The 55,508-nt window shown below is 63.6% G+C and carries 60 protein-coding genes and 1 tRNA gene (2 of these 61 cut by a window edge); 28 read left to right on the top strand and 33 right to left on the bottom strand.

Annotated elements, in window-relative coordinates:
* From rplN to rimK, 14 genes are all read left to right on the top strand, one after another.
* Window positions 1–129, top strand: the 3' end of a protein-coding gene (gene rplN, locus FSZ31_RS00665) for a 50S ribosomal protein L14 (RefSeq protein WP_147121150.1). Its footprint begins 240 nt before the window's first position; the window shows 129 of its 369 coding nt (coding positions 241–369); the start codon falls outside the window, past its left edge; its stop codon occupies window positions 127–129.
* Window position 130: 1 nt separating this feature from the next.
* Window positions 131–451, top strand: a complete 321-nt coding sequence (gene rplX, locus FSZ31_RS00660) for a 50S ribosomal protein L24 (protein WP_147121149.1) — start codon at window positions 131–133, stop codon at window positions 449–451.
* The gene (gene rplE, locus FSZ31_RS00655; protein WP_268934242.1) at window positions 444–1,043 is read left to right on the top strand and encodes a 50S ribosomal protein L5; all 600 of its coding nucleotides are present in this window, start codon (window positions 444–446) and stop codon (window positions 1,041–1,043) included. Before rplX ends, rplE begins: the two co-directional genes overlap by 8 nt.
* A 49-nt stretch (window positions 1,044–1,092) precedes the next feature.
* Window positions 1,093–1,398, top strand: a complete 306-nt coding sequence (rpsN, locus tag FSZ31_RS00650; RefSeq protein ID WP_147121147.1) for a 30S ribosomal protein S14 — start codon at window positions 1,093–1,095, stop codon at window positions 1,396–1,398.
* Between the two features lie 12 nt (window positions 1,399–1,410).
* Complete coding sequence (gene rpsH, locus FSZ31_RS00645; protein ID WP_147121146.1) at window positions 1,411–1,827, top strand: 30S ribosomal protein S8; 417 nt, start codon at window positions 1,411–1,413, stop codon at window positions 1,825–1,827.
* Window positions 1,827–2,360, top strand: coding sequence for a 50S ribosomal protein L6 (gene rplF, locus FSZ31_RS00640; RefSeq protein ID WP_147121145.1), 534 nt, complete (start codon window positions 1,827–1,829; stop codon window positions 2,358–2,360). The genes rpsH and rplF overlap by 1 nt, the downstream gene beginning before the upstream one ends.
* Window positions 2,361–2,363: 3 nt before the next feature.
* Window positions 2,364–2,714: a 50S ribosomal protein L18 gene (gene rplR, locus FSZ31_RS00635; protein WP_147121144.1), complete on the top strand. Its 351-nt coding sequence runs from the start codon at window positions 2,364–2,366 to the stop codon at window positions 2,712–2,714.
* Window positions 2,715–2,716: 2 nt separating this feature from the next.
* Window positions 2,717–3,574 (top strand): 30S ribosomal protein S5, encoded by an 858-nt coding sequence (rpsE, locus tag FSZ31_RS12930; RefSeq protein ID WP_147121143.1) that lies wholly within the window; start codon window positions 2,717–2,719, stop codon window positions 3,572–3,574.
* A 4-nt stretch (window positions 3,575–3,578) separates the two neighbouring features.
* On the top strand, window positions 3,579–3,776 hold the full coding sequence (gene rpmD, locus FSZ31_RS00625) for a 50S ribosomal protein L30 (protein ID WP_147121142.1): 198 nt from the start codon (window positions 3,579–3,581) through the stop codon (window positions 3,774–3,776).
* Between the two features lie 190 nt (window positions 3,777–3,966).
* On the top strand, window positions 3,967–4,518 hold the full coding sequence (gene rplO, locus FSZ31_RS00620) for a 50S ribosomal protein L15 (RefSeq protein ID WP_147121141.1): 552 nt from the start codon (window positions 3,967–3,969) through the stop codon (window positions 4,516–4,518).
* A 217-nt stretch (window positions 4,519–4,735) separates the two neighbouring features.
* Window positions 4,736–6,106, top strand: a complete 1,371-nt coding sequence (gene secY, locus FSZ31_RS00615; RefSeq protein WP_147121140.1) for a preprotein translocase subunit SecY — start codon at window positions 4,736–4,738, stop codon at window positions 6,104–6,106.
* Between the two features lie 61 nt (window positions 6,107–6,167).
* Window positions 6,168–6,818: an adenylate kinase gene (locus tag FSZ31_RS00610; protein WP_147122450.1), complete on the top strand. Its 651-nt coding sequence runs from the start codon at window positions 6,168–6,170 to the stop codon at window positions 6,816–6,818.
* Window positions 6,819–6,936: 118 nt separating this feature from the next.
* Complete coding sequence (locus FSZ31_RS00605; RefSeq protein ID WP_147121139.1) at window positions 6,937–7,425, top strand: ATP-dependent zinc protease family protein; 489 nt, start codon at window positions 6,937–6,939, stop codon at window positions 7,423–7,425.
* A 24-nt stretch (window positions 7,426–7,449) separates the two neighbouring features.
* Window positions 7,450–8,355: a 30S ribosomal protein S6--L-glutamate ligase gene (gene rimK, locus FSZ31_RS00600; protein ID WP_147121138.1), complete on the top strand. Its 906-nt coding sequence runs from the start codon at window positions 7,450–7,452 to the stop codon at window positions 8,353–8,355.
* A gap of 40 nt (window positions 8,356–8,395) precedes the next feature.
* Here rimK and FSZ31_RS00595 read toward each other — a convergent pair whose 3' ends face one another.
* The 4 genes from FSZ31_RS00595 to FSZ31_RS00580 are packed head-to-tail and all read right to left on the bottom strand — an operon-like array spanning window position 8,396 to window position 11,922.
* Window positions 8,396–9,466, bottom strand: coding sequence for a succinylglutamate desuccinylase/aspartoacylase family protein (locus FSZ31_RS00595; RefSeq protein ID WP_236643603.1), 1,071 nt, complete (start codon window positions 9,464–9,466; stop codon window positions 8,396–8,398).
* A gap of 42 nt (window positions 9,467–9,508) precedes the next feature.
* Window positions 9,509–10,087, bottom strand: coding sequence for a hypothetical protein (locus FSZ31_RS00590; RefSeq protein ID WP_147121137.1), 579 nt, complete (start codon window positions 10,085–10,087; stop codon window positions 9,509–9,511).
* On the bottom strand, window positions 10,087–10,632 hold the full coding sequence (locus tag FSZ31_RS00585; protein WP_147121136.1) for a hypothetical protein: 546 nt from the start codon (window positions 10,630–10,632) through the stop codon (window positions 10,087–10,089). Before FSZ31_RS00585 ends, FSZ31_RS00590 begins: the two co-directional genes overlap by 1 nt.
* Window positions 10,633–10,683: 51 nt before the next feature.
* Window positions 10,684–11,922 carry a hypothetical protein gene (locus tag FSZ31_RS00580; protein WP_147121135.1) on the bottom strand — a complete coding sequence of 413 codons (1,239 nt, stop codon included), beginning with the start codon at window positions 11,920–11,922 and terminating at the stop codon, window positions 10,684–10,686.
* Window positions 11,923–12,296: 374 nt separating this feature from the next.
* Here FSZ31_RS00580 and FSZ31_RS00575 point away from each other — a divergent pair, with 374 nt between their 5' ends.
* Window positions 12,297–13,070 carry a tryptophan 2,3-dioxygenase family protein gene (locus tag FSZ31_RS00575; RefSeq protein ID WP_147121134.1) on the top strand — a complete coding sequence of 258 codons (774 nt, stop codon included), beginning with the start codon at window positions 12,297–12,299 and terminating at the stop codon, window positions 13,068–13,070.
* Window positions 13,071–13,091: 21 nt separating this feature from the next.
* Here FSZ31_RS00575 and FSZ31_RS00570 read toward each other — a convergent pair whose 3' ends face one another.
* From FSZ31_RS00570 to FSZ31_RS00550, 5 genes are read right to left on the bottom strand one after another with little or no spacing between them, the layout of a single operon-like run.
* Complete coding sequence (locus FSZ31_RS00570; RefSeq protein WP_147121133.1) at window positions 13,092–14,369, bottom strand: serine hydrolase domain-containing protein; 1,278 nt, start codon at window positions 14,367–14,369, stop codon at window positions 13,092–13,094.
* 34 nt (window positions 14,370–14,403) lie between these two features.
* The gene (locus FSZ31_RS00565; RefSeq protein ID WP_147122446.1) at window positions 14,404–15,042 is read right to left on the bottom strand and encodes a 3-oxoacid CoA-transferase subunit B; all 639 of its coding nucleotides are present in this window, start codon (window positions 15,040–15,042) and stop codon (window positions 14,404–14,406) included.
* Between the two features lie 25 nt (window positions 15,043–15,067).
* A complete protein-coding gene (locus FSZ31_RS00560) occupies window positions 15,068–15,973 on the bottom strand; it encodes a 5'-nucleotidase, lipoprotein e(P4) family (protein WP_147121132.1) in 906 nt (301 codons plus the stop codon).
* Between the two features lie 20 nt (window positions 15,974–15,993).
* A complete protein-coding gene (locus FSZ31_RS00555; protein WP_147121131.1) occupies window positions 15,994–16,860 on the bottom strand; it encodes a hypothetical protein in 867 nt (288 codons plus the stop codon).
* Window positions 16,860–17,579, bottom strand: a complete 720-nt coding sequence (locus FSZ31_RS00550; protein WP_147121130.1) for a CoA transferase subunit A — start codon at window positions 17,577–17,579, stop codon at window positions 16,860–16,862. Before FSZ31_RS00550 ends, FSZ31_RS00555 begins: the two co-directional genes overlap by 1 nt.
* 163 nt (window positions 17,580–17,742) lie before the next feature.
* On the opposite strand from FSZ31_RS00550, the gene FSZ31_RS00545 reads away from it, so the two are divergent.
* Both FSZ31_RS00545 and FSZ31_RS00540 read left to right on the top strand, forming a co-directional pair.
* A complete protein-coding gene (locus tag FSZ31_RS00545; protein WP_147121129.1) occupies window positions 17,743–19,179 on the top strand; it encodes an NAD-dependent succinate-semialdehyde dehydrogenase in 1,437 nt (478 codons plus the stop codon).
* A 99-nt stretch (window positions 19,180–19,278) separates the two neighbouring features.
* On the top strand, window positions 19,279–20,931 hold the full coding sequence (locus tag FSZ31_RS00540; RefSeq protein ID WP_147121128.1) for a thiamine pyrophosphate-binding protein: 1,653 nt from the start codon (window positions 19,279–19,281) through the stop codon (window positions 20,929–20,931).
* A 182-nt stretch (window positions 20,932–21,113) separates the two neighbouring features.
* Here FSZ31_RS00540 and FSZ31_RS00535 read toward each other — a convergent pair whose 3' ends face one another.
* A complete protein-coding gene (locus FSZ31_RS00535) occupies window positions 21,114–21,626 on the bottom strand; it encodes a sterol desaturase family protein (RefSeq protein WP_147121127.1) in 513 nt (170 codons plus the stop codon).
* Window positions 21,627–21,725: 99 nt separating this feature from the next.
* On the opposite strand from FSZ31_RS00535, the gene FSZ31_RS00530 reads away from it, so the two are divergent.
* Together FSZ31_RS00530 and FSZ31_RS00525 are read left to right on the top strand one after the other, a co-directional pair.
* Entirely contained in the window at window positions 21,726–22,601 is an 876-nt protein-coding gene (locus tag FSZ31_RS00530; protein WP_147121126.1) for an N-acyl homoserine lactonase family protein, read from the top strand.
* Window positions 22,598–23,593, top strand: coding sequence for an NADPH:quinone oxidoreductase family protein (locus tag FSZ31_RS00525; RefSeq protein ID WP_147121125.1), 996 nt, complete (start codon window positions 22,598–22,600; stop codon window positions 23,591–23,593). The genes FSZ31_RS00530 and FSZ31_RS00525 overlap by 4 nt, the downstream gene beginning before the upstream one ends.
* Window positions 23,594–23,658: 65 nt before the next feature.
* On the opposite strand, the gene FSZ31_RS00520 is transcribed toward FSZ31_RS00525, so the two are convergent.
* A complete protein-coding gene (locus tag FSZ31_RS00520) occupies window positions 23,659–24,486 on the bottom strand; it encodes a carbon-nitrogen hydrolase family protein (protein WP_147121124.1) in 828 nt (275 codons plus the stop codon).
* 135 nt (window positions 24,487–24,621) lie between these two features.
* Here FSZ31_RS00520 and FSZ31_RS00515 point away from each other — a divergent pair, with 135 nt between their 5' ends.
* The 4 genes from FSZ31_RS00515 to FSZ31_RS00500 are packed head-to-tail and all read left to right on the top strand — an operon-like array spanning window position 24,622 to window position 31,287.
* On the top strand, window positions 24,622–25,707 hold the full coding sequence (locus tag FSZ31_RS00515) for a nucleotidyltransferase domain-containing protein (protein ID WP_161595910.1): 1,086 nt from the start codon (window positions 24,622–24,624) through the stop codon (window positions 25,705–25,707).
* Complete coding sequence (locus FSZ31_RS00510) at window positions 25,704–26,237, top strand: lasso peptide biosynthesis B2 protein (RefSeq protein ID WP_147121122.1); 534 nt, start codon at window positions 25,704–25,706, stop codon at window positions 26,235–26,237. Before FSZ31_RS00515 ends, FSZ31_RS00510 begins: the two co-directional genes overlap by 4 nt.
* Window positions 26,238–26,243: 6 nt before the next feature.
* A complete protein-coding gene (locus tag FSZ31_RS00505; RefSeq protein ID WP_147121121.1) occupies window positions 26,244–28,001 on the top strand; it encodes an ATP-binding cassette domain-containing protein in 1,758 nt (585 codons plus the stop codon).
* Window positions 28,002–28,056: 55 nt separating this feature from the next.
* Window positions 28,057–31,287 (top strand): FG-GAP-like repeat-containing protein, encoded by a 3,231-nt coding sequence (locus FSZ31_RS00500; protein ID WP_161595909.1) that lies wholly within the window; start codon window positions 28,057–28,059, stop codon window positions 31,285–31,287.
* Here the strand turns inward: FSZ31_RS00500 and FSZ31_RS00495 are convergent, their stop codons facing one another.
* The 10 genes from FSZ31_RS00495 to FSZ31_RS00455 all read right to left on the bottom strand — a co-directional run bounded on the left by FSZ31_RS00495 (window position 31,288) and on the right by FSZ31_RS00455 (window position 40,288).
* Window positions 31,288–32,052 carry a sulfotransferase family 2 domain-containing protein gene (locus FSZ31_RS00495; RefSeq protein WP_147121119.1) on the bottom strand — a complete coding sequence of 255 codons (765 nt, stop codon included), beginning with the start codon at window positions 32,050–32,052 and terminating at the stop codon, window positions 31,288–31,290.
* The gene (locus FSZ31_RS00490) at window positions 32,049–32,867 is read right to left on the bottom strand and encodes a sulfotransferase (RefSeq protein WP_161595908.1); all 819 of its coding nucleotides are present in this window, start codon (window positions 32,865–32,867) and stop codon (window positions 32,049–32,051) included. Before FSZ31_RS00490 ends, FSZ31_RS00495 begins: the two co-directional genes overlap by 4 nt.
* Window positions 32,864–33,754, bottom strand: coding sequence for a glycosyltransferase (locus FSZ31_RS00485; RefSeq protein ID WP_161595907.1), 891 nt, complete (start codon window positions 33,752–33,754; stop codon window positions 32,864–32,866). The genes FSZ31_RS00490 and FSZ31_RS00485 overlap by 4 nt, the downstream gene beginning before the upstream one ends.
* Before the next feature lie 4 nt (window positions 33,755–33,758).
* Window positions 33,759–34,388 (bottom strand): sulfotransferase family 2 domain-containing protein, encoded by a 630-nt coding sequence (locus FSZ31_RS00480; protein ID WP_147121116.1) that lies wholly within the window; start codon window positions 34,386–34,388, stop codon window positions 33,759–33,761.
* Window positions 34,385–36,193 (bottom strand): asparagine synthetase B family protein, encoded by a 1,809-nt coding sequence (locus FSZ31_RS00475; protein ID WP_147121115.1) that lies wholly within the window; start codon window positions 36,191–36,193, stop codon window positions 34,385–34,387. The genes FSZ31_RS00480 and FSZ31_RS00475 overlap by 4 nt, the downstream gene beginning before the upstream one ends.
* A gap of 316 nt (window positions 36,194–36,509) precedes the next feature.
* Entirely contained in the window at window positions 36,510–36,794 is a 285-nt protein-coding gene (locus tag FSZ31_RS00470) for a PqqD family peptide modification chaperone (protein ID WP_147121114.1), read from the bottom strand.
* 62 nt (window positions 36,795–36,856) lie between these two features.
* Window positions 36,857–37,741 (bottom strand): sulfotransferase domain-containing protein, encoded by an 885-nt coding sequence (locus tag FSZ31_RS00465; protein WP_161595906.1) that lies wholly within the window; start codon window positions 37,739–37,741, stop codon window positions 36,857–36,859.
* Window positions 37,738–38,703: a hypothetical protein gene (locus FSZ31_RS12755; RefSeq protein WP_161595905.1), complete on the bottom strand. Its 966-nt coding sequence runs from the start codon at window positions 38,701–38,703 to the stop codon at window positions 37,738–37,740. Before FSZ31_RS12755 ends, FSZ31_RS00465 begins: the two co-directional genes overlap by 4 nt.
* Window positions 38,700–39,233 carry an aspartyl/asparaginyl beta-hydroxylase domain-containing protein gene (locus FSZ31_RS00460; RefSeq protein ID WP_161595904.1) on the bottom strand — a complete coding sequence of 178 codons (534 nt, stop codon included), beginning with the start codon at window positions 39,231–39,233 and terminating at the stop codon, window positions 38,700–38,702. The genes FSZ31_RS12755 and FSZ31_RS00460 overlap by 4 nt, the downstream gene beginning before the upstream one ends.
* Window positions 39,234–39,577: 344 nt before the next feature.
* Window positions 39,578–40,288, bottom strand: coding sequence for a helix-turn-helix domain-containing protein (locus FSZ31_RS00455; RefSeq protein ID WP_147121111.1), 711 nt, complete (start codon window positions 40,286–40,288; stop codon window positions 39,578–39,580).
* Between the two features lie 363 nt (window positions 40,289–40,651).
* Between FSZ31_RS00455 and FSZ31_RS00450 the strand changes: the two genes are divergently transcribed.
* Window positions 40,652–41,077: a hypothetical protein gene (locus tag FSZ31_RS00450; RefSeq protein ID WP_147121110.1), complete on the top strand. Its 426-nt coding sequence runs from the start codon at window positions 40,652–40,654 to the stop codon at window positions 41,075–41,077.
* Here the strand turns inward: FSZ31_RS00450 and FSZ31_RS00445 are convergent.
* The 10 genes from FSZ31_RS00445 to FSZ31_RS00400 form a co-directional block, all read right to left on the bottom strand.
* Entirely contained in the window at window positions 41,072–42,133 is a 1,062-nt protein-coding gene (locus tag FSZ31_RS00445) for a hypothetical protein (RefSeq protein WP_147121109.1), read from the bottom strand. The two genes, FSZ31_RS00450 and FSZ31_RS00445, sit on opposite strands and share 6 nt — an antisense overlap.
* Window positions 42,134–42,135: 2 nt before the next feature.
* Window positions 42,136–44,640: a fimbria/pilus outer membrane usher protein gene (locus tag FSZ31_RS00440; protein WP_147121108.1), complete on the bottom strand. Its 2,505-nt coding sequence runs from the start codon at window positions 44,638–44,640 to the stop codon at window positions 42,136–42,138.
* 4 nt (window positions 44,641–44,644) lie between these two features.
* Window positions 44,645–45,367: a fimbria/pilus periplasmic chaperone gene (locus tag FSZ31_RS00435; protein ID WP_236643602.1), complete on the bottom strand. Its 723-nt coding sequence runs from the start codon at window positions 45,365–45,367 to the stop codon at window positions 44,645–44,647.
* Between the two features lie 56 nt (window positions 45,368–45,423).
* The gene (locus FSZ31_RS00430; protein ID WP_147121106.1) at window positions 45,424–46,008 is read right to left on the bottom strand and encodes a hypothetical protein; all 585 of its coding nucleotides are present in this window, start codon (window positions 46,006–46,008) and stop codon (window positions 45,424–45,426) included.
* The gene (locus FSZ31_RS00425) at window positions 46,008–46,511 is read right to left on the bottom strand and encodes a hypothetical protein (RefSeq protein ID WP_147121105.1); all 504 of its coding nucleotides are present in this window, start codon (window positions 46,509–46,511) and stop codon (window positions 46,008–46,010) included. The genes FSZ31_RS00430 and FSZ31_RS00425 overlap by 1 nt, the downstream gene beginning before the upstream one ends.
* A 97-nt stretch (window positions 46,512–46,608) precedes the next feature.
* Window positions 46,609–47,172 (bottom strand): hypothetical protein, encoded by a 564-nt coding sequence (locus FSZ31_RS00420; RefSeq protein WP_236643601.1) that lies wholly within the window; start codon window positions 47,170–47,172, stop codon window positions 46,609–46,611.
* The gene (locus tag FSZ31_RS00415; RefSeq protein ID WP_147121104.1) at window positions 47,169–47,747 is read right to left on the bottom strand and encodes a hypothetical protein; all 579 of its coding nucleotides are present in this window, start codon (window positions 47,745–47,747) and stop codon (window positions 47,169–47,171) included. The genes FSZ31_RS00420 and FSZ31_RS00415 overlap by 4 nt, the downstream gene beginning before the upstream one ends.
* A 35-nt stretch (window positions 47,748–47,782) precedes the next feature.
* Complete coding sequence (locus tag FSZ31_RS00410; RefSeq protein ID WP_147121103.1) at window positions 47,783–48,334, bottom strand: hypothetical protein; 552 nt, start codon at window positions 48,332–48,334, stop codon at window positions 47,783–47,785.
* A gap of 36 nt (window positions 48,335–48,370) precedes the next feature.
* On the bottom strand, window positions 48,371–48,955 hold the full coding sequence (locus tag FSZ31_RS00405) for a hypothetical protein (protein WP_147121102.1): 585 nt from the start codon (window positions 48,953–48,955) through the stop codon (window positions 48,371–48,373).
* Between the two features lie 132 nt (window positions 48,956–49,087).
* A complete protein-coding gene (locus tag FSZ31_RS00400; RefSeq protein ID WP_161595903.1) occupies window positions 49,088–49,666 on the bottom strand; it encodes a hypothetical protein in 579 nt (192 codons plus the stop codon).
* 567 nt (window positions 49,667–50,233) lie between these two features.
* Between FSZ31_RS00400 and FSZ31_RS00395 the strand changes: the two genes are divergently transcribed.
* Window positions 50,234–51,151: a lycopene cyclase family protein gene (locus FSZ31_RS00395; RefSeq protein WP_147121100.1), complete on the top strand. Its 918-nt coding sequence runs from the start codon at window positions 50,234–50,236 to the stop codon at window positions 51,149–51,151.
* A 183-nt stretch (window positions 51,152–51,334) separates the two neighbouring features.
* Here FSZ31_RS00395 and FSZ31_RS00390 read toward each other — a convergent pair whose 3' ends face one another.
* Window positions 51,335–51,997 (bottom strand): alpha/beta hydrolase, encoded by a 663-nt coding sequence (locus tag FSZ31_RS00390; protein WP_236643600.1) that lies wholly within the window; start codon window positions 51,995–51,997, stop codon window positions 51,335–51,337.
* Window positions 51,998–52,032: 35 nt separating this feature from the next.
* Here FSZ31_RS00390 and FSZ31_RS00385 point away from each other — a divergent pair, with 35 nt between their 5' ends.
* Window positions 52,033–52,500 carry a hypothetical protein gene (locus tag FSZ31_RS00385; protein WP_236643599.1) on the top strand — a complete coding sequence of 156 codons (468 nt, stop codon included), beginning with the start codon at window positions 52,033–52,035 and terminating at the stop codon, window positions 52,498–52,500.
* Between the two features lie 157 nt (window positions 52,501–52,657).
* On the opposite strand, the gene FSZ31_RS00380 is transcribed toward FSZ31_RS00385, so the two are convergent.
* Window positions 52,658–52,733, bottom strand: a tRNA-Thr gene (locus FSZ31_RS00380).
* Between the two features lie 152 nt (window positions 52,734–52,885).
* On the opposite strand from FSZ31_RS00380, the gene FSZ31_RS00375 reads away from it, so the two are divergent.
* Window positions 52,886–54,166, top strand: coding sequence for a PAS domain-containing protein (locus tag FSZ31_RS00375; RefSeq protein ID WP_147121097.1), 1,281 nt, complete (start codon window positions 52,886–52,888; stop codon window positions 54,164–54,166).
* A gap of 161 nt (window positions 54,167–54,327) precedes the next feature.
* On the top strand, window positions 54,328–55,508 hold the 5' portion of the coding sequence (locus tag FSZ31_RS00370; protein ID WP_147121096.1) for an NAD-glutamate dehydrogenase. The gene runs 3,574 nt beyond the window's last position; only the first 1,181 of its 4,755 coding nucleotides appear in the window; its start codon is at window positions 54,328–54,330; the stop codon falls past the right edge of the window.

The following is a 55,508-nucleotide window of genomic DNA, read 5'->3' as shown; positions in this document are numbered from 1 at the left end:
AGCAACGCCGCGGTGCTCGTCAACAACAACGCAGAGCCCATCGGCACGCGTATCTTCGGCCCCGTGGTGCGCGAACTGCGCGCCCGCAAGCACATGAAGATCATCAGCCTGGCTCCGGAGGTCCTGTAACATGGCTACCGCAAAAATCCGCAAGGGCGACAATGTGATCGTCCTGTCCGGCAAGGACAAGGGTCGCACCGGCGAGGTTACTCGCGTGTTGCCCAAGGACGGCAAGCTGGTCGTCGATGGCCTCAACGTCATCACGCGCCACCGCAAGCCGACCCAGGAAAACCCGCAGGGCGGCATTGAGCGCGTTCCTGCACCGATGGCGATTTCGAAGGTCGCGATTGCCGATCCCAAGACCGGCAAGCCGACCCGCGTTCGCATCGAAACCAAGGATGGCAAGCGTATCCGCGTCGCCGTCAAGTCCGGGGAGACGATCAGTGGCTAAGGCCGACACCAGCAAATACACGCCCCGCGCGAAGAAGCTTTACGACGAGACCGTCGTGAAGGGGATGATCGAGAAATTCGGTTACAAGAACGCGATGGAAGTGCCCCGGATCGAAAAGATCACGCTCAACATGGGCGTCGGCGAAGCGACCCAGGACAAGAAGAAGGTCCAGGTTGCCGCTGAAGAGCTCGGCCTGATCGCGGGTCAGAAGCCCGTCATCACGATCGCCAAGAAGTCGATCGCCCAGTTCAAGCTGCGCGAAGGCATGCCGATCGGTGCAAAGGTCACGCTGCGGCGCGAACGGATGTACGAATTCCTCGATCGTCTGGTGACGATCGCGATGCCGCGCATCCGGGATTTCCGTGGCCTCAACCCCAAGAGCTTCGACGGCCGTGGCAACTATGCCATGGGCATGAAAGAGCAGATCGTATTCCCCGAGATCAACTATGACCGCATCGACACGGTGCGCGGCATGGACGTGATCGTAACGACGAGCGCGAAGACCGACGACGAAGCACGCGAATTGCTCCGCCTGTTCGGTTTCCCGTTCCCGGTGGAAGAAGCAGCAACCGAAGAGAAGGCGGCGGCCTAACAGCCCCCCTTCTCTTCCATTCGAGCAACGAAGGAAGAGAACTTAAGTCATGGCGAAACTGAGTTCCGTAAACAAAAACGAACGTCGCAAGCGGCTGGTGAAGAAGTACGCCGGTCAGTATGCGAAGCTCAAGGCAAAGGCGGCTGACAAGTCGCTCGACGAAGGCGAGCGTTTGATCGCGCGCCTGAAGATGGCCGAAATTCCGCGCAACGGTAATCCGACCCGCATCCGTAACCGGTGCGAACTGACCGGCCGTCCGCGCGCTTACTACCGCAAATTCCGGCTCTGCCGCATCCAGCTGCGCGATCTGGCCAATAAAGGCCTTATCCCCGGCGTCACCAAGTCGAGCTGGTAAGGGACAAGAAACATGGCAATGACCGATCCCCTGGGTGATATGCTCACCCGCATCCGCAATGGCCAGCGCGCCAAGAAGGACAGCGTGATCTCGCCGGCTTCCAAGCTGCGCGTGCGCGTCCTCGACGTGCTCCAGCGCGAAGGCTATATCCGCGGCTATTCCGAAGAGGCGCTCGCCAACACGAGCGGCAAGGGTACGCAGCACAAGGGCCTGCGCATCGAGCTGAAATATTTCGAGGGCCAGCCCGCGATCCAGCACGTTGCACGCGTTTCGAAGCCTGGCCGCCGCGTCTATTCGGGCTCGCAAGAGCTGCCGATCGTGCGCAACGGCCTTGGCATCACCATCGTGTCGACCCCGCGCGGCGTCCTGTCGGACGGCGAGGCTCGCGAGCATAATGTCGGCGGCGAAGTGCTGGCGGAGGTATTCTAATGTCACGCATCGGTAAAAAACCGGTCGCGGTCCCCAACGGGGTCACCGCGACGATCGACAAGGGCGAACTCAGTGTCAAGGGTCCCAAGGGCACCCTGACGATGCCGCTCGCCGACGATGTCGAGTATAAGGTCGAAGGCGATACCATCGCCGTCACGCCCGCCAACAAGTCGCGCCGTGCGCGTGATTTCTGGGGCATGCAGCGGACGCTCGTCCAGAACCTCGTCACCGGGGTCACCGACGGCTTCACCAAGGTGCTCGAGATCAACGGCGTCGGCTATCGTGCCAATTCGCAGGGCAAGAACCTGAAGCTGCAGCTCGGCTACAGCCACGACGTCGACTTCGCGATCCCGGAAGGGATCGAGATCAAGACGCCCGACAACACGACGATCGAGATCAGCGGCAACGACAAGCAGCAGGTCGGTCAGGTCGCGGCGGAAATCCGCCGTTGGCGCAAGCCCGAACCCTATAAGGGCAAAGGCATCAAATATCGCGGCGAGTACATCTTCCGCAAAGAAGGAAAGAAGAAGTAAGCCATGGCGAAACTCAGTCTTTTCGCGCGCCGCCGTCAGCGCGTGCGCACCGCACTCCGGGCGCGCAACGCGACCACGCCGCGTCTTTCGGTGCATCGCACCGGACGTCACATCTATGCTCAGGTCATCGACGACCGTGCCGGCAAGACGCTGGCTTCGGCCTCGTCGATCGACAAGGGTATCGAAGGCATTGGCGCTACCATCAAGGCGGCTGAAGAGGTCGGCAAGCGCGTCGCTGCGGCGGCCAAGAAGGCCGGCGTCAGCAAGGTCGTGTTCGATCGCGGCGGCTTCCTGTTTCACGGACGAGTCAAGGCGCTGGCCGATGCCGCGCGCGACGGCGGATTGGAGTTTTAATCATGGCTGACGACAACAAGACGCCCGACGGCGCAGCGCAGCCCGGCACGACTGGCGAGGGCAACCAGCCCGTCGCCACGCTCGCGCCCGAAACGACCAATGCCGATGTCACCAACAGCGGTTCGCCCTCGGGTGATGCTCCGCGTGGACGCGGTGGCCCCGGTGGCGGTCGCGGTCCTGGTGGCCCCGGCGGCGGTCGTGGACGCGGCGGCCCTGGCGGCGGCGGCGGCGGCGGCGGTCGTGACAATCGCGGCGGTCCCGGTGGCGGTCGCGGCGGTCGTGACAACAACCGCGGCGGACGCGGCGGTCGTGACAATGACGGCGGCGAAGAGCTGATCGAAAAGCTCGTCCACATCAACCGCGTGTCGAAAACCGTCAAGGGCGGCAAGCGCTTCGGTTTCGCAGCATTGGTCATCGTCGGCGACGGCAAGGGCCGCGCCGGTTTCGGCCACGGCAAGGCACGCGAAGTGCCCGAGGCGATCAACAAGGCAACCGCCGCTGCCAAGAAGGCAATGGTTCGCGTTCCTCTCAAGGAAGGCCGCACGCTGCATCATGACGGCAAGGGTCGCTTTGGCGCCGGCAACGTCACGGTTCGCACCGCGCCCGCAGGTACCGGCATCATCGCCGGTGGCCCGATGCGCGCCGTGTTCGAATCGCTCGGTGTCGCTGACGTCGTGACCAAGTCGGTCGGTTCGTCGAACCCCTACAACATGGTCCGTGCGACGTTCGAAGCGCTGACCGATCAGACCAGCCCCAAGTCGGTGGCGCAACGCCGCGGCAAGAAGGTCGCCGATCTGCTCAAGCGTGGCGGAGCGACCGATTCGGTTGCCGAAGCCGACGCCGCAGCGGTGACGGAGTAAGACGATGGTAAAAGCTGACAAGAAGAAGACGATCCGTCTCCGCCAGATCGGTTCGCCGATCCGCCGGCCCGAATCGCAGCGCAAGATCCTGATCGGCCTCGGCCTCGGGAAAATGCGTCGCGAAGTCGAGCTGCAGGACACCGCCGAAATCCGCGGCATGATCAAGAAACTGCCGCACATGGTCGAAGTCATCGACAGCTAAACCCCTCTCCCCTTCAGGGGAGAGGCAGCGAGACTTGGCCCAGCGGGCCTAGTCGCAGCGGAGAGGGGCGCGTATAGACGCGAGCCCTCACCAAGTTCGGTTGGGGCTATGCGGCCCAAACCTTCCTATCCTCTCCTCCAAGCGGGCGAGGCTCTATCCAGCGCGAACAAAGCGAAAGCGAGTGCACACTATGAAACTGAACGAAATCAAGGACAACGATGGCGCCCGCAAGGGCCGGATGCGCGTCGGACGCGGCATCGGCTCGGGCAAGGGCAAGACCGCCGGTCGCGGCCAAAAGGGCGCCAAGGCGCGCTCGGGCGTCGCCATCAACGGCTTCGAGGGTGGCCAGATGCCGCTCCACATGCGTCTGCCTAAGCGCGGCTTCAACAACATCTTCGCCAAGGACTTCGCAATCGTGAACCTCGGCATGATCCAGAAGCTGGTCGATGCCAAGACGCTCGACGCCAAGGCCGTGATCGATCACGCCGCACTCAAGGCTGCGGGCGTAGCGCGCGGCGGCAAGAACGGCGTCCGCCTGCTTGCCAAGGGCGATTTCTCGGCAAAGCTCAATTTCAAGGTCAACGGCGCGTCGAAGGGCGCGCTCGAGGCGGTCGAAAAGGCCGGCGGCAAGGTCGAACTGATCGCGCCGAAGATCCTCAAGGCCGACGTCGACAAGGCTGAAAAGACTGCGGCGAAACGCGCTGCCAAGGCTGAGGCCAAGGCCAAGAAGTCGGGCAAGTAAGGCTGACCTGGCGACAGGCATGAATTGGACGAACCCCGCCCGGCCCCTTGAAGGCGGTGGCGGGGTTTTCCATTTGGCGTTAGTCGCTATGACGGGGACGCAATAACGGGGACGGGCGAGCGGGGCGAAACATCCGACTGACCGTCCCACGCGTGCGAACGACGCCGAGATGATTTTTTCGCGGCCCTTGGGCCGCAGCGAACTGGGATACGCAATTATGGCTTCGAAAGCCGATCCGTCGATGAACCTCAACCTGTCGAAATTCGGCAAGGCGACCGAACTGCGCAAGCGGCTTTGGTTCACGATCGGCGCGCTGATCGTCTTTCGCTTCCTCTCGTTCGTGCCGCTGCCGGGGATCGACCCGGTCGCGCTCGCCAGGCTGTATGACCAGGCGGCGGGCGGCGGTATCGCCGACATCTTCAACACCTTTTCGGGCGGCAGCCTGCAGCGCATGAGCCTCATCGCGCTCGGCGTGATGCCCTACATTACCGCCTCGATCGTCGTCCAACTGGCTTCGGCGCTGTCACCGCAGCTCGGCGCGCTCAAGAAAGAGGGCGAGAGCGGGCGGATGAAGCTCAACCAGTATACCCGGTACGGCACCGTCGCGCTGACCGCGGTGCAGGGCTATGCGATCGCCGCCGGGCTCGAAACGCTTGGCGCAAGCCAGGGCATTGCCGCGGTCGTCGATCCCGGCATGGCGTTCCGCATCGGCGCGGTGATCAGCCTCGTCGGCGGCACGATGTTCCTCATGTGGCTCGGTGAACAGATCACCAGCCGCGGCGTCGGCAACGGCGTATCGCTGATCATCATGGCGGGCATTGTCGCGCAACTGCCGCGCGGTCTTGCCCAGATGTTCGAACAGGGCCGCTCGGGCTCGCTGTCGGGCCTGACGATTGCCGCCGTATTGCTCGGTGCCTTCGGCCTGATCGCCTTCATCTGCTTCATGGAGCGCGCCCAGCGCCGCGTCCTCGTCCAGTATCCAAAGCGCGCGACGCAGCGCGGCGTGATGCAGGCCGATCGCAGCCATCTGCCGCTCAAGGTCAACACCGCCGGCGTCATCCCGCCGATCTTCGCCTCGTCGTTGCTGCTGCTGCCGCTGACGATCTCGCAGTTTGCCGGCAACACCGTCGCGGGCGACAGCACCTGGGGCGATTTCGTCCTGCGCCTCAACCAGCTGCTCCAGCACGGTTCGCCGCTGTATATGTCGCTCTACGGCCTCGGCATCATCTTCTTCTGCTTCTTCTACGTCGCGGTCGTCTTCAATCCGGAGGAAACCGCCGACAATCTGAAGCGCCAGGGTGGCTTCATCCCCGGCATCCGTCCGGGCAAGAACACCGCGACCTATCTCGATTACGTCCTGACGCGGATTACCGTCGTCGGTGCCGGTTATCTCGCGCTGATCTGCCTCGTTCCCGAATATTTCATCGCTCAGGCGGGCATCCCGCTCTATCTCGGCGGCACCAGCCTGTTGATCGTCGTCAACGTGACGATCGACACCGTCGCGCAGATCCAGAGCCACCTGCTCGCGCATCAATATGCCGACCTCATCAAGAAATCGAAGTTGAAGGGCGGCGTCGTCCGGCGCTAAGGACGTCAGGCGCCGTGCACGACGGCTGGCCAACGGCCGAAGGGGAAACGACCGCATGCCTATCAATCTGATTCTGCTTGGTCCTCCGGGGGCGGGCAAGGGCACGCAGTCGGCGCGGCTCGAACGCGAACGCGGCATGGCGCAGCTGTCGACCGGCGACATGCTGCGCGCCGCGGTCAAGGCGGGAACGCCAATCGGCCTCAAGGCGAAAGCGGTCATGGCGGCGGGCGAGCTCGTCTCCGATGACATCGTCTCTGGCCTGATCGGCGAACGCCTCGATGAACTTGGCAACGATACCGGCGTCATCTTCGATGGTTACCCCCGCACCGAGGCACAGGCGCATGCGCTCGACGGCCTGCTGAAGGAACGCGGACGCACGCTCGACCACGTCATCGAACTGATGGTCGACGAAGACGCGTTGGTTGATCGTATTACCGGCCGCTTTACCTGTGCCAATTGCGGCGCGGGCTATCATGACCGCTACAAGCTCCCGGCCAAGGAGGGTGTCTGCGATGTCTGCGGCAGCACCGAATTCAAGCGCCGCCCCGACGACAACGAGGAAACGGTGCGCACGCGGATGGCCGAATACCGCGCCAAGACCGCACCGATCCTGCCGCTCTACGACGCGCGTGGCATCGTCAGCCGGGTCGACGGCATGGCCAGCATCGAAAGCGTCGCGGCCGCGATCGACGCCGTTCTGTCCGACGCCTGATCCCGCCCACGCAATTGCCTGACTGCGCTCGCGCGTATAGACATATGGTTATGACCAAGGCCGTCTCTTTCCCGGGCCGCGAGCTGGCCTTGCCGATCGATGGCGAGACTCCCGCGCTGTGACCGAATCGAAACCGGCCAAGCGTCCCGCCAAGCCCCGGATCGAACTTGGCTGGGCCGAACTCGTTGATCTGCCCGATCTCGGCCTGCTCGACCTGCCCGCCAAGATCGATAGCGGCGCGCGGACATCGTCGCTCCACGCGACGCATATCCGGATCATCGGTGCGGGCGACGATCGCCGCGTATCGTTTCGCGTACGCAAGGGGCGGACGTCTAAATCGCGCGTGTTCGACATGCCGCTGTTCGAAAACCGCATCGTGCGCAGTTCGAACGGCGCGCTCGAGGATCGACCGGTAATCAGGACACCGCTCGTTCTTGGTGATATAACCCAGCTCGTCGAAATCACCCTGACGCATCGCGGCACGATGGCCTTTCCGATGCTCGTCGGGCGTTCAACGCTTAAACGCCACTATCTCATCAACTGTCGCCGCAAATATGCGACTCGCCCGATCGCGCACCCTTACAGCATGGCGGACAAGGGTCTCTGACATGTCCGCTCCAGGAGAATTTCCATGAAAATCGCGATGCTTGCGCGCAACCCCAGGCTCTATTCGCATCAGCGGCTGGTCGAAGCCGCCGAGGCGCGCGGACACACGCTGGATATCATCAACACGTTGCGTTGCACGATGAACATCACCTCACATCGCCCCAGCATTCTCTACAATGGCGAGACGCTGACCGGCTACGACGCGGTGATCCCGCGCATCGGCGCGTCGATCACGCATTACGGCCTCGCCGTGCTGCGCCAGTTCGAGATGATGGGGGTCTGGCCGCTCAACGAAAGCGTCGCGATCGGCCGCAGCCGTGACAAATTGCGCTCGATGCAGATCTTCGCCAAGCACGGCCTCGGCCTGCCCGTCACCGCCTTTGCCCATGATCCCAAGCAGACCGACGAGGTCCTGAAGATCGTCGGCGGTGCGCCCGCGGTGATCAAGCTGCTCGAAGGCACGCAAGGGATCGGCGTCGTCCTCGGCGAGACCGAGAAGTCGGCCAAATCGGTCGTCGAGGCGTTTCGCGGCGCCAACGTCAACATCCTCGTCCAGGAATTCATCAAGGAAGCCGGCTCGACCGACATCCGCATCTTCGTCATCGGCGGCAAGGTCCAGGCGGCGATGATGCGCACCGGCGCGGCGGGCGATTTCCGCTCGAACCTCCATCGCGGCGGGTCGGCCAAACAGGTCAAGATCACGCCCGAAGAGCGCTCGACCGCGGTTCGCGCGGCCAAGGTCATGGGCCTCAACGTCGCCGGCGTCGACATCCTGCGCTCGAACCACGGGCCGGTGATCATGGAGGTCAATTCGTCGCCGGGGCTCGAAGGCATCGAGAACACGACCGGCAAGGACATTGCCGGGCTGATCATCGAATTCATCGAGACGCACGCCAAGGCGGGCAAGACCAAGACGCGCGGCCAGGGCTAATCGATCCGACGCGCGTGCCGTCCGGCACCGCCAGGGCGGGTTAGAGAATCTCGTCCTCGTCGAGCATCACGTCGCCCAGGATCGTGTCCGAAATCGCGTTGACGCGGTGTTCGACGGTGTCGTGCCGCTCGACCATCGCGATATGCAGCAACGCGTCGCCGCGGTTGACGATCGGCAGCGTCGCATGGCCGATGATCACCCCGTCGAACGGGGCGCGGACGATTTCCTCTTCGGTACTCAATGGATCGGTGACGATCGCCAGCGCCTGTCCCTCGGTGACGACATCGCCCGATCTTTTTTCCATCAGGCAGATGCCACCGCGCGGCGCGCGGACCCAGGCGGTACTGCTCGAGCGCGCCGATACGGGCAGCGCGGCGGGCAGGCGCTTGGGCTTGATCATGCCCATCGCGGCCATCACGCGCAGGATCCCGTTGAGCCCGGTGCGGATCGACAGGTCGTCGAAGCGCAGACCCTCGCCCGCCTCGTAGAGCAGCATCTCGACTCCGCTATCGGCCGCCACCTTGCGCAGCGAATTGTCGCGCAGCTGGGCGGTGATGACTGCCGGCGCGCCGAACACCAGCGCCAGCTCCTGCGCGCGCGGACTGTCGTGGCTGACGCGAACCTGCGGCAGGTTCATGCGGTGGATCGCCGCCGAATGGAGGTCGATGCCGAAATCGGCGCGCTCGATCACCTGGGTGCGAAAGATATAGGCCAGTTGCGACGCGAGCGATCCGCGCGGCGATCCGGGAAAGCTGCGGTTGAGATCGCGGCGATCGGGCAGATAGCGGCTGTTGCTGACAAAACCGTAGATGTTGACGATCGGCACGCACAATAACGTGCCGGATAGCGCCTTGGGCGACACGCGCTTGAGCAGGCGGCGGATGATCTCGACGCCGGCGATCTCGTCGCCGTGGATCGCGGCGCTGACGAACAGGGTCGGGCCGGGCCTTGTGCCATGGACGATGCGCACCGGCATGGTCGCCGACTGGCCCGACGACAGGCGGCTGATCGGCAGGTCGAACGATCGTTGCGTGCCCGGCGCGATACGCTGTTCGCCGAACAGGAATCCGCGATCGGGCTGGGGCGAACCGGGATCGTCGGGCATCGTCATGTCATGCCTTTTCTCGGGCCGCGGCGAAGGCTGGGCTTGGGCCTAGCGGCAATCCTCGATGACGCGCGCCACTTCGGGCCAGGCCGGCAGGACGAGCGGTGCAGGCGCGCCATTGACCTCGACGATAAAGCGGCCACGGCTGAACACCATGCGGTCGAGCTCGGGGTCGTTGGTCGCCAGCGTCGCGGCGACATAGCCCGGCTCGCTTGCGCTGTTGGCGACCGGATAGCTCGCCGCACCGGCCGATGCGCGCACCGTCATCGTCGCGCTGTTGCCGGCTTCGAGCATGCCCGGACGGGCGAGTTCGATCCGTCGCGCCGTACGATCGCAGCGGATCGAAAACTGGGTCGCGTCGTGCGATCCGAATCGCGCGATCGAACCACGCTGCGCGCTCGCATAGCGCCAGTCGCCCGGCGTCAGCGGCCAGTCGACCCAGTCGCCCTGATAGGGGGTCGCAACCGGCGCGACGGTCACCGGCGCGGGCGTGGCGGGTCGAACCGCCGGCGCTGGTGCTGGCGGCGGGGTTCCTGCGCATGCCGACAGAAGCGCGGCGAACGCCGCTGCCGAGAGGGTCGATCCGGCACGCGGCGCCCGACCCGAACGGGTTGCAACCTGCGGCATCAGATGCACTTTTCGACCAGCTGCTTGAACAATCCGTCGGCAGGCACCAGCAGCATCGCGCCGTCGCCGACCTGGATCGACATCGGCTCGCTGCTCGCGGCGATCGCCTGGACCACTGGATCGGTCGAGGGCAGTCGGCCACTCACTTGCGGGATGGGACCGCTGATCGTATCGGCCTGGAAAACCTTGATCTGTGCGCCGGTGCCGACCTTCATGTCGATCTGACCCGCCCCGACCTGGACCGCGCGATTGAAAACGATCTCGCGCTTGGTGGCGTCGCATTGCGCGGTGAACAGGGCATCGCCCTCGGGCGGGCCAAAGGCGATCGTCCGTTCGCTCTCGTCACCCTTGACCGACCATGCGGCTTGCTCGGTGGCGACGTTGTCGGCCTCCATCTTGGCGGTCGCGCGCGCCGCGCTGGCTTCGTTGGCGATCAGCGTCGCTTCGCGATCACCCTGTGCGGCGGCGACGTCGCTTGGATCCTCGCGCTGTGCGCACGCCCCGAGTGTCAGCACGGCCATGGCCAAGATCAACGACGATTTCATGATGCTCTCCTGTCGCGCGAAGTCGCGCCTGCAATGCTTGGCTCCTGTGTGTCAGGCCGCCGATGCCAAGGCAAGCGGGCGCTGGCCGACCTGGCTATATGTCTTGGGTCCGAGATCGAGCCGCAATGGCCCCATCTTGCCCTGTGCGCCGCCGCTATCGACCCCGACCATATAGGCGAGCGGGACCAGGCAGGCGCGCGTGTCGCGGGTGAAGCGAAAGGCAAATGCGGCGACCGGAACGAACAATAGGCGCTGGCCATAGCGGACCGCGCGCGCTTCGTTGAGCGGCAGCGCCATCTCGCCTTCGATCTCGATAGCCTCGCCGGGGGCGAGCGATTCGATGCGATGCACCACCTCGGCGCTGTCATCTGCGACGAAGGCGGCGACTTCGGCATCCTGTCCGGCGCTCGCGGGGATCATCGCGGCATGCAGGGTAAGGCCCGCCACGGGCTCGGCCCCGGTGTTGCGAACGGTCACCGCATACCGCATTGCCACGCGGGTAAAGGTCGCGGCGGCATAATCGGGCAGGAAGGTCACTTCGATGCCTTCGCCGCTCTGCGCAATCGGCGCGGCGACGACGGCGGGGGCTGGCGGCGGCGCAGCGGCTGGCGGGGTCGGCGCCGGCGTGGCCTTTTCGGGGCTTGTATCGCGTCGCGCGGTGTCCCCGGCGGCGTCGGGCTTCACCTCGTTCAGCGGCACGCCGACCGCCGGTTGCCAGCGACTCTTGCGACTGCGCAGATAATAAACCAGCCCGCCAAGCAGCGCGAGCGCGGCGAGCAGCCATGCCCAGGGAAAGCTGTCCGAGCCGTTGTCGCTGTGCACGATCGGCGTATTGGCCAGCGGATCGGGAAGTTTGGGAATCGCCGTGGATGCGGCGGATGCTGTCGCTGTGGCCGCAGCTGACGCTGGCGGCGTGGGCGTCTGCGCGCCCGAAGGCACGATGCCGGGCGCAGCGCGGCTGGCGGTCGTCGGCATCGGCTGGCGCTGTGCAGTGCCATTTTGCGCAGGCGGACGCGTAGCCGTGGGCTGGGGCAATGTGATCGCCGGGGTCGCCGTGCTGCGCTGTGGCTGCGCGGTCTGGCTCGGGCTCGGCGTAGGGCTGGACGTGCGGGGCGCGCTGGGGCGCGTGGCGATCGGTGCGTCGGGGTTGATCGGCCCTTCGACGCGCGGTGCCGCCGGCTCCTGCTTCGGCTTGCCGATATTCTCGAGGCTGAAACCCCCGCTCGCGGGCGGGCTGGCGGTGTCGGCCTGCTGCGCCGCCGCGGGTAACGCAGCGGTCGCGGCGAGCATCAGCGCGCCGGCTGCGCAGCGAAGGCAAAGGGTGGAAACGGGTCTGGCCATGGTCGTGTGTTCGCGAACCTGATTTGTGTCGGCGCAATCGCGGCAATCGCTGCCGCGCGCTGAATTGGGCCTTAACCCCTCGCCCGCGCGATTACCAGTTCGGCCAGCGTGCGTTACGCCTTGCTTTGCGCGCGCCCAGGCGGCAATCCTGCCACGCAATGACGACCGGTAATCGCCATCATGGAAGGCTCGCCACGCGCTGGCTGGGGCAGAGCGGATCGCCGACGCGGCCGCCCGCGGGGGTGCGTCCGCGCGGCTGACAACGGCGCGGGCGATTGTCCGCGTACCGCCTGTCCCTCCGCATCCCTATCGAAAGCCCCCTTATGGACCGCAAAGCCATCGAAGCCCGCCTGACCTGCCCCGAACAGCTCGACTACGGCATTTACCTCAATTGCGACCGCCTGCTCGCCTGCCAGAAACCGTTCGAAGACCTCGTCAACGGCGACGAGCTGCAATTCATGATCGTCCACCAGGTCGAGGAATTGTGGATGAAGCTGATGGCGGCGAGCTTGCTCGACGCCGACGAGGCAATGGCGGCGGGCGATGCGCTGCTCGCGCTGACGTTGCTGCGGCGCGTCCATGTCATCCAGCGCCTGATGACGGCGCAGCTCGACCTGATCGAGACGATGTCGCCCAAGGCCTATCAGCAGATCCGGCTCAATCTCGGCAATGGCAGCGGTCAGGAATCGCCCGGTTTTCGCGTCCTGCTCGAAATGCCGCCGCATCTCTGGGCGACGTACAAGAAACGCTATCTCGATGGCGCCGGGCGCAGCGTCCGCGACGTCTACGATACCGGTTACAACCATGACGAAGCCTATGTCCTTGCCGAGGCGCTGATCGAATTCGACGAACAGTTCCAGAAATTCCGCTCGTCGCACATCCTTCTCGTCAACCGCTCGATCGGCCTGGGTTCGGTGTCGATCAAGGGGCGCTCGGTCGACCTGCTTACCGCCGGTGCGCGGCACCGCTTCTTCCCCGATCTGTGGCAGGTGCGCGGCGAGATGACCGACGAATGGGGGAGCGAATACGGCCGCAAGCGCGACAGCCTGTCCGATCTCGAAGCGGGTCGCCGCGCGCCCGGCCACGGCCACGGCTGATGTGTCGGGCGCTATACGCGGCTAAAGTTCGGATTTCGCCGCCGGGCGCTCGCGCGCCTTGGCGGGCGCGTCGCCCAGATCGAGGAAATCGGTGAACGGCTCGCCATAATAATCGTCGAGCACTTCGCCGGGCAGGCGGAACGGCACCGAACTGTCGCTGTTCCACAGCATCGCGATGCCGACCTTGGCTTTCGGATCGAAGATCAGCGTCGATCGATAGCCTGCCACTGCGCCGCTGTGGCCGACGAGATGGTGGCCGCGGAAATCGAAGCTGCGCCACGCAAGGCCATAAGCGGGATGGTCGAGCGCGCGGCCGAAGGTCGATCCGCCATAGGGTCGCGCGGTCGCGACGCGCGGACGGTGGATGACGTCGAGCACCGCGGGCGACAGGACGCGCGGCGTCTCGCCCATCTGCGCGGTCATCCAGCGCGCCATGTCGACGATATTCGAATTGACCCCGGCGGCGGCGGGGACGCGGTAATAGGCTTCGGCAAGCTCGAGCTCGCGCTCGTTATGGCTGGGGCGCGCCCAATGCTCCGAAGCCTTGATCCCGGCACTGCCGATGCTCGCCGATGTCATGCCGAGCGGGCGGAACAGCGTGTCGCGGACCATTGCGGCATAGCGGCGCCCGCTCGCCCGCTCGACGATCTCGGACACGCTGTCGAACGCGACGTTCTGGTAGCTGTGACACGTGCCCGGCGGGCAGACCGGCGAAACGTCGGCGAGCGAGCGACGGATCTCGCGCGGTGACTTGCCGCCCTCGAGCCGCCCGTCATAGGCATTCTTGGGCAGGCCGAGCCGGTGCGACAGGATATCGAGCAGCGTGACGCGCTCCTCGGCGTGATCGGGCAGCCGCAGGCTCGATCGGTAAAAGGCGGGTGAGTGGACGAAATCGAGCTGGCCCTTGGCGACCATCTTGGCGACGAGCGTGCTCGCCACGCCCTTCGACAGCGAGGCCCAGCGGAACACCGTTGCCGGGCTGACCGGTTCGCCGCCGCCCGCAATCGTCGTGCCATAGCCCTTGGCAAAGGTCAGCCGCCCCTGTTCGACGACCGCGACCGACAGGCCGGTCATGTCCTTGCGCCGCATCAGCGCGCCGATCCGGTCGTCGAGTGCGCGGTAATCGATCTTGAGGTTGTGCAGTTTTTCGGGGTTGTCGAGCGGTGCGGTCAGCCGCGCCTGCTCGGCGGGCGCGCTGGTATCGCGCCAGCTGCTGCCCCACCACGCGACCAGCGCGAACAGGATGATTGCGGCAATCGCCAGCGCCTTGCCGCGCAGCCTGATCTCGCCAACCGCCATCGGTCAGCGGGCTCCTTTGCGGTCGGTCATGCGCTCAGTCGGTGATGTAATGCGCGGTGGTCTTGGCCGCGATGTCGGCCGCGCTGACGCCGGGCGCGCATTCGATCAGGCGGAATGGCGATGCGTGATCGTCGCGGCGAAACACCGCGAGGTCGGTGATGATCATGTCGACGACGTTCTTGCCCGTCAGTGGCAGGGTGCACGCCGGAATGAACTTGGGGTCGCCGTGCTTCGAGGTGTGTTCCATGACGACGATGATCTGCTTGACTCCGGCGACGAGGTCCATCGCGCCGCCCATGCCTTTGACCATCTTGCCCGGGATCATCCAGTTGGCGATGTCGCCGCCCTCGCTGACCTCCATCGCGCCCAGCACGGTCAGGTCAATATGGCCGCCGCGGATCATCGCGAAACTGTCCGATGAACTGAAATAAACGCTCGATGGCAGCTCGCTGATCGTCTGCTTGCCGGCGTTGATCAGGTCGGGATCGACATCCTCGTCATAGGGGAAGGGGCCGATGCCGAGCATGCCGTTTTCCGACTGCAGCGTGACCTCGATGCCGTCGGGAATATGGTTGGCGACCAAAGTCGGGATGCCGATGCCCAGGTTGACGTAATATCCGTCCTTCAGTTCGCGCGCGGCGCGTGCCGCCATCTCGTCGCGGCTCCAGCCGATCTTGGTCTCGCTATCGCTCATCGGGTCACTTGCCTTCGGTTTGGGGTGCGCGCGGCATCCAGCGCGCGGATGGGGGAAAAACATCTTCGACATCGCCGGCGATCGATGCGCCGTAAACCGGGTTGGGCAGGATAAACCAGCCATTGCCCCAGAGTGCGGCGAGCGGGCCGCGTGCGGCCAGCTCGCGGCGCTGCGCCGTTGTCAGGTCACGCGCATTGAGGCGATCGGAAAAATCGCCGAGATTGTCGCCTGCGAGCGCGATAACGCAATATTTCGCGGCGATCATTGCGCGGCGGCCGTCCTTGGCCGATCCCGTGCCATCGTCGCCCTTGAGGAACAGCGTCTCGCCATGCACCGCATCGCCAAGGCCCGCCGTCTTCAGCGCGGAAATCGTTTCCGCGTCGTTCGCGGCATTGCGGTTGGTGTTGAACACGACGGTTACCCCCGCCGCGCGGATGCGCTTCAATGCGGTGATGGCGCCGGGCGCAGGCGCGACATGATCGGCGCCGGTTTGCTCCCACTCGTCCCACACGCTGCTCGAATAGCCGCTGTGCGTCGCCGCCTGCCAGTATTCATAGCCGAGGTTGAGCAACAGCGTCTCGTCGACGTCGAATACCACCGCCTCGGGCCGCGATCCACAGCCGACCGATTGCTCGCCGTCGCCGCCGATTCCCATCGGCACCGACATGCGCGCCGACAGCGGCGGGCTTTTGCCCGTCGCTCGCGCGGTGCCATGTTCGACATAATCGGCCAGTGCGCGGAACGCCTGGATCGACGCCGCCGCGCCTTCGCCCGAACCGTAGAGCCAGCGCATCGAGTCGGGCGCGGCGTTGCTCGCCGTGGCGGCTGGCGGGATGGCGGGGGCCGCGACCGGCGGCGTCGCGACGGGTTGTAGCGCGCAGCCGGCCAGCGCCGCCGCGGCTATTGTCATCAGGGCTTTCGATCGCAGCATCATTGACCCTTGTCCCCTGCGCTGTCGGGATAGAGGAACCAGCCGTCGCCGCGCAGCGCATCGAGCGCAGGCGATCCGCTGGCGGTTGCGGGGTCGTCGTAAATCTGGCTGAAATCACCGGGACGATGGCCGACCAGCGCGATGACGCACTGGTTGCTGGCGATCTTCCAGCGCAGCGAATCCTTGCCGGTGCTTGCCCGGTCGCCCGCCATCCACAAATCGCGTCCGTGGCTGACCGGGCCAAGCCCTGCGGTGTCGAGCGCGCTCGCCAATGCTGCGGCATCGACAGCCGGCCGGTCGGAGGTGAAATTCACCGCCACCCCGGCCATCCGCGCAGTCGTCACCGCTTCGACGAGATCGGGCTGGCTGCGTGCAATCGCTTGCGCATCGGCATTGCCGAGATCGACGACCATCGCCAGCGGCATGTCGGCGCAGACGGTGAAATCGGGATGTTCGACCTGCGTATTGGGAAACAGGACGACCGACTGGACCGCCGCGCCGCGCTCGCGCGCCTGCGATTTGGCGAACAGATATCGCGTCAGCCCGTCATAGCTGTCGCCATAGCTGCCCTTGGCGGCGAGCGAGCGGCGCGCGATCGGGATGACGGCGGGTGTCGCGGTTGGTGCGACGCTCGGCGCGACGTCCTCGACGCGCACGTTGGGCAGGCTCGTCGCGCGCGCCTTGGGGATCGCGTCGATCCGCTGTTCGGGGGGCGCTACCGATGCGTCGGGCCGCTTGTCGCCCTTGCTGATCTGTTCGCGCCCCATCAGGCCCGCCGCGCCGAGCGGGATCGCGGCGGCGGCGATACAGCCGCTCAACGCGGTCGCCGACAGCATTGCGAGCATCGCATTGGCGGCGGCTTTCATCAGGCGGTCTCGCGCTCGCGCACGGTGCGAAACTCGATGCGCTTGTCGTACGGCGCGCCGACGATCATGCGTTTGACGTAGATGCTCGGCAAATGGATGCAGTCGGGATCGAGGCTGCCCACCTCGACGATCTCCTCGACCTCGGCGACGCAGACCTTGGCCGCGGTCGCCATCGGCTGGTTGAAATTGCGCGCGGTCTTGCGGAACACGAGGTTGCCCGCCGCGTCGGCCTTGTAGCCCTTGACGATGGAAAGGTCGGCGAAGATTCCGCGCTCGAGGATATACTCCTCTCGTCCATTTGGCCCGTCGAATTGCTTGGTCTCCTTGCCCTCGGCGACGAGCGTGCCGACGCCGGTCTTGGTGTAGAAACCGGGGATCCCCGCGCCGCCCGCGCGGCAGCGTTCGGCCAGCGTGCCCTGCGGACAGAATTCGACCTCGAGCTCGCCGGCGAGATACTGGCGCTCGAATTCCTTGTTCTCGCCGACATAGGACGAGACCATCTTCCTGACCTGCTTGGATCGCAGCAGCTTGCCGAGCCCTTCATTGTCGATTCCGGCATTGTTCGAAACCAGCGTGAGGTCCTTGACCTCCGATGTGCGGATCGCGTCGATCAGCCGTTCGGGAATGCCGCACAGGCCGAAGCCGCCGGCGCAGATCGTCATCCCGTCGAAGAGCAATCCGTCGAGGGCCGCGGCAGCGTCGGGGAAGCGTTTCTTCATCGGCGATCAAGTCCTTCGATAGGGGCATAGGTTCGGTCGAAAAGCTCTAAGGCCTCGGTTGGCGGCTCGCAAGGGTGGCAAAGCGTGTCGGCGAGACTTATGTGCGCTGGCACGCAGCGACGTTTTTGCCCGCTGTCACCTGCCGCAGCCAAAGGAATACCCGATGACCGATACCGCCTATCCCGATCTAGCCCTGGTGATTGACGGCGAGGTGATCGGCGCCGGCGCGCGCGACGGTATCGACGTCATCGATCCCGCCACCGGCGACACGCTCGGCGTCCTGCCCAAGGCGACCCGCGCCGATCTCGACCGCGCGCTCGATGCCGCACAGCGCAGCCACCGCGACTGGCGCGCGACGCCGCTCGACACGCGCGTCGGCATCCTCAAGAAAACCGCCGCGCTGATCCGTGAGCGCGCGCAGGACATCGGCCGCATCGCGACGCGCGAACAGGGCAAGCCTCTCAAAGAGGCGATCGGCGAGACGCTCTACGCCGCCAACCTGTTCGAATGGATGGCCGAGGAATCGCGCCGCACTTATGGCCGCGTGCTCGTCCGCCCGCCGGGCCAGCTCGCCCGCGTGACCTATGAGCCCGTCGGTCCCGTCGCCGCCTTCGCGCCGTGGAATTTCCCTGCCTTGAACGTCGCGCGCAAGCTCGCCCCGGCGCTCGCGGCAGGCAATGCGATCATCGTCAAACCCGCCGAGGAAACGCCCGCCACCGCGCTCGCGATCCTGCAGGCGCTGATCGATGCCGGCCTCCCCGCCGGTGCCGCGCAGATGGTGTTCGGCGATCCTGCCGAGGTATCGGGCCACCTGCTCGGCAGCCCGATCATCCGCAAGCTGTCGTTCACCGGCTCGGTCCCGGTCGGCAAGCACCTGATGAAGCTCGCCGCCGACCATGCCATCCGCACGACGATGGAACTCGGCGGCCACGCCCCCGTGCTCGTGTTCGACGATGCCGATATCGACCGCACGCTCGACCTCATCGCGCCCAATGCGTTCCGCAATTCGGGCCAGGTCTGCGTCTCGCCGACGCGCTTCTATGTCCAGTCGGGCGTCTATGACCGTTTCGTAAAGGCGTTCGGTGAACGCGTCGCCGCGATGAAGGTCGGCAACGGGCTCGACGATGCGACGACGATGGGCCCGCTCGCCAATCCGCGCCGCCCCGAAGCCGTTGGCAGGATGGTCGACGATGCCAAAGCGAAAGGCGCGCGTGTCGTCTCGGGCGGTGAGCGGATCGACGGGCCGGGCATGTTCTTCCAGCCGACCGTGCTCGCCGACGTGCCGATCGAGGCCGACATCATGAACGACGAACCGTTCGGCCCGGTCGCCCTGTTCTGCCCGTTCGACACGCCCGACCAGGCAATCGAACAGGCCAACCGCCTGCCCTTCGGACTGGCGAGCTACGTCTTTACCGAGAACGGCCGCCAGGCGAACCGCGTCGCCGATCTGATCGAGGCGGGCATGGTCGCGGTCAACCACGGCAGCGTCTCGGCGATCGACGCGCCGTTCGGCGGCATCAAGGATTCGGGCCACGGCCTCGAAGACGGCGCCGAGGGGCTGAAGGCGTTCATGGTCAGCAAGACGGTGCACCAGGCGTAATATTCGTCATTGCGAGCGGCGCAGTCGCGCGGCAAGCTATCGCCAGACCAAGAGAGATTGCGTCGCTGCGCCCGCAATGACGACCGAGGGAAGAATAGCATGACCCAATCGCGCACCGGCGGCCGTATTCTCGTCGATCAGCTTGTCGAACAGGGCTGCGACCGCATCTTTACCGTGCCGGGCGAAAGCTTCCTCGCGGTGCTCGATGCGCTCCACGACACGCCTGCCATCGAGACCGTCGTCTGTCGGCAGGAGGGCGGCGTCGCCTATTCCGCCTGCGCCGATGGCGCGCTGACCGGTCGGCCGGGGATTGCCTTCGTCACGCGCGGACCCGGCGCGACCAACGCCAGCATCGGCGTCCATGTCGCGATGCAGGATTCGCAGCCGATGATCCTGTTCATCGGCGACGTCGATCGCGGCATGCGCGACCGCGAGGGATTCCAGGAGGTCGATTTCGCCGCGATGTTCACCCCGCTCGCCAAATGGGCGGCGCGGATCGACGACCCTAAACGCATCCCCGAATATGTCGCGCGCGCCTATAGCGTCGCGATGTCGGGGCGGCCCGGCCCGGTCGTGCTTGCGCTACCCGAGGACATGCTCGTTGAAACCGCCGAGGCGATCGATCGTCCGCGCGTCGCGCCGCCTGCGCAATCGCCCGCACCAGAGGCGATGGACGCGCTGATGAAGCTGCTCGAGGATGCGACCGACCCGGTGGCGATCATCGGCGGGGCGGGCTGGGACGCGGGTGCGACGCATTATTTGCGCGAATTTGCGACACGGATCGGGATTCCGGTGGCAGCGGCTTTCCGGCGCCAGGACGCCATGCCCAATGATTGCGCGGTCTATGCCGGCAACCTTGGCTACGGGCCCAATCCGAAGCTCGTCGAGCGCGTCAGGACCGCCGACCTCGTCCTCGTCGTCGGCGCGCGGCTCGGCGAGGCGACGACCGACGGTTACAGCGTCATCACCCCCGACCATCCCGACCAGCTGCTGGTCCACGTCCATCCCGATCCCAACGAGCTTGGCCGCGTCTATCGCACCGACCTCGCGATCTGCGCCGACATGCGCGAATTCGCCGAGACCGCCGCCTTGTGGCCAGACGAGCTGATCGATTTCGACTGCGGTAAAAAGGCGCACGACGATTTCCTCGCCTGGTCGACGCCCGAACCGACCGACACGCCGCTCGATCTCGGCATGGTCGTCAAAGCCATGCGCGACACGCTGCCTGCCGACAGCATCATCTGCAACGGCGCGGGCAATTATTCGGGCTGGTGGCACCGCTATTGGCATTACGCCGGCTACGGCACACAGCTCGCCCCGACCGCGGGTTCGATGGGATATGGCCTGCCTGCCGCGATCGCCGCTTCGCTACGCCACAAAGACCGCCAGGTCGTCGCACTCGCCGGCGACGGCTGTTTCCTGATGAATGCGCAGGAGCTGGCGACCGCGGTCGCGCACGATTGCGACATGCTCGTCATCGTCGTCGACAACGGCATCTACGGCACGATCCGGATGCACCAGGAGCGCGAATATCCCGGCCGCGTTTCGGCGACCAGTCTCGCCAATCCCGATTTCGCCGCTTTTGCGAAGAGCTTCGGCTGCTGGGCCGAAACCGTCGATGCGACCGCCGACTTCGCCCCCGCGCTCAAGCGCGCGCAGGCAGAAAAAGGCGTCCGCCTGCTCCACCTCAAGACCGACCCCGACCGGATCAGCTTCGGCACGACGATCACCGCGTTGCGGGGAAAGACATAGCGTCCACGCGCAATTCCGTCATTGCGAGCGGCGCAGCCGCGCGGCAATCTATCGCGAGGATGAGATGGCCGAGCAGGCGGCGCTGGCCATTACGGATAGTGTGGCAGCTTCGCGGAGCTTGCTTCCCCCGGATCAAGTCCGGGGTCGCAATGACGAATATGGAGTGCGCGAAAACGGGGGGACTAAACCTCGGAATCCCTCAGCGTCACCAGCCCCGCCTCGCGCTGGCGCTTGAGGTCGGCTTTGAGCGCCTCGGGACGCCTTGCAACCACGAAGCCGAAACTCACCCCGCCTTCCTTGCTCAGCGTTGCGTGGTGCAGCTTGTGCGCCTGGACGATGCGCTTGGCATAGCCGCGCTTGGGCACGTAGCGGAACCAGCGCTGATGGATCAGCCCGTCGTGAATCGCGGTGTAGATGATGCCGTAGATGAGGACACCGACCCCCATCCACGTCGCCGGCTCCCAGCCCGCGCCGCTGTTTCCCCAGCGGCCATAGGCGAACAGCGATATCGAAATCGCCGCACCGACGATGCCATAGAGATCGTTCTTTTCGAACATATTGTCGTGCGGTTCGTGATGGTCGCGGTGCCAGCCCCAGCCAAAGCCGTGCATGATGTATTTGTGGCTCGCCCAGGCGACGCCCTCCATGGCGAGCACGGTGACAAGAATGATCGACAGGGCGGCGAGTGGGGACATGCTATCAAGATAGGCGCGCGCCGGTGCGATTGGAAGCTTGCCAGCCGCCGCGCCGATGTTAGCGTGCGCCCGAACCTGCCCCGACTGGAGACCGTGACCATGACCCGATTGCCACTTACCCTAACGTTTCTGGCCATTCTCGCCGCCTGCTCGCAGAGCGCCCCGACCGACGCCCGCGCCAACGAAGCCGGTAAGACCGCCGATGCAGCAGAGAGCGTTACGCTTGCTCGGCTCGATTGCGGCACGATCGAGGTCTCCGACCTGTCGGTCTTCTCGGTCGCGGGCAGTTACAAGGGCGTCCACAAGACGCTGACCGACAGCTGCTACCTGATCCGCCACGGCGACCAGCTGATGCTGTGGGATACCGGTCTGCCGGGCGATCTCGCGGGCAAGGGGCCACAGCATGACGCGGGCTGGACGATGGAGCTCGCGCGGAGCTTGGTCGATCAGCTCGCCGATCTCGGCATCAAACCTGCCGATATCGACATCGTCGGGATCAGCCATTTCCACAATGACCACACCGGCCAGCTCGCGATGTTCCCCAATGCCAAGCTCCTCACCGGCAAGGGCGACTGGGACGCGATCACCGCAGCCCAGCCCGACGCGGGGCTCAACGTCGCGCCCTATGCGCACTGGGCCAAGGACGGCGGCAGCGTCGAGCCGGTCTCGGGCGATCATGACGTGTTCGGCGACGGCAGCGTCGTGATGCTCGATTTGCCCGGCCACACGCCGGGCCACACGGGACTGAAGGTCGTCACGCCCGGCAAGACCTATCTCCTCACCGGCGACGTCGCGCATTTTCACGCCAATTACGACGCCGACGACGTGCCGACGTGGAACACCGACAAGGCGGCGAGCGTCGAATCGCTCAAGCGCTTCAAGGGCATTGCCGAAGAAGCTGGCGCGACCGTCGTTATCCAGCACGACCCCGCCGATATCGGCCTCGTCCCCGCCGCCAGGGCGTCGGCCAAGTGAGGGCACTGCTCAGCGAAGCGCCCGGCGGGCCCGAGACGCTTGTCTTCAGGGACATCGATCCGCCCGTTGCCGGACTCGGCCAGCTGCTGATCGACGTGAAGGCGTGCGCGATCAACTTTCCCGACGTGCTGATCATCGAGGATAAATACCAGTTGAAGCCGCCGCGCCCCTTCGCGCCGGGGAGCGAAATCGCGGGTGTCGTCAGCGCGTTGGGCGAAGGCGTCAGCGGCTTTGCCGTCGGTGACCGCGTCATCGCCGCGACCGGCTTTGGCGGCCTTGTCGAAACCGTCGCGGTCGCATCAGCCTCGGCCTATGCGCTGCCCGCCCGGTTCTCGTTCGAACAGGGCGCAGCGCTGCTGATGACCTACGGCACCGCGATCCATGCGCTGCTCGACCGCGGCCGGATGAGCGATGGTGAGACCGTGCTGATCCTCGGTGCCGCCGGCGGCGTCGGCATCGCCGCGATCGAACTGGCCAAGGCGTTCGGCGGCCGCGTCGTCGCGGGCGTGTCGAGCGAGGCCAAGGGCGAAATCGCGCGCGAAGCCGGAGCCGACGACGTCGTCGTTTATCCGCGCGCGCCGTTCGACAAGGATGCGTCGAAGGCACTGGCGGGCGCATTCAAGGACGCGCTCGGCCCCCATGGTGCCGATATCGTCTTCGACATCGTCGGCGGCGATTATTGCGAGCCCGCGCTGCGATCGATGGCGTGGCAGGGGCGCTATCTCGTCGTCGGCTTCCCCGCCGGCATCCCCGCGCCGCCGCTCAATCTCGCCCTGCTCAAGGGCTGCGACATCTGCGGAGTCTTCTGGGGTGCCTTCGCCGCGCGCGATCCAAAGGCAAACGCCGCGCACATCGCACGCCTGTTCGACCTGTGGGCCAAGGGAAAGATTTCGCCGCGCGTCACTGAAACCTATGCGCTCGAACAGGGCGGCGATGCGATCGCCAAGCTCGCCTCGCGTCAGGCGGTCGGCAAGCTGGTCGTGACGATGTGATGCGTTGAGTCGGGACAGCAGAAAGCTGTCCCTTCGCGCTGGGTCTGGCGGAAGCCAGGAAAGACTCAATAAATCTCGGCCTCGCCGATCGTCCGGCGATGGTCGAGCACGGGGATCTGCGCGCGCGCATCGGCGACGAGCTGCATATCGATGTCGGCGAAGCCGAGCCCCGCCTCCTCGCCCATGTCGAGCGCGACGCGGCCCCACGGGTCGACGACGAGCGAATGGCCATAGGTGCGCCGCCCGTCTTCATGTTCGCCCGTCTGCGCGGGCGCGATCATGAAGCACGCGCTCTCGATCGCGCGCGCACGGATGAGGACGTGCCAGTGCTCGCGCCCGGTCGGCACGGTAAATGCGCTCGGCAGCGCGATCATGTCGCACCTGGCATTGCCCAGCGCATCGAACAATGCGGGGAAGCGCAGGTCGTAACAGATCGCGAGGCCCAGCCCCCCCCACGGCGTATCGACCGCCACCGCGCGCGTGCCGCCGTCATAGACGTTCGATTCGCGCCAGCTCTCGCCGCTCGCCAGCGTCACGTCGAAACGGTGGATCTTGTCATAGTGCGCGCGGATTTTACCCGTATTATCAATGACAAAGCTGCGATTGACCCGCCGCCCTTCGTCCCCTTCGGACAGCAGGGGCAGCGACCCCGGATGGACCCAGATGCCCTCGTCGCGCGCGGCATCGCAAATCGCCTTCAGAGCATCCGAATCGCTCTCCACAACGATTCCCGATGCCGATCGCACCCGGTCGCTATCGAGCAGCACCGCCATCTCGGGCGCGAACAGCATGTCGGCGCCGCCGCGTTTCGCCGCGCCGATCGCATCGACGATCGCCGCGGTATTCGCGACCGGATCGATGCCGCTCGTCATTTGCAAAAGGGCGATACGCATGCCGCCAGCCTAACCGCTGGTGGGGCGAAGTCCATGGTCGATCGCGGGCGATGGGCGTTGGCGTCGGGCCGGCGAGGCGCTACGACGATGCGACCGCAATGGGGGCAGGTCGACACTATGGGGGATGCGATCAGCGTGGCATTATCCTGCGATCCGACGGTCGAGGCGCTTGCCGACCTGTTGCGGCCGGCGCTCGGGCTCGATCCGCGCGGTGAGCCGCCGCAGGTCGATGCGGCGATGGTCGAATTCGCGCGCAGCCGCCATCGCGTCGGGCCGCTGCTCCACCTCGCCGCCAGGCGCGCCGATCCCGAGCGGGTCGACGAGGCCGCAGCGCGCGCGCTGACTGGTCTCTATCGCAACAATGCGAAACGCACGCTGACGCAGCGCGCGGCGCTCACCGACGCGACCGCGTTGCTCGAGGCGCATGGCATCGCCTCGGTGGCGATCAAGGGAGCGCAGCTCGGCGAGCAGCTCTACGGCGATAGTGCGGCGCGCCATGCGAAGGACATCGATATCCTGATCGCCCCGGCAGATGCGCGCGCGGCGTGCGACGTGATGCGCGCGGCGGGGTATCTCCACTGTTTCGATATCGGCGCCATGAGATCGCGCTGGCCGGCCTGGCGGATGCGCGTCCTCAAGGATACCGGGTTTGACGAGCCGGGGACGGGGCGGACAATCGAACTGCACCAAAGGCTGTTCCCGATCGAGCCGCGCACGCTGACGCCGGACTTCATCTCGGCAACGCGCGACGAAACCGTCGCGAGCATCGCGAACAACCATTATGTCCTCTACCTGATCCTCCATGGCGCGATGGGCTATTGGCCGCGACTCAAATGGCTCGCCGACCTGAGCGCGCTGCTCCGAACGGTCGACGATGATCGGGTCGCCGCGCTGCGCAGCCTTGCCGAGAGCTATGAGTGCACCCCCGCGATCCTTGCCAGCCTGCGGCTGGTCGAAGAGGTTTTTGCCGGCAGCCTGCACGACGCCTGGAAAGACTGGGTCGAAGACCAGGGTTCGCATGCCGCAGCGCAAAGGCTGGTCGTCGCCTATCGCGCCTCGCTGTGCGGCAGCGATCCCGCCGCACCGTCGCAGCCATTGCGCAAGGACAGCTTTCCGACCGCGTCGTGGCATGTCTTCGCGGGCGCCATTCCTCGCCCGTCGATCCTCGCGCGGCGCGTGGCGATGGCGAGCCTGACGCAATTCGAACGACTGCTGCAATGAGCCGGGCGCGATTTCGCCAGCGCGGGCGCGAGGGCGCGTATCTTGCCAATCGCACCGTCTCGTCCATAGTGATCGCCATGGGAGTGGGCGCAATCAGCAAGGTCGTACGACGCAGCGGAGCATGGGTCGAGGCGGTATCGGCGCTCGCGGTCGCGCGGCTGCTCGTCAGGTTCGTGCCGTTCCGCTTCTGGCGGCGGACGATCGGTCCGATCGCCCCACCGGAAGGCGACGAGGCGCCACTGGCAACCGATAACGCGACGTTGGCACGGGCCAGGTCGGTCGGCCGGCACGTCCGTCGGACGGCCTCGCGAATGCCGTTCGAAGCGGTCTGCCTGCCGCAGGCGATGGCCGCGCGCTGGATGCTCCGGCGCCGCAACATCGCGACCCAGATCCATTTCGGCGCGCGCCCGGGCCAGGATGCTCAGCCGTTCGACCTCCATGCCTGGCTGATGCTCGGCGGCGTCTGCCTGACCGGCCAGGAAGAGCTTGCAAGCTATCGCGCGTTCACCAATCGCCGGTCGGATAGCTAGGGCCTCGTGCAAGAGCCGATCGAATCTGCGGGAGACTGGCGAGAGCTGATCGCGTCGATCCATCGCTATGCCGGGCGGCGGTTGCCCGTTGCGATCCTGGTCGTCACGATTGCGAGCGTGCTCGAGGGGATCGGCCTCGTCATGCTGCTGCCGATTTCACAGCTCGTTTTTGCCAGCGAAACCAGGCCGGGGTCGCTTTCAGCCAAGATGGACGTGCAGCTGAACGCATGGGGATTCGATCAGGTGATCGAGAAGATGGCGCTGTTGTGCGCCATCTTCCTGGTGGTGATGCTCGTCCGATCGGTCGTCCTGATCCACCGCGACCGGCGCATGGCGCTGCTGACGCAAGGCTATGTCGATTACCTGCGCAGCCGCCTGTTCGCGACGATCGCCTATGCCGACTGGCCCGTCATCCGGCGCATGCAACGCGCCGATCTGCTCAACAACATGACGACGAACATCGCCCGGATATCGGTCGCGATCCAGTTCCTGACACGGTTGCTCGTCACCGTGACGCTGGTTGCCGCCTATGTCGTCTCGGGGTTCGTGGTCAGCCCCGCGATCGGCCTGATCCTGCTCGGCGTTATCGCGCTGGCGACCGCGACGGCGCTGGTCTGGAGCCGTCGCAGCGGACGGCTGGGTGAAACGTTGAGCCTGCGCAACCGCAAGGTCATGAACTGGACCACGCGCTTCCTCGAAGGACTGAAGGCGGCCAAGGTCTATGGCGCAGAGACGGTTTTTATTGGCGGGTTCGATGCCGCGATTGCCGATACGCGCGCGATCTCTATCGACTTTGCGACACAGCAGGGGCGCATGCGCCGCGCGATCGAATTGCTCGGCGCGGCGGCCGCGGTCGCGCTGCTGATGATCGGCTACGGATTGGTCGGACTCAAGGGCGCCGAGCTGCTCGTCATGGGAGCGGTGATCATCCGGCTGGTGCCGACGCTTTCGACCGCGCTGTCGGGTCTCCAGTCGGTTGCCTTCGCCTTGCCCGCTTATGCGGTTGCCGAACGGTTGCGCCGCGACATGGAGCGCCAGCGCCCCAATGGCCGTGAGATCGACCAGCCGCCCGCGCGGTTCGATGCGACGCCTTACCCGATTTCACTGCGCGACGTGACGGTGACGACGCGAGAGGAAGGCGCCGAAAAGACGCTGCTGTCGGCCGCGCATATCGACATCCCGGCAACCGGCCTGGTCCATGTCGGCGGTCCGTCGGGGGCGGGCAAGTCGACACTGGCAGAGCTCCTCGCCGGACTTTACCTGCCGAGCGCGGGAACGGTCGTGGCGGGGCCGCTGGCGCTCACCGCATCGCAGTGCCCGGCGTGGCAGGCGCGGATCGCCTTTGCACCGCAGGAGCCGTTCCTGTTCGATGGCAGCGTTCGCGAAAATCTCTGCTGGCCCAATCTCGCGCCGAGCGATGCGGCGTTGTGGGATGCGCTGGCGACGGCGGGAGCAAAGGATCTCGTCGCCGACCTGCCCGAAGGGCTCGACCATTCGATCCGCGACGGCGGCAGCCGGTTGTCGGGTGGCGAGCGGCAGCGGCTGTGCCTTGCCCGCACGTTGCTGCGTCCCTCGGCGATATTGATCATCGACGAGGCGACGTCGGCGGTCGATGCCGCGCTCGAGGCCGAGATATTCGAACGTTTGCGCACCCTGGCGGAAACAAAGTGCATCATCTGCATCAGCCACTCGACCGCGCTCAACGCGATGGCCGACTATCGCATCGTGATAGCGGAGGACGGAGTGGCAGGCGGAAGCGTTTGATTAAAGAGTTAATCCACTTTAGGCATTAGCGGCGATACGCGCGGGGGGGATGGCGATGGATACTGTGACAAGCTCGCCGGCCGGGCGGGCCGTTCTGCGCGACCGTCGCTTCATCCTGATTGCTGCGTTGACGTTGGTCATCGCTCTCTATTTCTGGACGCAATCGCGTTACCCTTCGCTCAATCTCAAGGCCTCGATGGGCGGCGATTCTCCACTGACAGGCATCTCGTTCGATACGTTGGTCGAGGTCCTGCCCAACAGCAGCCTGTGGTGGGACATCACCGCCAACGCGATCAACTGGGGCTATACAAACTGGCGCGGAATGACCTTCGGCGTGTTGTTCGCGGCCTGCGCGCTGACGCTGCTGGGCCTGATCGAACGGCGTCAGTTCCAGCATCCGTTCGCCAATGCTGCGCTCGGCGCGGTCATCGGCGCACCGCTCGGTGTCTGCGTCAATTGCGCTGCCCCGATCGCGCGCGGACTGCACGGCGCGGGCATGCGGCTCGAAACGACGCTCGCGGCGCTGATCGCCTCGCCGACGCTCAATGTCATCGTGGTCAGCATGTCGTTCGCGCTGCTGCCGACCTATATGGCGGCTATCAAGCTCATAGCGATGCTCGGCTTTATCCTGGTCGGCATCCCGCTGCTGACGCGTTATGTCTTCGTTCGCGAAGCCGCGGCGACGAGCCCGGGCGCCGTTGCAAAGCTCGAACACGACCAGCCACGCAGCTGGATCATACGGACGCTCGAACGGCTGCGTCCCGAACAGGAACTGTGGGCGCCCGGTCTGGGATGGATCGCTGCGCTCGGCTGGTTGGCGCGGACCTATCTGCGCAACCTCGCTTTCATCGCCGCGGTGACCGTACCGCTGATGCTCATCGCCGGCATATTGGGGTCGATCCTGGTCTCGATCTTCCCGTTCAGCGAACTGCTTTATCATATCGAGTTGTCGGGTCCGCTGGCCAAGACGTTGTTCCTGGTTGGCGTCGTTGCTGCGGTCGCGATCTTCCTGCCGGTACCGATCGCGTTCGACGTTATCATGGCCGTCGTCCTGCTCAATTCGGGCTGGCCGGCAAAGTTCGTCGTGCCGATGCTGCTCGGCCTGGGGTCGTTCAGCATCTACTCCTTCTTCATCATTGCGCGCGCGATATCGGTCCGCGTGGCAGCGACGATGATGGCGATCCTCGCGATCATCGCGGCGCTTGGCGGCGTCGCTGCGCAGCTGATCGACGGCAGCATCCGCACCGCAGCGCATGCCAATACGATCGCGACGCTGCACGACGCCAAGGATTTTGCCAATGCGCCGGCCGATCGCGCCGAGATAAACAGCCGCGCGAGCATGACCCAGAAACTTTCCGCCGGGGCGATTGGCTATTCGCCATTTGACCGACCGGTCGCGCATGACGGCGCTGGCCAAATCGGACTGGCGATCGCGCCCGCTGTGGCATCGATGGCGGGGACGGCCGGGACGGCCGGAAGTGCGGCGTTCACGCGCCTGTCCGGTCCGGGAATCGGCATCGACGTGCCGCCGTTTTTGTCGGGCACCGAGATGGTCGAGCCCTATACAATGTACGCGGGCATAGCGGCGGGCGATATCCAGGGTGATGGCTGGACCGATGTCGCGATCGCGCGCGATGCATCGCATGGCGGCATCTCGCTGTTCGCCAATAACGGGGGCCGCTTTGTCCGGCAGGCGGTCGACCTGGGTCCGCTCGAAGGACATTTCATCAACGCGCTCGCGTTCGTCGATCTTAACGGCGACGATCGCCCCGACCTGTTTGCATCAAGCTATCTTCACGGCGCCTATGTTTTCTGGAACCATGACGGCGGCTTTGACGTCGCCGACTTTGTCCGCCTGCCCAACGGCGATGCCGCGATGATCGGCGCGCCGGGTTTTGCCGACCTCGACGGCGACGGCGATGTCGATATCCTTGCCGCCAACTGGACGATCGGAACGACGGGGAACAATCACGCGCCCTTCCTGCTGTCGTCGCGCGACCGCATCCTGTGGAACGATGGGGGTCGGTTCACGCCGCAATTGCTCGACGGCCTGCCCGGCGAATCGCTCACCTCGCTGATTACCGATATCAATGCCGACGGCCGCCCCGACATCCTGATCGGCGACGATGTTTCGACATCGGACAAGGTCTATCTCAACCGCGGCGATCGCCGCTTCGTTCTGACGAAAAAGGAAGATGGGCTGATTCCCTGGCTGACCTCGACGACCATGAGCCTCGATGCCGGCGATCTCGACAATGATCTTTCGCCGGATCTCTATGCCGCGCAGATCGCCTTCAGGCGCAAGAAGGAGCAATGGAAGATCGGCGAAACCTATTGCAGCGACGTAGGCACCGCGCCCGACGACCGCAGTCGCTGTTTCATCGATTTGCGTAACCGGGTTGCTGCCTATCGCGCTGCGAACGGGCTCTATGCTCGTTGTGACGAGATTGGCGAAACGCAATATCGCACGGCCTGTGCGCTGCGCAGTGCGATCATGGCGTCAGGATATCGCGCCGACGCGTCGGCATGCGAGGCAATGCCCGCGCGATGGAGCGACTGGCGCCAGATGTGCGAATTGGCCAACGGGCCGCGTGTCAAAGACGGTGCCGACCAGTTGATCGCGCGCGGCTATGTCGGCGGCGTGAGGGGGCGCAACGTCTTTCTCGAGCACCGCGCCGACGGCAGCTATGAAGACCGTGCCAAGGCGCTCCATGTCGATCAGCCCGGCTGGGCGTGGAATGCCAAGTTCGTCGATCTCGACCAGGACGGCTGGCAGGACCTGTTCGTCGCGACGGGTTTCCTCGTTCATCGCAGCTATATGCCCAACACCTTCTACCGCAATCATCGTGGCCTCGGGTTCGGGAACGCGACCGATCGCGCAGGGCTGGCCGATACGGTGCCGACATCGACCTACCTGCTGCTCGATTACGATCGCGACGGCGATGTCGACATCATCCGTGCGTCGGCGACGACGCAGCCGATCGTTCATCGCAATGATCATCCTGCAGGCAGCGCGTTATGGATCAGGCTGGTTGACGCGATCGGCAATTCGGCCGGGATCGGCGCGAAGATCGTCGTCACCAACACCGACGGCACGCGCCAGATGCGCGACATCCGCCAGAGCGGCGGCTTTGCTTCCGCCGATGCACCTCAGGCGCACTTTGGCCTCGGCAAGGCGAATTCGGTGCGCCGGATCGAGGTCGTCTGGCGCGATGGCGCACGGACGAGGATCGACGGCCCGATCCCGGCCAATGCCGAACTCGTCGTACGGCGCAGCAAGGGCTGACTAGTCGGTGCGCGGCCAGTGATTGGCCTGGACCCAGCGATAGAGATCGAGATCGAGCGCCGAGTCGGCATAGATCCGCGCGCGGGTCGCCTCATCGAGGGTGAAATGGCGCTGCAGGCTCTCGGTCTGGGTCGGATGCGACGACGGCAAGGGGATAGCCTTGTCGGCGCGGCGATAATGACGCCAATCGTGCGCGATGCCCATGGCATCGCTGACCAGCGCCAGGCCGGCGTCCCAAGCATCGGTCGTCGTCACGAACCAGCAGCGTTCGAGCAGCATCTTGGCCAGCGCGAGCCTTCGCTCGGGAGGGTCGGGGAGGTCGGCTCCGGCAAGGCATCTGGCAAAATGCTCGACGATGAAATTGCGATGCTCGACGTCGTAATAGCTTTCGTACCATTCGTCGAAACTGCCCGCCGCCTTGCCGCGGCTGCGCCGGAAATTGTACAATGAGACGCAGCGTTCGGCCGGGTCGCGCACGACGGTGAAATACCGCACGTCGCGTGGTTCGGGGACCAATGCGTCGATCCCGTAATACGTCTGATGTCCGCTCAGGACCTTGGCCTTGATCCGCTCGTCAGCAGGTCGATCAGCAAATTCCGGGCGACCCAGGCGCTTGCGATATTGGCGACCCCAGTTTGAAAACGTGATGAAGCTCTCGTCCATGGAGAAATGGTTTTCGAGATGCGCCTGGAGCGTCGTTCCCCCGCATTTGGAGACGTGCAGGAATATCCACAAGGGTGGCAGGGGGATGTCCGGCGAACTCATGCTTCGATCAGCCGATAGCCAAAGCTTTCAAGCAGCTCGTGATCACTCGCAAAGACGCTGTTGATCGCGGTAATATCGTCGCGCGACAGGCGGGCGATCTGATCGGCGTTCATGTTGCGCAGCGGTTCGTCGTAGAGCGACTTCACCTTGATCCTCTGATCGAGCGTGACGTCGCCAAGCGCGGGAATGAGCGCCGCGATCGCGTGTTCGATTGCGCCGGGCGTATCGCACATCGCCTCATAGGTGAAACAGGTCGAGCGATCGCCCAGCGCGGCGACGTTGTCGCGCTGGTACCGCATCGCGGTGATGACATGGCGTGCCGCGACCACGCGACGGTCTTCACCCGGCGGGATCGGTCCAGGATCCGCGCGCCGGCAGATGCCTTCAACGACAGCATAAGGATTGCGCACCATGATGAGGAACTTCGCGTCGGGGAAATGCGCGCGCAGCTGGTCGGCATAAAGCACGAAGGGCGGGCTCGCGACGACGAGGATCGACGCGTCGGGGCTCGCAGCCTCGGCGTGGAAGAGCCAGGCGCGCTGCGTGCGGATCCAATCGAACGCAGTCGGGTCGCGGAACAGGGCAATCGCGCCGGGGTCCGCCGCCCAGAGCAGCCGCGTACCCGTGCCGCGCGTGCTCGGCCCGTGAAAGCCCGGGACATGCTGCCCTTCGCGCGGCAACGACAATGCACCGCTCGACTGCGCGAGCGCACGCGCCAGAAAGGTCGATCCACTGTTGTTGGGTGCCAGGATGAACAGGTTCGCCGTGCTGCCGCCCGAAGGGGCTCCGTCGTCGCGTACGACCCGGTCGTTCACGCGGTCCGCCCCTGGTTGAAATGGTGCGCGGTGAGCATCGCCAGATAGGCGTCGTACCAATAGCGCAGCGCCTCGATAAGCGCTGCGTCGCGACTTGCGCCTGCCAGCTGCCGGTCCATCCGCCATGGCTTGGCCTGGCCGTTGAAATGCAGCACCTTGGCCTCACTGAGCCGGACCGGCTCGCTGGCATGCGAATCGATCCGGTGGCCGATCATCAAATTGTAGGCGGTGCTGACCAGCGTGACGCATTCGTGGAATTCGAGGTTGAGCACGGCCTGGTCGGTATGCTGCGACAGAACTGCTTGCCATGCCGTGGGCGCGAGCCGCGCGCGCAGCGCCTCGGCGATCGCCGGACCGCGTAGCGCGGCGTCGATCAGCATCAGGCCGGCGTTGAAGCTGGTCGCCAACGGGTCACCATCGTCCGCGGCGATTTCCTCGAGCGTCATGCGGTCGCGCCGGTTGCCGCGCAGCATCGCGCCATCGGGACAGGCGACGAGCCGGGTTTCGCCATCGAGCAGTCCGGCGACATCGCCCTGGAACAGCAGGTCGCTGTCGCAGAACAGGACCTTGTCATAACCGGTCAGCGCGAAGCTTTCGAGCGACAGGAAACGATCGCGTCGGGTGGCAAGGTCTGGACGCGCGGCAACGAGGTGATCGATTGCTGCGTCAAGTTCGGCCGAGGCCCGGCGGCACGACACGCGCGGGAATTGCGCCTCGAGCGTGGGCGCGACGCGATCGTCGGGATCGGCGCAGAAGACGATGATATCGCCATCGAACCAGCGATTGTGCGCGAGGAACGAGTGAATCATGACCTGCGTCCCGACGAGGAACGAGGGCGAGGTGACGGTGGCAAGAGCGATCGATGGCTTGGCGCAGCGTTGTGGCATCGGCTCAGCGGTCCTCGACCGGATAATCAAACAGCGCGAAATCGCGCGCATAGCGTTCGTTTATCATCTGGCGCAATTCGCTGTCGAGTTCGACGCCCGCGATGCGCGGCACGGCGTTGACCCGGCGCAGCGAACCGGGGTCCGCGCCGAGCCGGGGGGCTATCGCGGCAAAATCGACGTCGAGCGTCTCATGGCGCAACAGGCGCGTGACGCGCAGCGCGCCGGCCTCGTCGCAGACGAAGCGATGCTGCGGGCGGAGCAGGATATGGCGGCTGCGAACCGGATCGCCGAGCACCGCCTTCATCGTGCCGAGCGGATCGTCGCGCATTGCCGTCGTCTCGCGAAAATGGAAATGCGCATAGGATACGAAGCGGTCGTAGGGATCGCGCACGACGGCAAAGCTGAACATCGCGTCCCACTGGCCGGGCAACAGGAACGGGGCAGCGTCGTCCCATCCGAGATGGCCGTGGCCGATTGCGGCGAGCGCCGAGACAGGGAACAGCCGCGTTTCGTAGAGCGTGCACTGTTCCCAGTCGTTGGGCGCGAGCAGCGGCCGGATCGCATTGCGGATCGCATGGCCTGCCGTCTTGGGAATTGCGACGAACGCGAAATTGCGGCTGAACGAGAGGATCATGCGAAGTCGAGGAACTGGAGCGCCAGACGCAACGCCTGGGGGCGCCCGGTCATCGTGCCCGCGCGGATTGCGGCGAGGCGTGCGCGCAGCCGCGGCATGTCGAGATACCGCGCCCTACTCGGCTCTGTCGCACGCGTATCGAGGCGATCGGCAACGATAACCATCGCGTCGGTCAGGGCCTGTTCGAGCCAGGCGCACCGGATCGGTTCCAACTTGCTGTCGTTGAGGCGAATCGAGTCCGGGAGCAGGCCCTTTGAGACCTCTCGCATCAGCCAACGCCGCGTTCCATTCTGGCGGAACAGGTGCGGCGGCAGGCCATAGATGAATTCGAGTATGCGGCGATCGAGCAGAGGGTAGCGATATTCGATGCCATGCCGGCGACCGCTTAACGCCCAGTCTTCAATCCGTTGGGTCGTTGCATTGACTTCGAGCTGGTCATGGAGAACCTGCCGGACGCTCGTTTCGCGGATTCGAAGAGTGGGAAACGGGTTCGTTCGGGTCAGCAAAGCGGGATCAACAAAGCTTTGGCCAGTTCGGCCTCGCGGGCTTGAAAGTCCTTTCGGGAGGACGCCCGAGATCAGCTGGCGCAAAGCGTGGTAGAAAACGCGCAAGCGTTGTTTTGGACCGGGACCGTCAGCCTCGTTAAACAAACGCGACCACCGGCCTTGCCAGAGTAATTCGGCTATACGACCCCGCCCATTGAACGAAATGCCTTCGTCGCCGCCCCAACCCGACAGGATAACGTCAACGCCATCGGCGCTGGCATCGCGCTGGATCGCGGCTTCATGGAGCAGGTTTCGGATGTCGGGTTCGCACGTCCAGTCGCGTCCGAACAGGTCTGCCATTTCCGCAGCGCTAAGTTCGGGCGACTCGACGCGCAGCCCGAGCCGCGCGCGAATGGCCTCGGTCAAGCCCGCCTCCTCCTGGGGTAGAGCATCGGGGCGAAGCTGGTGCCAGCAATAGCCAACCGGATCGGACCAGGCATTCCGCCGCAGCTTGGGCACGGCAAGCGCGGCGACGAGCGACGAATCGAGGCCGCCGCTCAAATGGACGGCAGGCGTTTCAATACCGGCCACGGCATCGTCCATCACCCGGTCGAGCATATCGCGCGCGGCGGCGACATACGCGTCATCGTCGGGCAGGTTGATCGGCGCGACATTTTCGGGTCGCCAATAGCGGCGCAGCTGGCAGAATTCGGTTGAAACCGTCAGGCAGTGTCCGGCTTCCAGCCGGCGGATGGCACGATAAAAACTACGGTCGCGCGGCGCAAAACGGCGCTGGAGCAGCGCGCTCGCGACAAAGTCGTCATCGAGTTCATCGGAGACCGCTGGCGATGAAAGCAGCGCTTTGCTGTCGCTGGCGAACAGAAACTGCTGATCGTCGAGCGCATAAAAAAACGGACGTGCGCCGATATGATCGCGCGCGCAGAACGTCCGGTTCCGGGCGGCGTCGTAAATCGCGAATGCATAATCACCCAACAGGTGATGTGGGCATTCTTCGCCCCATCGGCGATAGGCGGCGGCGATGAGCGCGAGATCGTCTGCTGCTGTCAGCCCGAGCGTATCGAGCAACCGATCCCGATCATCGATACGGGAGTCGGCCACGATCATGAGATCGCCATCGCAGCGAAGCCCATCGCTGCCGCAGCTGTTGGACTTTGTAGGAAACGCGGCAAAGGTCGCCGGGCCGGTCGCTTCGCGAGAAAATGGGCCCGGTGAGTTCGTCGCTTGAGCAAGAATAACGGCTTCGATGCCGTCTGTCGTCTGAAGCAAGCGACGCCCGAATGCACCGCAAATATCGTGCATTGGCTCTGCTTTTTACTAGGATATGATCCCGAAAACCGACGTTGGCCCTCGGACGCTAGGCGAACGAATCGGTCAGTCTCAAAATATCAGGAGACGGAATAGAAGGGTTGCTCGGGAGCCGAAGTGATCGGCCCACCACGCGTGCGGCGCACGGGAATGACCGTTCGTATCTGCGGAGGCGACCAAGTCTTGCGCGGCGCCGACCCGGCGGAATTTTTCTTGTCGCTCATAATCGTTCCCCTAGTCCGGTTATTGAAACAGGTTGATCAGAATTTAACCTTTGTTTTGTTCTTTGGTCAAGCGAGGAATCGATTCGTCAGGCCAAATCAACCAGCTTTTGGGCACGCAAAACGCCAATAAAGTCGGACGTTTGTTGACGACATGTCTCGAGATCAACATCGTATTCGGCGGTTAGGGTGCGACATATCTGGTCGATCGTCTTGGGTGTCTCAAGCATGGCCCACACGCTCGCACCCACTGAATCGATGTCGAAATAATTGCCGCTGTCGATGTCCATCATCATTAGGCCATCGTCGAAATCGTTGAACAGGACGGAGGCCGCGCGCGAAATGACGGTGTGTTGGATATCCAGATCTGCCAAAACTATTTCCTCTTCCGATTGAACGCGAATTATCAGATGATTTGCGGCGCATTGGCAAGTATTTAGCGACTTATGGTTGTGCCAAAATCGGTGCGATAGTCACATCGTTCCATCGTCGCGCGATGGTCCGAGACAATCCGTTCGACCTGGTTCGGTGTCAGGACATCACGCCAGCCGCCGCTTTTGCCGGCGCGAAAGAAACGGGGTGCATTGGCCGGTTTCTCGACGAAGCCGGTCGCCCGTTCGATCGATTGCAGGCGTTCGAAGCTTGTGGCCTCGACCGCGGCGGCGCATTGCGCCGGGGTGACGTCGAGCCCGGCAATCGCGGTGACCCGACCGAGCGATGCGACCGGGTCGGCGAGCATGTCTTCATAGCGGAGCAACAGCAGCGGAATATCGTTCTGCCCGGTCCAGCTTTCGACATGATCGCTCCAGCTGCCCAGCCGGACGGGCAGGAAGGGACTGATCCGGTCGGGCCACTGGTTGAGCATCGCCGAAGAGTCGGCCATGCGCTCGATGGTCGTCTCGATATTCGCGACGGCGTGGTGGGCGAATGACACGGCGACATCGCGAGGATCGCGGACGAGGTAAATCACCGCTGCGCTGGCCGCGGCAGGAAACATTGGCGCCGCCCTGTCGTCGGCGACGAGCATGTCGTGCGTCTTCACAAAGCACGGATGCGGGTTTTCCAACGCCAGATGATGATGAAATATCGATCGATAAGGCAACAGTTCGGCATAGCTGAATTCGGCCGAATCGATGCCGCATATGTCGTCGAACGCATGGCGATTCTCGGCAACGGCACCGCCGACAAGGTCCGACAGGTCGAGCGGTCGATCCGCCGGATCGAGCAGGTGAGTCAGCATCGCGCGCAACCAGGTATTGCCCGATTTGGGATAGGAGGCGAGCCAGACGATGGACTGCGGTGGGGGCGACTCTGCGCTCACCTCGCCACTACGGCCGCATCTTTCGATACCCCTACATCCGCAGCGGCGAGGTGATCGAGGACATGGCGTGCCATTTTTCCGGGGCGCGGGTTGAGCGACGGGCGGCTGATCGATACCATCTCGATCCTCTGTGCGAGCCGCGTCACCGTGTTGAAGCCGTATTGCTGGAGACCGAGGCCGCGCAGGAAATTCTTGCGATGGACATAGCGTGCAAGACACTCGACGCGCTGCGCGAGCGGGACTGGGCGGACTACGGTTTCGGTATCGTTGTTGCTGGTGAGCAGGATGACCATGTGGACCGGCAAGGGATCGGCCCGGAACCGCTCGACCGGCAGGTAGAATTTCTCGATGTCGTCACGCACGCGCGCCAGCGGAGCGCTGTCGTGCCCGATCATGCCAAGCGAATCGCCCCACAGGCGCATTGCGGGAAAGGCGGGCAGGGCGATCGGCGTACCGCTTTCGTCGAAGACGATCCCGGTCACGTCGTCGGCCATCATCGTGCAGCCCGCCTGCAGCAACCCGGCCAGCAGCGTCGACTTGCCCGCGCCGGAGCGCCCGATCGTCAGCACCGCACCGCGATCGGTGACGATTGCGCTCGAATGCAGCGGCAGGATCCGGCGTTGCTGTAACAGCGCCGCCATGCACGTGCCGAGCACGATCGATACGACATCGGCATCGGTCGCGATGGCCGTGCGATCGACCAGGATGCGGTTGCCGTCACTGATTTCGAACAGGCCGATGGCGTGCGCGTGGAACAGCAGCCTCCCCTCGCGGGCCTGCCAGTTGCGAAAGCTCAACCCGTCTCCGAATTCATCGAACGAAAGGTCGGCAAAGTCGATCGTGACATCGGCGGGCTTCCCGACGAGCGTCGCGGGCAACAGATGCGGCAGCCGCAGCACCGAGGCGATCGTCAGGCCGTAAACGCAATAGTCATGCGTTTGATCGCGAACGCTGGCGGTCATCGATCGGGCGCGCCAGCTGTCTTCGCGCTATCGTACACTTCAAAGATGAAATGGATGCGGTCGTCCGCGCCGCGGTTGATCCCGCCATGCGGCTTGATGTTGTCGACCTCATAGGCATGGCCGGTGGCGAGATGGAAACGGCGCTGTTCGGAAACGAAGAACGCCTGCGGGTTGGTGATCAGCGGGACGTGGATCTTGTGCGTCAGGAGGTTCGATCCGGCGCCGTCGCGATGCAGATCGATGACCTGGCCGGCGGCAAGCCGCGCGAGCATTGCCTTGGGAAATTGCGGCGCGCGGAAACCGTATGGCGCGATTGCCTGTTCCATCACGGGCAAAAGGAGGCTCTGCCAGGCCATCCACGCGGGGTTGGAATAGAAGGTCTCGGGATCGCGATTGCCTTCGATAAAGCGAAAGACGATGTGCTGCGTGTGATGGAAAACTGCAAAATCGTTTTCCTTGAGCGCGTCTTCGCCCCTCCAGACTCTCTCCGAAATTGCGCTGACCCGCGCCAGCAACGGACCGATGTCCACCGGACACAATTCCAGCACGCCGTCAGGTTTTGCGACTGTCGCCGCGCTCGCCCCCATAGAATCGCGATCCTTCGTCAAGCTGGCACGCAATGGGCCTGAACATGGGCTCTATGGCGAAGGCCGCACATCGTCAAACCGGTTCGATAAGGGTTGCGCCGCGCGAGAGCTGGCAAAGTTGTTAAAACCTGGGCGGGGAGGAAAGCCGACGATGGAACAGAGGCGCGATTCGAAGCGCCGACGACGCGTCCTGACCCTCCCGCTTCGATGCGTTGATCGCATTGCTCGCCTTGGTCACCTCGGCCGAACAGACTCTCCGGCATCGAATCGGGCGCACACGAGCACCATTAATATTCGATGTGAATCCTTATATTGGAAACCGAGACGCCCGCCACCTTTGCGATCCGCTCTTTGCTGCTCTCCACAGATTTCCGGAGTTCGCTTTCCTCGAGCCATTCCTGCGACGCTGTTGTTTCTTCCAGTCTGAAATCCTTGCGCTCGGAGAAATCGTTTTCCGAGATGCCAAGCGCGATCGCCAAGGCAAGCAGGCTCTTTTTGCGAGGAACTGTCCGGCCATTTTCCCAAGCCCAAATCGAAGGCGTACTCAATCCCGAGAAACCAGCAAGCTGGGCGCGGCTCAGACCGCGATCTTCTCTCAGCCTTTGCAAATTGCCCGCCAAAGTCTCGAGCGCCTGATCGGCTTGCGCTTCGGATTCGGAATCCCCTTTTTCAGGCGGCGGAAAATGCAACTGTACCGCTTCTAATTCAGCGGCTGTCAGGGGCCGATCAAAGCTGCATCCGGCGTACGCCTCACTCTGCCAAACAACCGTCGCTGCAACATTGCCCGCCTCGGGCAAGGTAACCTGGAATGTTTGTCCGAGGACCAAGGCAAATTCGGTTTCCAACAACAGACCGGAAACAGAAAGATTGTGGACGATAGCCCTTATACCGTCCTCTGGCGCACCCGACCCCGGCACTTCAAACAAGACCTGGATTCGCTCGTCACGCCGCTGTCCGGTTTCCGCATCCTCTCGCACAATCGCAGCATTTATCGGCATGGCTTGATCACGCTTCCTTAAACCATTCTAAAACAGTGAATTTTCGGTAGGATTTATGCTGCCGGATCTGATCGTCATAAATGCATCTATTGGCCACACGTCGAACAGTCAAATATGGGCATCAAGACGGCAGGAATCGTCGAAGTGAAATGCGCGCTGTCGGGCTGTCAGCTGCCGTTCCGAGTTTGGCGAGAAAGTGAGCTGCACTTGGCCGAAATCGGGGGCATATTGTTAAGCTAGGCTAGCGGATCTGCATGATTCGATCGACCATCGAGCCAAGGATAACCGTCGATTAACTAACCACATCCACCATATCTTCAAACCATATGCCGTATCACCCGATCTCCTATCTGGAGACCGAGCATGAACAAATCATTTTATCTGGGATTGGCGGCATTGACCATGCTGTCAGCGCCGGCAACCGGCAATGTCCCCAATGTCGAAATTGCATCGAGCACCTTCACTCTGGGCATCAGCGGATTTGTTCCGGTTATTTGCCGAGCGTCGGTTGGCGCGTCGATGGTCGCTCCCGAGCAGGGTCAGGTCAGCCTCGGCTCGCTCAAGGAGTTCTGCAATAGCCCGAACGGCTATGCGATCCATGCCGATTATTCGCCATCTCTCGCGTCGGCGAAAATCATTGTCGATGGTCGCGAAATTGGCCTTGATGCTGCCGGTTCGACTCAGATCGTCGAGTCAACCCATGCTGCCATCGCGACACGTGACATCGTTCTCGATCTTCCCGAAGGCGTCGAAAGCGGCACGATTTCGTTCCGGATTGACCCGCTATAGGGCAGGACAGTTTTGTTGCGATGGGGCACCCGACAATAGCGGGGCAATCGTCACCGTGAGCGTGTCGGCATAGTTGGCCGAAACCAATTTGCCGAAGCCGCCTTCCAGCAGCGTTGCGACGACAGGTAACAGATCGGCCTCGCTCGCCGGCACGCCGGCGCGCAAGCAGGTGACTGGGCTGAAACTGGGGCTGGCATTGCTCCTTGTCTGTCCCAGGAACATCAGCTTGTAGTTGAGGACCTGGTTGGGCATCGCGAGATTGCCGCCCGGATAGGTGAGCCGATAGGAATTTTGCGACGACAGGGTGACCGAATAGGGCCCCGAACTGCGGACGCTGACACGGTTGATACTGGGCGTCGTATAGCTTGCCGGCGTCGCCAGCACTTGCGTCGTCGTCTTGTCGCCGACTTCCCCGAAATCGAGCGCCGTGCCGGCATAGCTCGCTTGCAAGGCGCTTAGGACGGTGACCGGGAACTGAACCGCATTGCTGATCTGGCCGGTCTGCTGCGTGGGCGATCCGCCACCCGTGGTGCTGCATGCGAATATCGCATCGAATGGCAGGTTTGTCGTAGCAGTAAGATCGAGATTGGCCGGCAGGGTAATCTTGAAATTGACCACCGCAGTGTCCGACGCCGCATTGTTGCCGGTGAACTCGATCTTGAGGAAGCGGTTGGCTCCCGTTGGATTGAGCGAGGTCGGCGCAACCGTCGGTGGAGTCGCCGCGTAGTTATAGAAAATCTCAAGCCCGGTGCCGGCAGTGTTGACGTCGCCGGTGACCGAGACCGGAATGATCGACGTACCATCGGCCGCCGAATTGTTCGATTTGAGGTAAAAACTGACGATGTCGGTTTTCTGACCGCCAGCACCATTGATACGCGTAAGGTTCAGCTGGACATTCGTTTGCGGCAGACCAGCCGGATTGAACGGATCGTAGAGCACGGGTGAGGCCGTGGCGTTTCCGGAAATGCCGCATGTTGCGGCCTGCGCGGCGCTCGTCGCTGCGACAGTGGCGAGCAACGCTGCGGCCGAACGTAATACGAGAGAAATCGTCTTCATCGTCAATTCCTTACTGGCGAAATTTGGTCGAAACGGACGATGTTTTCGCCATTGTCGGGGATATCAATCTCGAACACCGATTGCTTGGAGTCGAGCATTTCGATCCGCCATTTGCCCGGTGCCAGGCCCGTCGCACCGAAACGTCCCTGGCGGTTGGTGAAGATCGTCACCGGTGGTAGTTCGGGATGTGCCAGCTCGGTCGCGGTGCCGGTGACCAGCGAGACGACCTCGCCATCGACATCGACCATCGTGCCGACTGCCGTGACCCCGTATTCAGACCCCACGACAAGGCGATAGCCGCTGCGATAAGGCGGGAAGAGGTGGAAAGACCCTTGGCCTAGGTCGGTGCCTGCCTTGGCATCGGGGGCATCAACTGTAATTGTTCGGTCGGCATAGGAGCTCAGGCTGGGGTGCGTAGCTGCGCCCAACATTCCGCTGTTGGCGGTATAGCCATAGGGGGTTGGATCAAGCAGCACGTCGGTCCCATCCAGCTTGCGATGCGGTGAGACGATCGCAAAGCTGTCGTAAATCGGCCGGCCGACCGAAAACGCGCCGTCGGCGAAGGCCAGCGATGTGCCTACGCGCAAGCTCGTCCGTTCGCTGGTGCGCTGGCCGAAATCGTCGGTGAAGGAGCCAAAATGGCTGAGCCCCAGTTCGGCCCGGTTGGCGATGTAATTGCCGTTGAAATTGAACCCGGAACTGTTGTCCGACCGATCGATATCGGCGGTGATGTTGTACGAACCGACCCCCTGTCCATGAAGCGTCTGGAACGAGACGCGGGCGCGATTGTCGCGGGTGTCGTAATCGGCGCGCGCGGTCGTATAGCGGCCGAAACGGATCGTCAGCGACGCGAATGCGCCGATGCGTGATCCGCGGGTGTCCTTTTCATAGCGAACATCGCCGGTCAGGTTGGCGGTCGGCGAAATGCGAAACCCGCCGCTCAATCGATAGCTGTGAAGGTCGATTTCGGCGCCGCGCCCATGCGAATAGCGCGCGTCGAAACCGGCATAGAACTGGTCGGTGAATGCGTGGGAATAGCCGCCGCCGACTTCGAAATCATACGGATTGGAGACATAGAAGCTGCTGACCGGCCCGAATTTGGCGCTGCGCGTCTCGGCGAACAGGTTGAGCGTATCAGCCTGTCCGTTGGCGCGCTGGATCAGGCGCTGGAATGTCAATGTGCCGGCATAGCCGCTGCCATAGGCATCGATATCCGACAGCGCGAGGTTGGTGGCAAAGGTACCGACCGATGTCGCGACGACCGCCTCTGTGCCGAGTAGGCGCGAGTCCTTGTCGATCTGCGCATTGACGCCGACCGTCAGGAAATCGCTAATCCCGCGACGGTAGAATCCGCTGGCGATATAATCGTTGGTATAATGCGGCCCGCGCAGCCCGAGCGGCGCTTTGACGCCGGCATAGAGGCCGAATTCGCTTAGCCCCTTGGCCAGCTGCGTCTGGTCGAGAAACAGGCTGAAATTGAGCACTTCGCTCCGCCCGCTGTCGTCGAGCACCGACAGGCGAATGTTGTTCGCTCCCTGGGCGAACGGAAAATCGCGCAGGTTGTAGTTGCCGGGCGCGAGCTCGAGCCGGCGGATGATCTGGCCGTTAATCTCGACCTCGATCGTCGACGGCCGGTCGAGCCGGAAGCTGCGATCGCCGCGCGGCCGGATGATCTGTTGCGGCTGCAGGACGCTGTACGAACGGAAGATCGACAGGCCCGCAATATCGGGTGAATTCTGAAATCCGCGGGCCAGCGGCTGGAGGTCGCCGGCGGTCCAGCGCACCAGGTTCTTGAGGTCGTCGTAAACAAAACGCGATCCGAGCCGCTGGAAATCGACGCCGGTGACGCCCGGCTGCCAGATTGCCTCGGATTCGGCGACGACGCCGCCCAATCGTGCGGCACCGTCCAATATCATCAGCGGTTCATTGAATCCGGTCGGCCCGCCGGCATGGATATAGTCGGCGGTCGCGCGGATATTGAGATAGGCGCTGAAACCGGCGGGCTCGATCACGCTGCCGATGCGATCGCGATCGAGCGGGCTGACGATCACCGAGCGCGATATGCGCAGTTCGGCAGGAATGATGAAGTTAAGCTCGAGCGTCCTCGGATTGTAGCTGACCTTGATCCCCGACGACACGAAATCGTTGGGCGACAGGGATGGCTGCAGGCCAAGACTTTTTTCCAGAGTCAGGAAATAATCGGGGCTGAGGACCTGGCTCAGCAGTTGTAACGCGCGCTGCGTCGGGAATTCGAGCGTGTCGTCAACCTGGATCGTCAGGGCAATATCGCCGAGATAATTGGCGCCGTCCTTGGCCGGGACCGTAAGTATGATCGGGCGTCCCGTCGTATTGAGCCGAGAACCGATTTGAGCCGAATCCGCATTGCTCTGGGTCGGCGCAGCCGTTTCGGGGATTTCGAGCGGTTCGTCTGCGCCCCAGGCGACTGTCGGCAAAAGGGCCGAGCCGACCCCCAGCAACAACGCCGATCGAAAATGGGTCCGGATCATCGGATCACCTCTCTGGCGAATAGCTGGCTTCAACCGTTCCGCCGTCGAGCGGCAGGACGATCGGCACCGAGATGCGGCGCGTCTGATTGGCTCCGACGAGACCGAAACCGATTGTCTGCTGGACTTCGGGACCAGAGAGCGACTGGCGGAATACCTCGGTCCCCGACGCATCACGCTGGATGATGCGAAGCCGACCGTCGGACAGATAGCCATGGGCTGCCGACGCGTTACTCAGCACGATGATCGGAATGGGCTTGCCGTCGGCGTTGTGGCCTACCTCGGCACTCTTGACCGACAAGTCGGGTTTCGCGCCGGTCGGCGCAACGCTGACCAGAACCTGGAAATTGTACAGGATTTGGATCGCCGACTGGCCTTCGGGTAGCTTGACCGGCAACTGCGCGACGGTGATGTAGTAATGCTTGCTCGCCGCCAGATCAGGATCGCCGACATATTGGACGCGAAAAGACTGGGTTTGTCCGGGCTCGATGAGCGCTTGGGGCGGGAAAACCAGCAAGTCGCCGGGGTCGTTGCCGGTCAGGGTCACGCCGTCTTCGTTGACGATCAGTTCCTGGATCCGCAGCTCGACGGGCAGCGTGGTCGCGAACGTGTTTTCGACCGTGATCACCTGCGTCATGCCGCGCCCGCTGGTGGTCAGGTTGATCACCACCGGTTGCACCGTCATCGCGACCGCAGGGGTCGGATTCATGGTTAACGCCAGTGCTGCCATAAAGGCCAGTTTTATCGTTCTGAACATTCAAACCCCCAGATAACTATGACTTCCGCTCAATTGGCGGCTTTGAATTCGACAATGATCGCATCGAAATAGCGTCCCGCGACAAGAGGACCGCCACCGCCCGGTACGTTCACGACCAATATTGCCTGACCAGCCGCGCCCCGCGCGGTATCGATCGCCAGGTTCTGCGCCGTCTCGCTCGAAGCGTCGCGCTCGCGTCCAGCCCAGTCGAGCGATAATTGATAGGGTAGGAACTCGCCAAACCCTCCGCCGCCCTGACGACTGGCAACATTGCCTCCATCGCGGAGCAATCCGCCATTCTGGCTTCGCACCACGATGCGATGCGATGCGTTACAGATCACGGGAATCGAAAGGTTGATCGAGGCCGGAAGCGGTTCGGCGTCGGAGGCTCCGACCAACTGGATAATGCGCACCTCGCCGCTGCCCGATCCGCTTGGATTGAAATCGGTATTGGTCCCGTTCGTCGCAACGGGCGCGTTCAGAACGCAGGCCGCAGGTGCGATTCCGGCGATTTCGAGGCGCTGGTTGTCCTCGCTAAATTGCTGTGCAGAAGCACTTGCGGGAAAACAGGCGATCGCCGCTGCGCCAAGGCCTAACAGGAGTGTCTTATGCATCAGCGCGGCTCCAGGAATATGCGTAACGTATCGCCGTAATAGCCTGCCAGGACAGGCGCGTTGGCGCGGGTGTTAGACGCGCCCGGTTCAATCGTTATGCTCAGTTCGATCGCGCCGGCGGTTGCCTGGTCGATGTTGAAACGCCGTTCGGAGATGCGACGGACGTTGGCATCGGCGGACAGGACGCCGTTGACTTCGCCCCATGTCAGCGCCGCTTGATAAGGCAGCGCGTAAGCAAAGCCTTCGGCCGGCTGGTTCATGCTGCCGTCGGTCTGCCACAATCCGTTGTTCTCCGATTCAAGCCGGATCCGATGCGGAAAGTTACACACCGCGGCGAATTCGATCTGCGCGGTCGCGGCGTTCGCCGCGAGTGTCCGGGGATCGACCAGCGTATCGATCTGCAACAGGTTTCCTGCCAGAGTACGAAAATTATCCTGGCTCCCGGCGGCGAGTGTCGCCTGCTCGATCGCGCATATTTGCGGCGCGCTTCCGGTGACGGGCATTGTTCGGCTTACCGTGGTCGATTGCGCGAGTGCAGGGCTTGCGGCGACAAGGCCGGCGATGAATACAATGAGCGAGGGTGCCGAATTGCGCACTGGATCAATCCACTGCCGTCAGGGTGACCGTGACGGTGCCCAAATAGGTCGGGTCGGCGACCAGGCGCAGGGTGGCGCCGCCGCCCGTTGCAAACTGGCTGAGCGCGACACTGATATCGCCGGTGAACGCGGTCGATCGGGTCTGCGTGGCGTCGGGATGCGTCGCTGAACCTGTTGCATAGCGCGCGGGCGTCGTCGTCCAGCCCGATGCGGTCGCGGTAAAGTCCACCGTCCGCGCGAATCCTGCAGGCGGCGCGGCAGTGAAGGTCTGCGCGGCAATCGGGGTGGCATCGACGCGGATGGTGCTGCGGATCGAACAAAACGACCCGGAGATCGTCTTGGCGGGAGCCGACAGGTCGGTCCGCAGGAACCCGGTGCTGGTATCGACCAGGACGCCGAGGTCAAAGGTAGCATTTGCACCGTCTATCGTGCCGCCGGCGCAAAGAGCCGGGACGTTGCCGATCACTGCAAATTGCTTGGCGTCGCTTGTCGATTGCGCGAACGCGGGCGTCGACACGGCCAATCCGCTGGTCAAAACCAGCGCGAGGGGAATGGCTTTATTCATCATAGGTCTCCTCCGCTCGCCGCAGGGCCAAGCGTTATGATGACCAGACCCTGATAGCCTCCGGCTACCAGCAAAAGGTCGGACGGAACGGTGAAGTTCGAAAGGGTCGCGGCGACATCGGCGATCCGGGGCAGCGGTTGGGTGCTGCTCGTCCCCGTGGCGGTGGGTGAACTGCCGTTAGTGGTCGCAGCGCTCGTTGCCGACGCCGCTGACGAAGCCCAGTTGCCGACACTGGCAGTGTAGTTGACCGCCCGTGCGAAGCCTGGCTGCAAAGTCGATACGTCGCTGGCGACCAGTGCGGTGACAGAGACGTTAATCGCCGATCCGGCAAAGTTGCAGAACGAACCAGGCAGGCTGACGACGCGGTTCGGAAGGACCGCGATCTTTCCGATGCGCGTGCCCGAAGTCGCCACCATCTGCCCCAAATCGACCGCTGCGGGACTGGGCGAACCAAGTATGCAGAGCGGCGCAACGTTGCCATTGACCGAGACATCGGCGGAATCGGTATCGGTCTGAGCAAACGCCGGACTAGCGCCCGCCATCAAGCCCAAACACAATATCAGTCTAGCGTAGGTCATCGTCAAATTCTCCGAAATGGCTTTGCTGGCGGGACTTATTCTGGACTGCCGAAGCTGATATTCGGGGTCAGGGTTACAATGACTTGCCCAACGTAGCCGCCAGCGACCAGAAGGCCGTTTGTCGGCGACGACGATGCCGAAAGCGTGACATCGATATTGCCCGAGAACAGGCCGACCGCGACCGCCGAACCCTTGCCTGCAGAAAGAGACGTGTCGTCGCCCGACAGCGAGTTGGCGTCGGCGGTGGCCGTATAATCGACTCTTGTATCGAAGCCCGCTGGAACAACACCGACGAAATCGGTGTTGAGCAGGGGCAGTGCCTCGACTTCCATCGTTGCAGCGGTTCCGTTGCACCAGCCGACGAGCGTGCGGGTTTCACCGTCGAGCTTGCTCGCATCGAGTTTGCCCGCCGTCGTTCCCGATCCTGACAGCGTCAACTCGCCTACCGAGATGACCGCGTTGTCGGTCGTGAACAGGCACCTGTCGGCAACCGAACCATCGATGTCGACTGTGCCGGTCACCTGGCCAAAGGCGGGCGAGGCAAGCGCCAGAATCGGCAGCCCCGCGAGGTAGATAAGTTTACGCATGATCATTCTCCAATTGCGTCGGTCGGTTGCCCGGGGTCAGACCCCGGGGCCGATGACCACGACGATCTTGCCTGTGTAATCGGTCGCCGCGACGAGCAGGTCGGTGACGTTGGGCGTGGCGAAATTGGATGCTGAAACGGTAATGTTGGCGCCGCCATTATTGGCCAGACGACCGCCGATCAGAGTCGCTGCCAAAGGAGCGACCGTGCTGCTGTTCGAAAAATCGATGTCGTTGGTGGTCGTGGTGTCGACTGCGACGTGCGCGGTGAAATCGATCCGGTTGGCATAGCCAGCGACGGCGGCTGTGGCCGACGTGATCTCGGTCGCATCGATCGCGATCGTCGGAGCGGCGGTCGTGCAGACGACCCGGGCGTCGAGCCCGGCGCCACCGATGCTCGAAAAGCGGGTTGCAAGGTCGGTCGCAAGCGAACCGTTGCTTTGCGCCAGCTCGCCCAGAGCGACCGTCGTCCCGAAGGTCGAGCCCGAACCGGGAAGGACGAGGCATTTGCCGGCAACGGTGCCGGTGATGTTGACCGTGCCGGTAACATCCTGCGCCGCAGCGGGCGAAGCGAAAGCGATCAGCGAGGCCGAAGCGAGGGCCAGATATGCAAGCTTTTTCATAACATGTTTCCTTCTTGAGATTTATGTTCGGCGTGCGATGGTCCCGTGGCGGGACCGATCACTTTGCCCCCGCCGATTGAAAAAGACCTGAGCCGCCCGGAGGGCGTAGCGGCTCTGGTCCGGCCCCGGACATCAGGGCGAAGCACTAATCGTTACAGTCAGAGTGTCGGCGTAACTGCCCGCCACAAGTTGCGGCGATGCAGCGGTGTAGGGCGGTGCCGTGACCCGGAGGTACGAACCCGTTTGGTTGAGCGAACTTGCCGCCAGACGAAGCCCGACCGTGGTCGATGCCGTGCCCAGAAAACTGCAGGTCGACCCTGTCACCAGCGTCGCAGCCAGGCAATTTGCGGTCGCCGTCGTCGATGATCCGACCAGGTTGAGCGCGACCGTATAGGGCGCCAGGGTCGTATATCCCGCTGGCACGGTTCCGCCGGTCTTCAGGCCGCCATTGGTCGAAACGACCGCTACCCGTGAAGGTCCCGTGCAGTCGAGCTCGAAAACGAAATCGTGGTTGAGCCCGGTCACGTCGAAATTGGGCTGGTTATAGGTTCCCGATGGCGCCGTGCCCGCTTTGAAGCCGCAGCGGCCGCCGACCGATGCCTTGACCGGAATCGACAACGCGATCTCGTTGGGCGATCCCTGTCCCACCGCATAAGCCGTTGTTTGCGCTGCCGCGGGACCCGCGATTGCTATCGCTGATACAGCCGACACGATTGCCAGGATGTGTTTGGAACGTAAGCGCAAGCCACAACCCTCCCATACCGATTTAAATCCCGAAGGCGCAGAGCCTCATGTGGAAAACCACACTCCTTCGGCTTTGAAGAAGAAGAAATAATCTTCCGCCTCAACGCAATTTAGTTTCTTTTAGAGAAATCCCTGGGCTCATCGTGGCGGGTAATTCCGCCTTGTCCAGAGACAGGAAACTCGCCCATATTTTCGCTTAACTCTTAATCTGAATCAATAATATTACTTAATCCGTAATTTTACGAATATAAATACAGGCTGTGGATGCGGGGCCGCATTCTCCATTCCGAATAAAAATGATATTTTCCAAGCACTTCGTTTCATCGCTACTTTTGCACGGGTGATCGTGGCAAAATTAAGCTTGTGGGTTAACACAGACAGTTAACGGGCTGACGAGGTTGGCTTTCAATCTCGATTTTGGTCGCGACTCGCATTCGAGTCGGCATGGAAGGTCCCGAGTCGTTTTCGCGTTTGGCAAGGTAGCGTCAAATCCATATCAGAGCCGTCGAGGCTATATTCGCGGCAGGTGGACAGATGACTATTGGGTCTCGGAGCGAATATGGCGAATCCCCGGCGCAGCACGATGTTGCAATTGTCGGCGGCGGCCTGCTGGGGAGCCTTCTGGCGCTCGCCTTTGCACGCCACCGGCCTGACATCCGCCTTATCGTCTTCGAACGATGCGAACGTTTCGGTGGCGACATGCTGGAGCCTGTTGTTCTGGAAGAAGTGCCGGACTCCTGCCGGTCGCTGATCGACGGAGCGATCGTCAAAATATGGCCAGCTTGTTACGTCATCCTTCCCGACTCCTGCCAATCTTTTGGCGATTCAGTCGCGCTGGTCGATCCGCGTCAACTCCACCTCGAGATGATCGAGAATGTCGCGGGCGACTGCCTGGCAAGTTGCGTGGTCGAGGCAATCGACGGTGCGCGGATCGTGACCGATCGTGGCGCGTACCGCGCGCAGCATATCATCGATACCCGGGGTAGAGCGCGGTTCGACCGCTTCCAGTTTGAGCGCAGGACTCAATATCGCGACTTCAGGCTCGATCACGGGCTGGAAGCACCGGTTCTCGCCGACTTCAGCCAGTCGCGCGGCGACCGTACATTGTTGCAGATGTTTCCGGTCGACGGTCAACGGATCATAGTCGAACACTGGCGTCGCGATGAGCGAACGCCGCTGCCGCCCGTATCGATTCCCACAATCGGAAACGGTGCGGGCGTCGCCGAAAGTCTATCGCATCATCCGGCCAACCCCGGTTATTTTCCCTGCCTGTTGCTGTTTGCGCTGCGAACGGCCGATGCGATCGCGTCACTGCCGGTGCCGGATCCTGCTGCCGTCGCGGCGATATTTCTGCGCGAACGCGCGATGTTGGCGGACCGTTTCGGAGCCTTGTTCGCCGTGGCCGAAACGGGCACCGCCAGCCCGCCGCCGACCTCAAGGAACCAACACTAATATTCTGACCGTCGGCGATCTGGGTACCCTTGGGCAAAGCGGTCATTGTGCCATGGACATGAAGAATGGGATGTCATGCGCAGCGTGCGCCCGACGATCGAAAACACCATGCCTTGTGTCTTAAAACTATGACGCCTGTACAAACCCAGCCCGTCTTGCCGGAAAAGATTCATGCGGGTGTGGCTAGGTGGATTGATCAAACGCTTCGGCTAGGAAATCGCGGCCAAGGCGCAGGCCGACAGGATCGACGCTGTGGGTCACGCCGTGGGATACGTGCGTGGTGACCTCTACGCCCAAGCGGTTTAGCTCGCTCTCCGCCATGTGCACTGCTGCGACGGGTACAATCCCGTCAGCCGATCCGTGCACCAGCAACACAGGCGCCTTGGCGACGCCGATCTTCGGAACCCCCAGTGTCCCTGTGAGCATCCCCGAATAACCAACCACGCCAGCAACCGCGCGAGGACGCCGCAGCCCGACGTGCAGCGCCATCATGGTGCCTTGGCTAAATCCGACGAGCGCCAGATCGGCTTCAGTGAGTCCATATTGCGCAAGTTTCTTGTCGATGAACGCGTCGATCGCGGGTGCCGCCGAGGCAGCGCCCGCGGCAAGCGCGGCCGGCGCAAAGCCCGACAGGCCCCACCATTGATAGCCCGCGCCCATTGTTCCGCATCGTTGCGGCGCATGGGGTGCCAGAAAAAGCGCGTCGGGCATCGCGTCCTGCCAATGCGGTGCCAGCGCGATCATGTCGGTCCCGCTCGAACCAAATCCATGGAGCAAGAGTACGATCTGTTTGGGTTCAGCGCCGGAGCGGGGCTTGAGGCTGGCGCCGTTGACGATCTTGGACACTTGGGTTCTCTCTCGCAACTGAACGCAACTTGCTCGTGACGGCCACCTATCCCTGGCGCTATGGCAGCGGGATGTCATTCGCAAAGATCGATCACTGGATCGGCAAGACGCTGTTTATCCCACCGATAGTGAAACTGTGTCAGCTTACGCGTCAGACACAGTTCGCGGTTTCACGCCTGTTTTGGTTCCTCGCGGCTTTGGACGGCCTCTATCGCGCGCAAACACTGTTCGGCTCGATCCTCTGGGGCGGCATCAGCATCGTCATGATGATTTCCGCAGGTTGGCGCGCAGACATGCCGACCCGTAGTTCCATGGTCTTCCGGTTGTTGGCAGCGGCCCTGTTCATCGCTGATCTGCTAAAGGCGGCCGCCACTGGCGAATTGGCCGGAGCAGAGTTTTGGGTGTTTGTTCTCGTGGCTGAGTATGCAGCGATTATCCGCACGATCCCGCCACGGGAAACGGCCGCGCCGGCCGCAAGCGATCAGGCCGCTAGCAGACCATAAGCCGTCACAATCAGCCACTGTTAGTGCGGGGTCCTAGACTAGTTGATTTAACGACCACGAGCGACGGCTATGGGTTACAGTACCCAACGTGCCCCAAACGGGATCCCAGCCGAACGGGCCTTGGCCAGCGAACCTCGGTATTGTCTAATGGAAGCTATGGTGCCGCTTAGGTGACTCGAACACCTGACCCCCGCATTACGAATGCGATGCTCTACCAACTGAGCTAAAGCGGCTTAGGTCGTCTGACCGGCGCGCGGGTTAGCAAGGCTATCGGCGCTTTACAAGCGCGCTTGGCCACGGCCGCAGATGGCCGAGCGTTAACCGTGAATTTACCAATCTCCCCCACAACACCAACTGGCACATTCGCCGGATTGACGGGGCAACGATGGATACGATGCGCAATTTCGGGTCCGACTTCAACGGGTCCGACGATTATCGCGATGATGGGGTCGATGACGCTCAGGGGGTCGAAGCGCCGCCACAGATCGGCACCGACGAGCGACGCATGCACGTGCGCGCCTATAATTTCTGGGCTCAGATGCTCGGCGATCGGTTCTATCCTCCGATTGAAAAGCTCGATGTCGGCAATCTGTCCGATTTCGGCCCGAACGCCGTATTGCTCGATTTTACTGCAGGAATCCCGGATCCGACGGTCGCGTTCGTCGGCGAGGCACTGCGCGAGGAATGCGAGCTGCCCGCCGAACTGGGTCATATCAGCGACGTCCCCGGGCGTTCGCTCCTGTCACGCCTGACCGACCATTATCTGCAGATCATCGCCAACCGCGCGCCGATCGGTTTCGAAGCCGAGTTCGTCAACGAGCGCGGCGTCAACATCATGTATCGCGGCATCTTGCTGCCCTTTTCGTCGGACAACGAGACGATCGACTTCATCCTTGGCGTGATGAACTGGAAAGAGGTCGCCGACCCGGCATTGTCGGCCAGCCTGCGCAAGGAAGTCGAAACCTCGATCCGCCACGCCCAGACACCCGTTGCGGTCGCGCCCGTCTGGGCCGACGGTCCCGCGTCGGAGGGTCTCGAGGACGCGGCCATGGGCGCAGAGCCCGCCGCTGACGCCGGCCTCGCCGATTGGTTGAGCCTGGCGCGTGAAACCGCCGAAACGGCAAAGGATGCGCGCGTTCGCAGCCGTTCGGCGCTGTATAGCGCGATCTCGCGGGCGTATGATTTTTCGATCGCGGCCGAAGAACGGCCTGACGATTATGCCGAACTGCTCGACGATGCCGGGCTGTCGGTTCAGGCGCGCGCGCCGATGACGCCGATCGTCAAGCTCGTCTTTGGCGCCGATTATGACAAGACACGGGTGACCGAATATGCCGCGGCGCTTGCCCATGCGCGCGAGGCAGGTCTCGCGCGCGGCGACCTCGGCGATTACCTGTCGCGCTATGATGGTGGCCTCAAGGGGCTGGTGCGCGATATCCGTGGTAGCCGAAAGAATAGCGACAGCGCGGACGATCGCTACGCCGCAGCATGCGACGCGTTGCGCGCGGCGGACAGCTTCGGTTCGGCCGACCATGCCGCCGGCGACGCCGAATTCGTCGTCCTGATCGGGCGACGGTGCGGCGACGGAACGCTCGCGATTGTCGCTGCGGTCGATGACGACGTTGCGCTGACCAGGCGTGCGATGATCAAGGCTGCCGCTGCGCGTTGAGCCGTAACGGCGATGACCGGACTGAACATATCGTCGAACCGATCGTTAGCGGGGCTTGAGCCGCGTTGGTGAAAAGCGCATAGCGCCGACGTGACCAGCAGGCCGGGCGCATGTCGTTCGGCTGTCAGCCCGAGCCAAGCGACGCAGGACCTTCTGACCATATGCCGAACGCCACCAAAGACGCCGCATCAGGCGCCAAAACACCCTCTACCGCCAATTCCCCCGCCGCCGGAAAGGCGGGCAATCCGTCGCCCGGCAAGGATGGCGCGTCCGACGCGTTCGTCACCCGCGTGCAGACCGCGCTGAGGGATGCAGCGCTTCCCGGCGAGGAGCACGGTTTCGACGACGAGGCGCGGCTCGAGGCAGCCCGCGTCGTCGCACGCGCGGCGCAGTGCCGCAAACCGGGCACGGCCTCGATCCTCCTCGAACCGATGGCGGCGGCAGGGCGTCGCCGGCGCATGCGGCTGGTGGTGATCAACGACGACATGCCGTTCCTGGTCGATTCGACCGCAGGCATCGTCGGCGCACACAATATCATCGTCGACCGGGTGATCCATCCGGTCGTTTCGGTCAGGCGCGATGCCAAGGGCGTGCTGCAGGACATCGATTGCGAACCGTGCGAGGACCACAAGCCCGCCAAGGGCATGATCCGCGAATCGATCATCTACATGGAAATGGACCGCGCCGACGCGCGCGTTCGCAAGACGCTGGCCGCAGCGCTCGGTGCCGGATTGCGCGATGTCCGTGCTGCAGTCGCCGACTGGCCGGCAATGCAAGAGGCGCTCGCCGCCGACATCAAGCGCACGTCGGGCGAAGGGGCCGCGCTGCTCGCCTGGTTTCTCGACCGCAACCTGACGCAGATCGGCCACGAATGCCGCTCGCGCAAGAACGAGCAGAGCGATCCACTGGGCATCGCCAGGACGACCGCCAGTCCGTTGCTCGCCGGCGAAACGATCGCCGCGGCGTTCAAATGGTTCGACGATGGTGGCGAAGCGCCATTGATCATCAAGTCGAACCTCGTGTCGAACGTCCATCGCCGTGTCCTCGTCGACCTCATCATCGTGCCACTGAAAACCGGCAAGGGACAGAAAGTCGACGCGCTGTCGATTCACGCCGGCTTGTGGACGAGCGCCGCGATGTCGGCGCCGCCGGCCGACGTGCCGGTCCTCAGGGCCCGACTTGCCAACGTCATGCGGCGGTTCAATTTCGATCCTGCCGGTCATGCCGGCAAGGCGCTGGCGCACGCGCTGACCGCGTTGCCACACGACATGATGGTCGCGCTCGAAGCCGACAAGACCGAACATCTCGCGATGACCGCGATGTCGCTGTCGGATCGCCCGCG

Source organism: Flavisphingopyxis soli, assembly GCF_007995095.1.
GTDB lineage: Bacteria > Pseudomonadota > Alphaproteobacteria > Sphingomonadales > Sphingomonadaceae > Flavisphingopyxis > Flavisphingopyxis soli.
This window is presented reverse-complemented; position numbering and strand designations above follow the sequence as displayed.

Excerpts from the sequence above, each read along its gene's own strand:
- rpsN (WP_147121147.1), top strand. The coding sequence starts at position 1,093 with ATGGCGAAACTGAGTTCCGTAAACAAAAACGAACGTCGCAAGCGGCTG.
- FSZ31_RS00455 (WP_147121111.1), bottom strand. The coding sequence starts at position 40,288 with ATGCCGATAAATGCTGCGATTGTGCGAGAGGATGCGGAAACCGGACAG.
- rplF (WP_147121145.1), top strand. The coding sequence starts at position 1,827 with ATGTCACGCATCGGTAAAAAACCGGTCGCGGTCCCCAACGGGGTCACC.
- FSZ31_RS00410 (WP_147121103.1), bottom strand. The coding sequence starts at position 48,334 with ATGCGTAAACTTATCTACCTCGCGGGGCTGCCGATTCTGGCGCTTGCC.
- secY (WP_147121140.1), top strand. The coding sequence starts at position 4,736 with ATGGCTTCGAAAGCCGATCCGTCGATGAACCTCAACCTGTCGAAATTC.
- rpsH (WP_147121146.1), top strand. The coding sequence starts at position 1,411 with ATGGCAATGACCGATCCCCTGGGTGATATGCTCACCCGCATCCGCAAT.
- FSZ31_RS00550 (WP_147121130.1), bottom strand. The coding sequence starts at position 17,579 with ATGAAGAAACGCTTCCCCGACGCTGCCGCGGCCCTCGACGGATTGCTC.
- FSZ31_RS00375 (WP_147121097.1), top strand. The coding sequence starts at position 52,886 with ATGGATACGATGCGCAATTTCGGGTCCGACTTCAACGGGTCCGACGAT.
- FSZ31_RS00485 (WP_161595907.1), bottom strand. The coding sequence starts at position 33,754 with ATGCCACAACGCTGCGCCAAGCCATCGATCGCTCTTGCCACCGTCACC.
- FSZ31_RS00595 (WP_236643603.1), bottom strand. The coding sequence starts at position 9,466 with ATGACGATGCCCGACGATCCCGGTTCGCCCCAGCCCGATCGCGGATTC.
- FSZ31_RS00405 (WP_147121102.1), bottom strand. The coding sequence starts at position 48,955 with ATGAAAAAGCTTGCATATCTGGCCCTCGCTTCGGCCTCGCTGATCGCT.
- FSZ31_RS00395 (WP_147121100.1), top strand. The coding sequence starts at position 50,234 with ATGACTATTGGGTCTCGGAGCGAATATGGCGAATCCCCGGCGCAGCAC.
- FSZ31_RS00555 (WP_147121131.1), bottom strand. The coding sequence starts at position 16,860 with ATGAAAGCCGCCGCCAATGCGATGCTCGCAATGCTGTCGGCGACCGCG.
- FSZ31_RS00500 (WP_161595909.1), top strand. The coding sequence starts at position 28,057 with ATGGATACTGTGACAAGCTCGCCGGCCGGGCGGGCCGTTCTGCGCGAC.
- FSZ31_RS00510 (WP_147121122.1), top strand. The coding sequence starts at position 25,704 with ATGAGCCGGGCGCGATTTCGCCAGCGCGGGCGCGAGGGCGCGTATCTT.
- FSZ31_RS00475 (WP_147121115.1), bottom strand. The coding sequence starts at position 36,193 with ATGCACGATATTTGCGGTGCATTCGGGCGTCGCTTGCTTCAGACGACA.
- FSZ31_RS00590 (WP_147121137.1), bottom strand. The coding sequence starts at position 10,087 with ATGCCGCAGGTTGCAACCCGTTCGGGTCGGGCGCCGCGTGCCGGATCG.
- FSZ31_RS00430 (WP_147121106.1), bottom strand. The coding sequence starts at position 46,008 with ATGCATAAGACACTCCTGTTAGGCCTTGGCGCAGCGGCGATCGCCTGT.
- FSZ31_RS00570 (WP_147121133.1), bottom strand. The coding sequence starts at position 14,369 with ATGGCGGTTGGCGAGATCAGGCTGCGCGGCAAGGCGCTGGCGATTGCC.
- FSZ31_RS00560 (WP_147121132.1), bottom strand. The coding sequence starts at position 15,973 with ATGACAATAGCCGCGGCGGCGCTGGCCGGCTGCGCGCTACAACCCGTC.
- FSZ31_RS00520 (WP_147121124.1), bottom strand. The coding sequence starts at position 24,486 with ATGCGTATCGCCCTTTTGCAAATGACGAGCGGCATCGATCCGGTCGCG.
- FSZ31_RS00450 (WP_147121110.1), top strand. The coding sequence starts at position 40,652 with ATGAACAAATCATTTTATCTGGGATTGGCGGCATTGACCATGCTGTCA.
- FSZ31_RS00435 (WP_236643602.1), bottom strand. The coding sequence starts at position 45,367 with ATGGCAGCACTGGCGTTAACCATGAATCCGACCCCTGCGGTCGCGATG.
- FSZ31_RS00580 (WP_147121135.1), bottom strand. The coding sequence starts at position 11,922 with ATGCTCGCCGCGACCGCTGCGTTACCCGCGGCGGCGCAGCAGGCCGAC.
- FSZ31_RS00530 (WP_147121126.1), top strand. The coding sequence starts at position 21,726 with ATGACCCGATTGCCACTTACCCTAACGTTTCTGGCCATTCTCGCCGCC.
- FSZ31_RS00480 (WP_147121116.1), bottom strand. The coding sequence starts at position 34,388 with ATGATCCTCTCGTTCAGCCGCAATTTCGCGTTCGTCGCAATTCCCAAG.
- rplO (WP_147121141.1), top strand. The coding sequence starts at position 3,967 with ATGAAACTGAACGAAATCAAGGACAACGATGGCGCCCGCAAGGGCCGG.
- FSZ31_RS00420 (WP_236643601.1), bottom strand. The coding sequence starts at position 47,172 with ATGATGAATAAAGCCATTCCCCTCGCGCTGGTTTTGACCAGCGGATTG.
- FSZ31_RS00545 (WP_147121129.1), top strand. The coding sequence starts at position 17,743 with ATGACCGATACCGCCTATCCCGATCTAGCCCTGGTGATTGACGGCGAG.
- FSZ31_RS00425 (WP_147121105.1), bottom strand. The coding sequence starts at position 46,511 with ATGCCCGTCACCGGAAGCGCGCCGCAAATATGCGCGATCGAGCAGGCG.
- rpsE (WP_147121143.1), top strand. The coding sequence starts at position 2,717 with ATGGCTGACGACAACAAGACGCCCGACGGCGCAGCGCAGCCCGGCACG.
- FSZ31_RS12755 (WP_161595905.1), bottom strand. The coding sequence starts at position 38,703 with ATGACCGCCAGCGTTCGCGATCAAACGCATGACTATTGCGTTTACGGC.
- FSZ31_RS00440 (WP_147121108.1), bottom strand. The coding sequence starts at position 44,640 with ATGATCCGGACCCATTTTCGATCGGCGTTGTTGCTGGGGGTCGGCTCG.
- FSZ31_RS00540 (WP_147121128.1), top strand. The coding sequence starts at position 19,279 with ATGACCCAATCGCGCACCGGCGGCCGTATTCTCGTCGATCAGCTTGTC.
- FSZ31_RS00415 (WP_147121104.1), bottom strand. The coding sequence starts at position 47,747 with ATGACCTACGCTAGACTGATATTGTGTTTGGGCTTGATGGCGGGCGCT.
- FSZ31_RS00495 (WP_147121119.1), bottom strand. The coding sequence starts at position 32,052 with ATGAGTTCGCCGGACATCCCCCTGCCACCCTTGTGGATATTCCTGCAC.
- rpmD (WP_147121142.1), top strand. The coding sequence starts at position 3,579 with ATGGTAAAAGCTGACAAGAAGAAGACGATCCGTCTCCGCCAGATCGGT.
- FSZ31_RS00575 (WP_147121134.1), top strand. The coding sequence starts at position 12,297 with ATGGACCGCAAAGCCATCGAAGCCCGCCTGACCTGCCCCGAACAGCTC.
- rimK (WP_147121138.1), top strand. The coding sequence starts at position 7,450 with ATGAAAATCGCGATGCTTGCGCGCAACCCCAGGCTCTATTCGCATCAG.
- rplR (WP_147121144.1), top strand. The coding sequence starts at position 2,364 with ATGGCGAAACTCAGTCTTTTCGCGCGCCGCCGTCAGCGCGTGCGCACC.
- FSZ31_RS00445 (WP_147121109.1), bottom strand. The coding sequence starts at position 42,133 with ATGAAGACGATTTCTCTCGTATTACGTTCGGCCGCAGCGTTGCTCGCC.
- FSZ31_RS00585 (WP_147121136.1), bottom strand. The coding sequence starts at position 10,632 with ATGAAATCGTCGTTGATCTTGGCCATGGCCGTGCTGACACTCGGGGCG.
- FSZ31_RS00535 (WP_147121127.1), bottom strand. The coding sequence starts at position 21,626 with ATGTCCCCACTCGCCGCCCTGTCGATCATTCTTGTCACCGTGCTCGCC.
- rplX (WP_147121149.1), top strand. The coding sequence starts at position 131 with ATGGCTACCGCAAAAATCCGCAAGGGCGACAATGTGATCGTCCTGTCC.